51 protein-coding genes and 1 pseudogene (1 of these 52 only partly in view) are annotated in these 56,190 nt (G+C 71.7%); 38 read left to right on the top strand and 14 right to left on the bottom strand.

The window, feature by feature from the left end; genetic code table 11:
* A protein-coding gene (locus tag FLL47_RS30955; protein ID WP_144125543.1) for an EAL domain-containing protein crosses the window boundary here: on the bottom strand, positions 1–1,111 show its beginning. 1,865 nt of this gene lie to the left of the window's left edge; only the first 1,111 of its 2,976 coding nucleotides appear in the window; its start codon is at positions 1,109–1,111; its stop codon lies beyond the left edge, outside the window.
* A 48-nt stretch (positions 1,112–1,159) separates the two neighbouring features.
* Positions 1,160–2,305, bottom strand: a complete 1,146-nt coding sequence (locus tag FLL47_RS30950; protein ID WP_144125540.1) for a class I SAM-dependent methyltransferase — start codon at positions 2,303–2,305, stop codon at positions 1,160–1,162.
* 146 nt (positions 2,306–2,451) lie between these two features.
* On the opposite strand from FLL47_RS30950, the gene thrS reads away from it, so the two are divergent.
* The 5 genes from thrS to FLL47_RS30925 all read left to right on the top strand — a co-directional run bounded on the left by thrS (position 2,452) and on the right by FLL47_RS30925 (position 7,276).
* Entirely contained in the window at positions 2,452–4,500 is a 2,049-nt protein-coding gene (thrS, locus tag FLL47_RS30945; protein WP_144125536.1) for a threonine--tRNA ligase, read from the top strand.
* Between the two features lie 73 nt (positions 4,501–4,573).
* On the top strand, positions 4,574–5,044 hold the full coding sequence (locus FLL47_RS30940; protein WP_144125987.1) for a GNAT family N-acetyltransferase: 471 nt from the start codon (positions 4,574–4,576) through the stop codon (positions 5,042–5,044).
* Positions 5,041–5,541, top strand: coding sequence for an HIT family protein (locus FLL47_RS30935; RefSeq protein WP_144125533.1), 501 nt, complete (start codon positions 5,041–5,043; stop codon positions 5,539–5,541). Before FLL47_RS30940 ends, FLL47_RS30935 begins: the two co-directional genes overlap by 4 nt.
* Before the next feature lie 68 nt (positions 5,542–5,609).
* Positions 5,610–6,317: a VOC family protein gene (locus FLL47_RS30930; RefSeq protein WP_144125530.1), complete on the top strand. Its 708-nt coding sequence runs from the start codon at positions 5,610–5,612 to the stop codon at positions 6,315–6,317.
* A gap of 167 nt (positions 6,318–6,484) precedes the next feature.
* A complete protein-coding gene (locus tag FLL47_RS30925) occupies positions 6,485–7,276 on the top strand; it encodes a polysaccharide deacetylase family protein (RefSeq protein WP_246158893.1) in 792 nt (263 codons plus the stop codon).
* Positions 7,277–7,426: 150 nt separating this feature from the next.
* On the opposite strand, the gene FLL47_RS30920 is transcribed toward FLL47_RS30925, so the two are convergent.
* Positions 7,427–9,589: an elongation factor G-like protein EF-G2 gene (locus FLL47_RS30920; RefSeq protein WP_144125527.1), complete on the bottom strand. Its 2,163-nt coding sequence runs from the start codon at positions 9,587–9,589 to the stop codon at positions 7,427–7,429.
* Positions 9,590–9,726: 137 nt separating this feature from the next.
* Between FLL47_RS30920 and pgsA the strand changes: the two genes are divergently transcribed.
* The 5 genes from pgsA to pdxS all read left to right on the top strand — a co-directional run bounded on the left by pgsA (position 9,727) and on the right by pdxS (position 14,166).
* Positions 9,727–10,347 carry a phosphatidylinositol phosphate synthase gene (gene pgsA / locus FLL47_RS30915; protein WP_144125524.1) on the top strand — a complete coding sequence of 207 codons (621 nt, stop codon included), beginning with the start codon at positions 9,727–9,729 and terminating at the stop codon, positions 10,345–10,347.
* Positions 10,348–10,432: 85 nt separating this feature from the next.
* Entirely contained in the window at positions 10,433–11,362 is a 930-nt protein-coding gene (locus FLL47_RS30910) for a phosphatidylinositol mannoside acyltransferase (protein ID WP_144125981.1), read from the top strand.
* Position 11,363: 1 nt separating this feature from the next.
* Positions 11,364–12,518: a glycosyltransferase family 4 protein gene (locus tag FLL47_RS30905; protein WP_144125521.1), complete on the top strand. Its 1,155-nt coding sequence runs from the start codon at positions 11,364–11,366 to the stop codon at positions 12,516–12,518.
* 32 nt (positions 12,519–12,550) lie between these two features.
* Complete coding sequence (locus tag FLL47_RS30900; protein ID WP_186316005.1) at positions 12,551–13,042, top strand: hypothetical protein; 492 nt, start codon at positions 12,551–12,553, stop codon at positions 13,040–13,042.
* A 215-nt stretch (positions 13,043–13,257) separates the two neighbouring features.
* Positions 13,258–14,166: a pyridoxal 5'-phosphate synthase lyase subunit PdxS gene (gene pdxS, locus FLL47_RS30895; protein ID WP_144125515.1), complete on the top strand. Its 909-nt coding sequence runs from the start codon at positions 13,258–13,260 to the stop codon at positions 14,164–14,166.
* 151 nt (positions 14,167–14,317) lie between these two features.
* Here the strand turns inward: pdxS and FLL47_RS30890 are convergent, their stop codons facing one another.
* Complete coding sequence (locus tag FLL47_RS30890) at positions 14,318–14,788, bottom strand: Lrp/AsnC family transcriptional regulator (protein WP_144125512.1); 471 nt, start codon at positions 14,786–14,788, stop codon at positions 14,318–14,320.
* A gap of 60 nt (positions 14,789–14,848) precedes the next feature.
* Here FLL47_RS30890 and FLL47_RS30885 point away from each other — a divergent pair, with 60 nt between their 5' ends.
* From FLL47_RS30885 to FLL47_RS30870, 4 genes are all read left to right on the top strand, one after another.
* Complete coding sequence (locus tag FLL47_RS30885; RefSeq protein WP_144125510.1) at positions 14,849–16,279, top strand: trans-sulfuration enzyme family protein; 1,431 nt, start codon at positions 14,849–14,851, stop codon at positions 16,277–16,279.
* Between the two features lie 16 nt (positions 16,280–16,295).
* Entirely contained in the window at positions 16,296–16,925 is a 630-nt protein-coding gene (pdxT, locus tag FLL47_RS30880) for a pyridoxal 5'-phosphate synthase glutaminase subunit PdxT (RefSeq protein ID WP_120320051.1), read from the top strand.
* A gap of 39 nt (positions 16,926–16,964) precedes the next feature.
* On the top strand, positions 16,965–17,717 hold the full coding sequence (locus tag FLL47_RS30875; protein ID WP_144125507.1) for a YebC/PmpR family DNA-binding transcriptional regulator: 753 nt from the start codon (positions 16,965–16,967) through the stop codon (positions 17,715–17,717).
* A gap of 172 nt (positions 17,718–17,889) precedes the next feature.
* Positions 17,890–18,204 carry a 4a-hydroxytetrahydrobiopterin dehydratase gene (locus FLL47_RS30870; protein ID WP_144125504.1) on the top strand — a complete coding sequence of 105 codons (315 nt, stop codon included), beginning with the start codon at positions 17,890–17,892 and terminating at the stop codon, positions 18,202–18,204.
* Between the two features lie 199 nt (positions 18,205–18,403).
* On the opposite strand, the gene FLL47_RS30865 is transcribed toward FLL47_RS30870, so the two are convergent.
* Positions 18,404–19,180: a VOC family protein gene (locus FLL47_RS30865; protein ID WP_144125501.1), complete on the bottom strand. Its 777-nt coding sequence runs from the start codon at positions 19,178–19,180 to the stop codon at positions 18,404–18,406.
* Positions 19,181–19,392: 212 nt separating this feature from the next.
* On the opposite strand from FLL47_RS30865, the gene FLL47_RS30860 reads away from it, so the two are divergent.
* From FLL47_RS30860 to FLL47_RS30830, 7 genes are all read left to right on the top strand, one after another.
* Positions 19,393–20,181, top strand: coding sequence for an ABC transporter ATP-binding protein (locus FLL47_RS30860; protein ID WP_144125498.1), 789 nt, complete (start codon positions 19,393–19,395; stop codon positions 20,179–20,181).
* Entirely contained in the window at positions 20,165–20,857 is a 693-nt protein-coding gene (locus FLL47_RS30855; RefSeq protein ID WP_144125495.1) for an ABC transporter ATP-binding protein, read from the top strand. Before FLL47_RS30860 ends, FLL47_RS30855 begins: the two co-directional genes overlap by 17 nt.
* A gap of 30 nt (positions 20,858–20,887) precedes the next feature.
* Positions 20,888–22,144: an ABC transporter substrate-binding protein gene (locus tag FLL47_RS30850; protein ID WP_144125492.1), complete on the top strand. Its 1,257-nt coding sequence runs from the start codon at positions 20,888–20,890 to the stop codon at positions 22,142–22,144.
* Between the two features lie 77 nt (positions 22,145–22,221).
* Complete coding sequence (locus FLL47_RS30845) at positions 22,222–23,103, top strand: branched-chain amino acid ABC transporter permease (protein WP_144125489.1); 882 nt, start codon at positions 22,222–22,224, stop codon at positions 23,101–23,103.
* A complete protein-coding gene (locus FLL47_RS30840) occupies positions 23,100–24,107 on the top strand; it encodes a branched-chain amino acid ABC transporter permease (protein WP_144125486.1) in 1,008 nt (335 codons plus the stop codon). The genes FLL47_RS30845 and FLL47_RS30840 overlap by 4 nt, the downstream gene beginning before the upstream one ends.
* Positions 24,108–24,352: 245 nt before the next feature.
* Complete coding sequence (locus tag FLL47_RS30835; RefSeq protein ID WP_144125483.1) at positions 24,353–26,014, top strand: MFS transporter; 1,662 nt, start codon at positions 24,353–24,355, stop codon at positions 26,012–26,014.
* 13 nt (positions 26,015–26,027) lie between these two features.
* Complete coding sequence (locus FLL47_RS30830; protein WP_144125480.1) at positions 26,028–26,645, top strand: TetR/AcrR family transcriptional regulator; 618 nt, start codon at positions 26,028–26,030, stop codon at positions 26,643–26,645.
* A gap of 194 nt (positions 26,646–26,839) precedes the next feature.
* On the opposite strand, the gene FLL47_RS30825 is transcribed toward FLL47_RS30830, so the two are convergent.
* From FLL47_RS30825 to FLL47_RS30815, 3 genes are all read right to left on the bottom strand, one after another.
* Entirely contained in the window at positions 26,840–27,592 is a 753-nt protein-coding gene (locus FLL47_RS30825; RefSeq protein WP_144125477.1) for an alpha/beta fold hydrolase, read from the bottom strand.
* A gap of 72 nt (positions 27,593–27,664) precedes the next feature.
* Entirely contained in the window at positions 27,665–29,653 is a 1,989-nt protein-coding gene (locus tag FLL47_RS30820) for a helix-turn-helix domain-containing protein (RefSeq protein ID WP_425457780.1), read from the bottom strand.
* Positions 29,654–29,676: 23 nt separating this feature from the next.
* The gene (locus FLL47_RS30815) at positions 29,677–30,450 is read right to left on the bottom strand and encodes a 3-hydroxybutyrate dehydrogenase (protein ID WP_144125471.1); all 774 of its coding nucleotides are present in this window, start codon (positions 30,448–30,450) and stop codon (positions 29,677–29,679) included.
* Positions 30,451–30,694: 244 nt separating this feature from the next.
* Here FLL47_RS30815 and ruvC point away from each other — a divergent pair, with 244 nt between their 5' ends.
* The 8 genes from ruvC to FLL47_RS30775 all read left to right on the top strand — a co-directional run bounded on the left by ruvC (position 30,695) and on the right by FLL47_RS30775 (position 39,819).
* A complete protein-coding gene (gene ruvC, locus FLL47_RS30810) occupies positions 30,695–31,225 on the top strand; it encodes a crossover junction endodeoxyribonuclease RuvC (RefSeq protein WP_144125977.1) in 531 nt (176 codons plus the stop codon).
* Positions 31,225–31,821, top strand: coding sequence for a Holliday junction branch migration protein RuvA (ruvA, locus tag FLL47_RS30805; RefSeq protein ID WP_144125468.1), 597 nt, complete (start codon positions 31,225–31,227; stop codon positions 31,819–31,821). The genes ruvC and ruvA overlap by 1 nt, the downstream gene beginning before the upstream one ends.
* Positions 31,818–32,882, top strand: coding sequence for a Holliday junction branch migration DNA helicase RuvB (ruvB, locus tag FLL47_RS30800; RefSeq protein WP_144125464.1), 1,065 nt, complete (start codon positions 31,818–31,820; stop codon positions 32,880–32,882). The genes ruvA and ruvB overlap by 4 nt, the downstream gene beginning before the upstream one ends.
* 151 nt (positions 32,883–33,033) lie before the next feature.
* Positions 33,034–33,360, top strand: a complete 327-nt coding sequence (gene yajC, locus FLL47_RS30795; protein WP_281286754.1) for a preprotein translocase subunit YajC — start codon at positions 33,034–33,036, stop codon at positions 33,358–33,360.
* A 94-nt stretch (positions 33,361–33,454) separates the two neighbouring features.
* Positions 33,455–35,311 carry a protein translocase subunit SecD gene (gene secD, locus FLL47_RS30790; protein WP_246158889.1) on the top strand — a complete coding sequence of 619 codons (1,857 nt, stop codon included), beginning with the start codon at positions 33,455–33,457 and terminating at the stop codon, positions 35,309–35,311.
* Complete coding sequence (gene secF, locus FLL47_RS30785) at positions 35,311–36,423, top strand: protein translocase subunit SecF (protein ID WP_144125458.1); 1,113 nt, start codon at positions 35,311–35,313, stop codon at positions 36,421–36,423. The genes secD and secF overlap by 1 nt, the downstream gene beginning before the upstream one ends.
* A 134-nt stretch (positions 36,424–36,557) precedes the next feature.
* Positions 36,558–37,112: an adenine phosphoribosyltransferase gene (locus FLL47_RS30780; RefSeq protein WP_425457779.1), complete on the top strand. Its 555-nt coding sequence runs from the start codon at positions 36,558–36,560 to the stop codon at positions 37,110–37,112.
* Positions 37,113–37,548: 436 nt separating this feature from the next.
* Positions 37,549–39,819 (top strand): RelA/SpoT family protein, encoded by a 2,271-nt coding sequence (locus tag FLL47_RS30775; RefSeq protein ID WP_230686645.1) that lies wholly within the window; start codon positions 37,549–37,551, stop codon positions 39,817–39,819.
* A gap of 106 nt (positions 39,820–39,925) precedes the next feature.
* On the opposite strand, the gene FLL47_RS44320 is transcribed toward FLL47_RS30775, so the two are convergent.
* From FLL47_RS44320 to FLL47_RS30760, 3 genes are all read right to left on the bottom strand, one after another.
* A complete protein-coding gene (locus FLL47_RS44320; protein WP_246158884.1) occupies positions 39,926–40,753 on the bottom strand; it encodes a peptidylprolyl isomerase in 828 nt (275 codons plus the stop codon).
* A gap of 157 nt (positions 40,754–40,910) precedes the next feature.
* The gene (locus FLL47_RS30765) at positions 40,911–41,711 is read right to left on the bottom strand and encodes a peptidylprolyl isomerase (RefSeq protein ID WP_144125455.1); all 801 of its coding nucleotides are present in this window, start codon (positions 41,709–41,711) and stop codon (positions 40,911–40,913) included.
* A gap of 25 nt (positions 41,712–41,736) precedes the next feature.
* Positions 41,737–42,681, bottom strand: a complete 945-nt coding sequence (locus FLL47_RS30760) for a peptidylprolyl isomerase (RefSeq protein ID WP_144125452.1) — start codon at positions 42,679–42,681, stop codon at positions 41,737–41,739.
* A gap of 281 nt (positions 42,682–42,962) precedes the next feature.
* On the opposite strand from FLL47_RS30760, the gene FLL47_RS30755 reads away from it, so the two are divergent.
* Genes FLL47_RS30755 through FLL47_RS30745 form a run of 3 tightly spaced genes read left to right on the top strand, consistent with a single transcriptional unit; the run spans position 42,963 to position 46,631 of the window.
* The gene (locus FLL47_RS30755; RefSeq protein WP_144125449.1) at positions 42,963–43,658 is read left to right on the top strand and encodes an MBL fold metallo-hydrolase; all 696 of its coding nucleotides are present in this window, start codon (positions 42,963–42,965) and stop codon (positions 43,656–43,658) included.
* A gap of 30 nt (positions 43,659–43,688) precedes the next feature.
* Positions 43,689–45,023: a histidine--tRNA ligase gene (hisS, locus tag FLL47_RS30750; protein ID WP_144125446.1), complete on the top strand. Its 1,335-nt coding sequence runs from the start codon at positions 43,689–43,691 to the stop codon at positions 45,021–45,023.
* Between the two features lie 54 nt (positions 45,024–45,077).
* The gene (locus FLL47_RS30745; protein WP_144125443.1) at positions 45,078–46,631 is read left to right on the top strand and encodes a glycoside hydrolase family 3 protein; all 1,554 of its coding nucleotides are present in this window, start codon (positions 45,078–45,080) and stop codon (positions 46,629–46,631) included.
* A gap of 104 nt (positions 46,632–46,735) precedes the next feature.
* Here FLL47_RS30745 and FLL47_RS30740 read toward each other — a convergent pair whose 3' ends face one another.
* Positions 46,736–48,061 (bottom strand): sensor histidine kinase, encoded by a 1,326-nt coding sequence (locus FLL47_RS30740; RefSeq protein ID WP_144125439.1) that lies wholly within the window; start codon positions 48,059–48,061, stop codon positions 46,736–46,738.
* Positions 48,058–48,753: a response regulator transcription factor gene (locus tag FLL47_RS30735; protein WP_144125436.1), complete on the bottom strand. Its 696-nt coding sequence runs from the start codon at positions 48,751–48,753 to the stop codon at positions 48,058–48,060. Before FLL47_RS30735 ends, FLL47_RS30740 begins: the two co-directional genes overlap by 4 nt.
* Before the next feature lie 35 nt (positions 48,754–48,788).
* On the opposite strand from FLL47_RS30735, the gene FLL47_RS30730 reads away from it, so the two are divergent.
* The 4 genes from FLL47_RS30730 (at position 48,789) to FLL47_RS30715 (ending at position 53,165) form a co-directional block, all read left to right on the top strand.
* Complete coding sequence (locus FLL47_RS30730) at positions 48,789–49,394, top strand: hypothetical protein (protein ID WP_144125433.1); 606 nt, start codon at positions 48,789–48,791, stop codon at positions 49,392–49,394.
* 262 nt (positions 49,395–49,656) lie between these two features.
* Positions 49,657–51,450 carry an aspartate--tRNA ligase gene (aspS, locus tag FLL47_RS30725; RefSeq protein ID WP_144125431.1) on the top strand — a complete coding sequence of 598 codons (1,794 nt, stop codon included), beginning with the start codon at positions 49,657–49,659 and terminating at the stop codon, positions 51,448–51,450.
* Positions 51,450–52,256 (top strand): sugar nucleotide-binding protein, encoded by an 807-nt coding sequence (locus FLL47_RS30720; protein ID WP_144125428.1) that lies wholly within the window; start codon positions 51,450–51,452, stop codon positions 52,254–52,256. Before aspS ends, FLL47_RS30720 begins: the two co-directional genes overlap by 1 nt.
* Before the next feature lie 186 nt (positions 52,257–52,442).
* Entirely contained in the window at positions 52,443–53,165 is a 723-nt protein-coding gene (locus FLL47_RS30715) for a M50 family metallopeptidase (protein WP_144125425.1), read from the top strand.
* A gap of 113 nt (positions 53,166–53,278) precedes the next feature.
* On the opposite strand, the gene FLL47_RS30710 is transcribed toward FLL47_RS30715, so the two are convergent.
* Positions 53,279–54,013: a GNAT family N-acetyltransferase gene (locus tag FLL47_RS30710; protein ID WP_144125422.1), complete on the bottom strand. Its 735-nt coding sequence runs from the start codon at positions 54,011–54,013 to the stop codon at positions 53,279–53,281.
* A 74-nt stretch (positions 54,014–54,087) separates the two neighbouring features.
* Between FLL47_RS30710 and FLL47_RS30705 the strand changes: the two genes are divergently transcribed.
* Together FLL47_RS30705 and FLL47_RS30700 are read left to right on the top strand one after the other, a co-directional pair.
* Entirely contained in the window at positions 54,088–55,491 is a 1,404-nt protein-coding gene (locus FLL47_RS30705; protein ID WP_144125419.1) for a replication-associated recombination protein A, read from the top strand.
* A gap of 145 nt (positions 55,492–55,636) precedes the next feature.
* A pseudogene (locus FLL47_RS30700) lies at positions 55,637–56,190 on the top strand (hypothetical protein); the annotation flags it as partial.

Genomic DNA, 56,190 nt, shown 5'->3' with positions numbered 1-56,190 from the left:
ACAGCGCCTCCGGCCGCCCGCCGGACAGCCGCAGCAGCAGCTCCAGCGCCAGCCGTACCTCCTCACAGGTGGGCCGCAGCTCGGCCGCCTCGGCCGAGCCGTCCTGCACGGCGCGCGCCACCGTCTCGGCGGCGTGCACGAGATCGGCCGCGTCGGCCGAGGCCAGCGAGCCGTGCACGGGCGCGACGGTGGTGGCGATGAGGTCGGCCAGGCGGCGGTGCGGCGCGGGCGCCTCGGTGTCGGCGTGGAACGCCACATCGCCGCTGCACCCGCAGGACTCGCGCACGATGATCGAGGTGGGCACGAGGATGCGCGCCGGCGGTTCGGTGTCTCCGCCGATCATGCCGAGCAGCGTCGTCGCGGCCGCCCGGCCGATCAGTTCCGTCGGCTGGCGCACCGTCGTCAGGCGGGGGATCAGGTAGGCGCTCGAACGCAGGTCGTCGAAGCCGATCACGGCCTGATCCGCGGGCAGCCGCAGGCCGGCGGCGGCCAGCGCGTGCATGATGCCGGTCGCGTTCTCGTCGGTGCCGGCGATGACCGCGGTCGAGGGCAGCCCGGCGGCCAGCATGAGCTCGGCGGCGAACTCGCCGCCGTCGACCTGGTTGGTGGGCGCGTGGAACAGCAGCCCCGGGTCGGGCTCGATCCCGTGTACGGCCAGCGCCTGGAGGTACGCCTCGTACCGTTCCCGGATGTCGCCGGTCTCCAGCCGCCCGGCGAAGGCGATCCGGCGGTGCCCGTGGGCGACCAGGTGGTCCACCGCCTCGGTGACGCCGGTCCGGTTGTCCGGCATCACCACGGGGTAGGCCAGGTCGTGCAGCGCGTGGCTGACCGACACGAACGGGCGGCCGGTCTGCGCGAGCGTGTGCAGATACCGGTGCGACACCGCCTGCAGCACCACCACGAAACCGGACACGTGCTGCCACGCGACCGGGTACGACAGTTCCGGGGGCTCGGTGACCTCGATGTGCTCGGTACCCGCGTCGAGGGTCTGGATCGCGATGACGCCCGCGCCCGCCTCCGCCGCGGCGCGCGCGATCCCCGCCAGCACGCCGCCGTAGTACCAGCCCCCCAGGAATGGGGACAGGACCCCGAGCGTGAGGTCTGGTGACACCTTCAGACGGTACCGCGCAGAGCGGACCTCACCGGGCGAAACGGTCGCTCACGGCCGTCGCAGCACCCAGCGGTACGCCTGGACGAGGCCGGTGTCGAAGCTGGCCGCCGAGCCCCAGAGGAACAGCCGGAACCGGCGGTAGAGCGGGTCTCCCCAGCGCCGGACCACCTCCTCGCGGGCCGCGTCCAGCCGCCGGGCCCACTCCGCGCAGGTCAGGTGGTAGTTGTGCCGGTCGTCGTCGACGCTGACCAGCTCGAACGGCGAGCGCGCCACCTGGCGCAGGTACGCGTGCAGCACGAGCGGCGACGACTTGCCCGGATAGATGTAGCGGCTCATGAACGTGGACACCCGGTGCTTGGCCCGCATGGCGAGGGCGTCCAGGTACACGTGACCGCCCGGTTTGACCAGTTCGGCGTATTTTCGCAGCGTGGCGGCGTAGTTCGGCAGGTGCTCGGTGACGCCCATGTTGACGATCGCGTCGTAGCGGCGCGGCGCCTCGTAGCGCAGCAGGTGCCTGCGCACCACGGTGGCAGGCAGCTGCTCGCGGGCGAACAGGTCGGACAGGTAACGCTCGGACTCCTGCGCCAGGGTCAGCGTGGTGACGTGCACCCCGCGCCGGGCGGCGAACTCGGCGAACGCGCCCCAGCCGCCGCCGACCTCCAGGATGTGGTCGCCGGGGGAGACCTTCAGCGCGTCGAGCGCCAGCTCCATCTTGCGGGTCATCGCGTCCTCGAGCGGCTCGTCGTCGCGCGCGAAGACGCCCTGCGTGTAGCAGCGGTGCCGGGAGTCCATGAAGGTCAGGAAGAACTCGGACTCGTTGTCGTAGTGCGACGAGATCGCGCGGCGGTCGTGCTCGGCGCCGCCGAGCCGCAGCGCCGGGGCGAACCGGGCCAGCCACGCGATCGGGTGACGGTCGTGGAACATGCCGCGGACCTTCAGCGCGGCCATCAGGTCGCCCTCGATGTCCAGCCAGCCGCGCAGGTAGGCCACACCGATCTGGAACTGGTCGAGCCCGGCCAGGGCCTTGGCACCCCGCGGGTCGCTGACCACGATGGTGAAGGCCGGATCGCCGGGGCCCAGGACACGGGGCGGCGTGCCGTCGCCGGTGCGCACCGCGAACGGCACCGCCGCGCGGTCGGCGAAGTAGGTCTGATACCGACGATCGAGAGTCCTTGCCAGGTCAGCGCTCGCCATGGCGCCAATCTAACGCCGTCGAAGCCCGCGTGAAAGAGCATCCGGGTGAACCGCGGGCGGCCGGAACCGGTAACCGGCATGATCGGCGCGACCGATAGCATGGCCGGAGCCGGACAAACCGCTGCAGAGGACATGAGGAGATCACCGTGAGCGTTTCGATCAGCCCGCCACAGGCCGACCCCGTCGTCGTCCGGGCCGGGACGACGGGCGCGGAGGCGATCGCCGAGGCCGGCCTGCCGGTGCACGGCCCCAAGGCGATCGTGGTGGTCCGCGACCCCGAGGGCCGCCTGCGCGACCTCGACTGGGCTCCCACGGTCGACACCGCGGTCGAGCCGGTCGCCATCGACTCCCCCGACGGCCTCAACGTGCTGCGCCACTCCACCGCGCACGTGCTGGCCCAGGCGGTGCAGGACATCTTCCCCGAGGCGAAGCTGGGCATCGGCCCGCCCATCGACAACGGCTTCTACTACGACTTCTCGGTGCCCAAGCCGTTCCACCCGGACGATCTCGACAAGATCGAGAAGCGGATGCAGGAGATCGTCAAGTCGGGGCAGCGCTTCCAGCGCCGCCGCTTCGAGACGCTCGACGAGGCCAAGGCCGAGCTGAAGGACGAGCCGTTCAAGCTCGAGCTGGTCGACATCAAGGGTGACGCGGGCGACGACGTCATGGAGGTGGGCGGCGGCGAGCTGACCATCTACGACAACCTCGACGCCAAGACGGGCGACCGCTGCTGGGGCGACCTGTGCCGGGGCCCGCACCTGCCGTCCACCCGCCTGATCGGCGCGTTCAAGCTGATGCGCTCCGCGGCGGCATACTGGCGCGGTTCGGAGAAGAACCCCCAGCTGCAGCGGGTGTACGGCACCGCGTGGCCGACCCGCGACCAGCTCAAGGACTACCTGAAGCTGCTCGAGGAGGCGGCCCGCCGCGACCACCGCAAGCTGGGCACCGACCTCGACCTGTTCAGCTTCCCCGACGAGATCGGCTCGGGCCTGGCCGTCTTCCACCCCAAGGGCGGTGTGATCAAGCGCGAGATGGAGGACTACGTCCGCGCCCGCCACATCGAGGAGGGCTTCCAGTACGTCGGGACCCCGCACATCACCAAGGAAGGCCTCTTCCACACGTCGGGTCACCTGCCCTACTACAAGGAGACCATGTTCCCGCCGATGGACATGGAGGGCAGCGACTACTACCTCAAGGCGATGAACTGCCCGATGCACAACCTGATCTACAGGTCGCGCGGGCGGTCCTACCGTGAGCTGCCGATCCGGCTGTTCGAGTTCGGCGCGGTGTACCGGTTCGAGAAGTCGGGCGTGATCCACGGGCTGACCCGCGTGCGCGGCTTCACCCAGGACGACTCGCACTCCTACGTGACCAAGGAGCAGGCGGCCGCCGAGATCAAGCACCTGCTGGACTTCGTGCTCGGCCTGCTCAAGGACTTCGGCATCACCGACTTCTACCTGGAGCTGTCGACCCGTGACGACAGCAAGCCGGAGAAGTTCGTCGGTTCGGAGGAGGACTGGGCCACGGCCACCGCGGTGCTGGAGCAGTGCGCCCTGGAGACCGGGCTGACCCTGGTGCCCGACCCGGGCGGCGCGGCCTTCTACGGCCCGAAGATCTCCGTGCAGGCCAAGGACGCCATCGGCCGCACCTGGCAGATGTCGACCATCCAGTACGACTTCAACCAGCCGAAGGGCTTCGAGCTGGAGTACCAGGCGGCGGACGGGACGCGGCAGCAGCCCGTCATGATCCACTGTGCCAAGTTCGGCTCGATCGAGCGCTTCATCGGCGTGCTCACCGAGCACTACGCGGGCGCGTTCCCGGCCTGGCTGGCGCCGGTGCAGGTGGTCGGCATCCCGATCCGCTCCGACGACGAGGCCGGTCACGCCGCTTACCTGTACGAGTTCGTGGCGAAGCTGCGCAAGGCGGGCATCCGGGCCGAGGTGGACGGCTCCGACGAGCGCATGCAGAAGAAGATCCGCACCGCGCAGCAGCAGAAGATCCCGTTCATGGCCATCGTCGGCGACCAGGACCTGGCCGACGGCACCGTGTCCTTCCGCTACCGCGACGGCTCGCAGCGCAACGGCGTGAGCCTGGACGAGGCCGTCGCCCACGTGACCGAGATCGTGCGCTCGCGCGTCAACACCGGCCCGTCCGCCCCCGTGGCGGAGATCGCCGAGGCGGGCAGCGCGGCGTGAGCGAGCGCAGCGAGCGAACCATGTTGCCGGGTTCTCACGCTGACGACGAGCGCAGCGAGGAGGAAGCGTGAGCATGCGTCACCACGAGGCCGGGTTCGTGCTGGACACGGACCCGGCGCGGCTCGACCTCGACACCGTCGAGCGCTGGCTGGCCCAGGAGAGCTACTGGGCCAACGGTCGCGAGCGTTCGGTCATCGAGCGCTCGCTGGCCGGCTCCACCGGGTACGGGATCTACGCCCCGAACGGGGCGCAGGTCGGCCTGCTGCGCGTGGTCACCGACGGGGCGACCTTCGCGTGGCTGTGCGACGTGTTCGTCGACAGCGCGTATCGCGGGCAGGGCCTGGCCCGGTGGGCGGTGGCGGCGGTCCGCGACGATCTGCACGCGCTCGGCGTGTACCGGATCATCCTGGCCACCGCCGACGCGCACGGCGTCTACGCCGAGGTCGGGTTCGTCCCGCTGCCCGAGCCGGACCGCTGGATGCAGCTGACCACGCGGGTCATCGGCCGTCCCGACGTGCCCCACACCGCGCAGGCGCGGGCATGACCTCGCCCGACCCCGACGGCCTGGAGCGGCTGTGGACGCCGTGGCGCATGGCGTACGTCAGCGGCGGCGCCAAGCCGACCGAGTGCCCGTTCTGCGTCGCGCCGGTATCCGACCCGGACGCGCTGGTCGTCGCACGCGGTGAGGCCGTCTATGCGGTGCTCAACCGGTTCCCGTACAACCCGGGGCACCTGCTGATCTGCCCGTACCGCCACATCGACGACTACCCGGAGCTCGACGCGGCCGAGACGGCGGAGCTGGCCGAGTTCACCAAGACGGCGATGCGGGTGGTCCGCAAGGTCTCCAACGCGCACGGGTTCAACATCGGGCTCAACCAGGGCCACGCGGCGGGCGCCGGCATCGCTGCGCACCTGCACCAGCACGTGGTGCCGAGGTGGGGCGGGGACAACAACTTCCTGCCCGTGGTCGCGCGCACCAAAGCCCTGCCACAGTTGCTCACCGACACCCGCGATCTGCTCCGCGAGGCCTGGCCGGCCTGATCGCGGGCATGGCGACGCGCCGGGCGGGTATCGGGCTGCTGTCAGACCCACGCGGAAGGATGGCTGCCATGATTGGCACTCTGAAGACCGTCGTGCTCGACGCGCCCGACATCAAGGGCCTGGCCGCCTTCTACGCGGAGCTGGCCGGGCTGGACGAGCTCTACGCCGACGACGACTGGATCACCCTCAAGGCGGCCGACGGCACCCGCCTCGGCTTCCAGCAGGCTCCGGACCATGTGCCGCCGCGCTGGCCGGACCCGGCATACCCGCAGCAGATGCACCTCGACCTGCGGGTGCCGGACATGGCCGCGGCCGTCGAGCGCGCGGTCACGCTCGGCGCGACCCGCCTGCCCGGCGGCGGCGAGACCTTCACCGTGCTGGCCGACCCGGCCGGCCACCCGTTCTGCCTCTGCCAGGGCGAGGTCGACGGCACCACCGTCGCCGACGTGGCGATCGACTGCGCCTCCGCCGGGCCGCTCGCCCGCTTCTACAGCGAACTGCTCGGCCTGCCGGTCACCTGGGAGGGCGAGGGCGGTGCGATGATCTCCGCCGACGGACGGCTGCCGGTGATCTTCCAGGAGATCGCCGACTTCCAGGCCCCGCAGTGGCCCGATCCGGCACACCCCCAGCAGTTCCATCTGGACGTGGAGGTGTCCGACGTCGAGGCGGCGGAGGTGCAGGCGCTCGCCCTCGGCGCCACCCGCCTGACCGGCGGCGGCGACAACTGGCGGGTGTACGCCGACCCCGCCGGCCACCCGTTCTGCCTGATCTGGTGACGCTCGGGCAGCCCGCGCCCGGTGCGCGGGCTGCCCGACACCGTCACGCAGTGTGACGTGATCGTGCAAAGGGAACCTGGGAGGGGTCCTCACACGTCACCATCGGCGTAGACGGCACGCCCGCACCGCCCGGTTCCTCGACGCGGTGTGACGGGGGACGGGGGTCCATGATGGTTTCTCGGCGCGAGATGGTGCGCCTGCTGGCCGCGGGCGGCGTCGGTGCGGCCGCCGCGGTGGCCGCGCCCAAGGTGCGCGCCTGGTTCGGACCGGACCGGCTGCCCCTCGACGGCGGATACGCCCCCGCCGGCAACGAGCTGGGCTGGCACGGCGGCGCGGTGCGGGTGCTGTGGCACGTCACCACCGACCGGCCGCTGATCGCGCTGACCTTCGACGACGGCCCGGAGCCGGACTGGACGCCCCGGGTGCTCGACGCCCTCGACGAGCTCGACGCCAAGGCGACCTTCTTCGTGGTCGGTGAGCGGCTGATGCGCAACGCCGCCCTGGTGAAGGGGCGCTACGCCCGCCACGAGGTCGGCAACCACACCTGGTCGCACAAGGACCTGGCCCAGCGCGACGAGAAGGGCGTACGCGACCAGCTGCGCCGCTGTCACGACGCCATCGTCGAGCACGTCGGGCGGGTCCCGACGCTGCTGCGCCCCCCGTGGGGCCACCTCGCCGGCACCACGCTGACCGTCGCCGAGGAGTTCGGCTACGACGTCGTCATGTGGTCACAGCGGATGCGCGAGAACCTGTTCGTGGACAGCCCCGGCGGCATCGTCGCCGACACCGCCGAGCAGGCCCGCCCGGGCGCGGTGATCCTGGCCCACGACACCGGCCCCGACGACCGCCTGGTCTGCATCGACAACATCAAGGGCATCGTCACCGAGCTGCGGGCACGCGGCTACGAACTGGTCACCGTGTCCGAACTGCTCGCCGCCGGCCGCCCCGCCACCACCTGACCGCTCCCGGTCCCGGTGGGAGGCAGCCGCCCCGCCCGTTTCTCATAGACGTTGGCCTATCTCATCGAGTTCGATCTACGAAAACTCGATGAGATAGGCCAATGTCTATCAAAAGTGCAGGTTGGCGGGCGACGCGGCGGGGCAGCCGGGTCAACGGGTGGGGGAGTGCTCCTTGCGGGCCTGGTCGGCGAGGTGGCCGGGCATGGGCTCGTAGCGGGCGAACTCGCGGGTGAAGGTGCCCGCGCCCGCCGTCATCGAACGCAGGTCCACCAGGTAGCGCAGCAGCTCGATGGCGGGCACCTCGGCGCGGACCTGGGTGCGCTCGCCGCCTGCCGGGTCGGACTCCGAGCCCAGCACGCGGCCGCGCCGTCCGGACAGGTCGCTCATCACCGCGCCGACCGCCGAGTCGGGCACCGTGATGACCACCTCGTCGACCGGCTCCAGCAGGGTGACCTGCGCCTTCTCTGCGGCGTCCTTGAGGGCCATGCTGCCCGCCGTCTGGAACGCCGCATCGGAGGAGTCGACGCTGTGCGCCTTGCCGTCGACCAGGGTCACCCGGAAGTCGACCACGGGGTAGCCGGCCACGATGCCCTTCTCGGCCTGCGCGCGTACCCCCTTCTCGACACTGGGGATGTAGTTGTGCGGGATGGCGCCGCCCACGATCTTGTCGACGAACTCGATGCCGGTGCCCCGGGGCAGCGGCTCCAGCTGGATCGCGCAGACGGCGTACTGGCCGTGCCCGCCGGACTGCTTGACGTGGCGGCCCTGCCCGCTGGCCGGGGCGGCGAACGCCTCCCGCAGCGCCACCTTCGCGGGCTCCGTGGACAGCTCGACGCCGCCCGCGCGCAGCCGGTCCAGCACCACGTCGGCGTGCGCCTCGCCCATGCACCACAGCACCAGCTGGTGGGTCTCCGGGTTGCGCTCCAGGCGCAGCGTCGGGTCGCCCGCGACGAGCTTGGCCAGGTTCTTGGCCAGCGCGTCCTCGTCGGAGCGGGTCTTGGGCACCACGGCGACCGGGAGCAGCGGCTCGGGCATCAGCCACGGGGCCATCAGCAGCGGCTTGTCCTTGCCGGAGATGGTGTCGCCGGTCTCCGCGGCGCTCGACTTGGTGACCGCGCAGATGTCGCCGGCCACGCACTTGGCGACCTCACGCAGGTTCGCGCCGAGCGGGGAGTAGACGTGCAGGACGCGCTCGTCGGCGTCGTGGTCGGGGTGGCCGCGCTCGGCCAGGCCGTGGCCGCTGATGTGCACCGGGGTGTCCGGACGCAGCGTGCCGGAGAAGACCCGGACCAGGCTCACCCGGCCCACGTACGGGTCGATGGTCGTCTTGACCACCTCGGCCACCAGCGGGCCGTTCGGGTCGCATTCGAGGGCGTCGCGCGGGGAGCCGTCGACGGTGGTGACGGCGGGCAGCGGGTGCTCCAGCGGCGTCGGGAAGGCCCGGGTCAGCAGCTCCAGCAGCGCGTCCAGGCCGACGCCGGTCTCCGCGCACACCGGCACCGCCGGGTGGAAGTGGCCGCGGGCGACGGCCTTCTCCAGGTCGTCGATGAGCACCTGGGAGTCGATGGCCTCGCCGGCGAGGTACCGGTCCATCAGGGTCTCGTCCTCGCTCTCGGCGATGATGCCCTCGATCAGCTCGCCGCGGGACTCCTCGATCGCCGGCAGATGCTCGGCGTCGGGCTGGCGTACCTGGGGCGGGTAGCCGCCGGAGTAGTCGTACACCTGCTGCGAGATCAGGCCGATCAGGCCCTCCACGGACTGGCCGTCGTCGCCGTGCATGGGCAGGTAGAGCGGCTGCACCTCCTCGCCGAACACCCGCTGGCACAAAGCGAGGGCCTCGTCGAAGTCGGCCCTCGGGTGGTCCAGCCGGGTGATCGCCACGGCGCGTGGCATGCCGACCGCGGCGCATTCCTCCCAGAGGGTGGCCGTGGCGGCGTCCATGCCGTCCCAGGCGCTGACCACGAACAGGGCCGCGTCGGCGGCGCGCAGGCCCGCCCGCAGCTCGCCCACGAAGTCGGCGTAGCCGGGGGTGTCCAGCAGGTTGACCTTCACGCCCTGGTGGGTGAGCGGGGCGCAGGCCAGCGCGACGGAGCGCTGCTGCTTCACCGCGGCCGGATCGTGGTCGGTGACCGTGGTGCCCTCGATGACCGTGCCCGCCCGGCTGATCGTCTGCGTGGCGGCGAGCAGCGCCTCGACCAGCGTCGTCTTACCGCTGCCGGCGTGCCCCACCACCACCACGTTGCGCACGTCTGACGGCTGCTCGGCGACCTGCGCCGGAGCCTGTGAGACCTTCTCCTTGTCGCCGCGCGCCATCTGTCCGCCTCCTGTAGCCGTGTCGGTTACTGCATTGTTTCCGATCCCACACCCATCGGGCGTACGGACACAAGCCCGGCGTCAGCGTGTCGCCGCCGTCGAGCGTGCCGGGGGCCACCGCTATCGTTAGCGCCATCATGGCGAAGATCCTCAGCGTGGTGGGCAAGGCCGGCACGGCCCGCCTGCTCGATCCCCTCAGCCGGGCCCTGTTGCGAGCGGGTGTCAGCCCGAACGCGGTGACCGTGGTGGGCACCCTGGGCGTCCTGGTGGGCGCGTTCGGTTTCGCGGCGCGCGGCCACTGGATCGCCGCCGTGGTGATCATCTTAGTGTGCGGCCTCACCGACGTCATGGACGGGGCGATGGCCCGCGCCCGCGGCAGCGCCAGCCGGTACGGCGCGCTGCTGGACTCGACCATGGACCGGGTCGCCGACGGCGCGATCTTCGCGGCCATCGCGTGGTGGTACGCGGGCACGGGCGACAGGGCCTCCCTGGCCGCCGCGCTGATCTGCCTGGTCACCGGGCAGATCGTGTCCTACGTCAAGGCGCGGGCCGAGGGGCTGGGCATGTCCTGCCACGTCGGCCTCGTCGAGCGCGCGGAGCGCCTGATCATCGTCGGCGTCGGCGCGCTGCTGACCGGCTTCGGCCTGTCCTGGGGCCTGCCCGCGTCGCTGTGGCTGCTCGCGGCCGGTTCGGTGTTCACCGTCTGGCAGCGCATGTGGCACGTCCACAAACACGAGTCGGCCGGGGACGCCGTATGAGCGAGCAGGGCGAGCGAATCATGTGGGCAAGGACTCGCGCCGCCGACGAGCGCAGCGAGGAGAAGGCGTGAGCGGCAAGGAGCGGATGGTCGAGTTCGGCTACGCGGCCGGGTGGCGGCTGGTCCGCGCCCTACCCGAGTCCGCGGCGTCGGCGCTGTTCCGGGCCGGCGCGGACCGGGCGGCCGCCAAGCGGGGTCCGGGCGTGCAGCGGCTGGCCCGCAACCTGAGAAACGTACTGGGGCACGACCCGTCCGACGAGCTGGTCCGCGACGCGGTGCGCTCGTACGCGCGCTACTGGCTGGAGGCGTTCCGGCTGCCGTCGAAGTCGAAGGCGCAGCTGCGTACGGGGTTCCGGCTGCACGGCGTGGAGAAGCTGATCCAGGCGCACGAGGCGGGCACGGGCGCGATCGTCGCGTTGCCGCACGCCGGCAACTGGGACGCGGCCGGGGCGGTGGTCACCGCGCACGGGGTGCCGCTGACCACGGTCGCCGAGCGGCTCAAGCCGGAGGGCCTGTACCGCCGGTTCCTGGAGTACCGCGAGCAGCTCGGGATGCGCATCATCCCGACCGCGGGCGGGCCGGGCTCGCCGATCGACGCGCTGGTCCAGGCCCTCGGGCAGGCGCACATCGTGCCGCTGCTGGCCGACCGCGACCTGTCCGCGCGCGGCGTCGAGGTGGAGTTCTTCGGCGGGCGCACCCGCATGCCGGCCGGTCCGGCGATGCTGGCGCTGCGCACCGGCGCGCCGCTGTTCGTGGTGGACATGTGGTACGAGCCGGACGCGGGCTGTGGCCGGGTGGTCGGCCCGCTGCCGGTGCCCGACGCCGCGGCCGGCCCGCTGGACGTGCGGGTCCGGTTGCTCACCCAGCAGGTCGCCGACGGGATGGCCCGCGGCATCGCGGCGCACCCGGCCGACTGGCACATGCTGCAGAAGCTGTGGCTGACCGAGCCGCCCGCGGGCGACCCGGCGGCCGCCCGCGCCACGTCGGCCGCGGGCGCCACCGACCCCGAGGAGTGACGTGCGGATCGGAATCGTCTGCCCGTACTCGATGGACGTGCCGGGCGGCGTGCAGTTCCACGTGCGCGACCTCGCCGAGACGCTGATCGCGATGGGGCACGAGGTCAGCGTGCTCGCGCCCGCCGACGACGACCAGCCGCTGCCGCCGTACGTGGTGGCCGCCGGGCGGGCCGTGCCGGTGCCCTACAACGGCTCGGTGGCCCGGCTCAACTTCGGTCCGATCTCGGCCGCCCGGGTGCGCCGCTGGCTGCACCAGGGCGACTTCGACGTGCTGCACGTGCACGAGCCGCTCACGCCGAGCCTGTCGCTGCTGGCGGTGATGTCGGCGCGCGGCCCGGTGGTGGCGACGTTCCACACCGCGATCACCCGATCGCGGGCGCTGGCGGCCGGCGCGCCGGTGGCGCGGGTGGTGCTGGAGCGCATCACCGGCCGTATCGCGGTCAGCGAGCTGGCCCGCCGGGTGCAGGTGGAGCACCTGGACGGCGGCGCGGTGGAGATCCCGAACGGCGTCTCGGTGGCGCACTTCGCCGACGCGCAGCCGCTGCCGGGCTGGCCGGGGGAGTGCCGGCCCGGGTACGGCGGAACCGTGGGTTTCCTGGGCCGCTTCACCGAGCCCCGCAAGGGCTTCGACATCCTCGCCCGCGCACTGGCCGAGGTGATGCCGCAGCGTCCCGGCCTGCGGCTGCTGCTGGCCGGCCCCGGTGACCTCGACGAGGTGGACCTGCCGCCGGTGGTGGCCGAGCGCACCACGTTCCTGGGCAAGGTGTCGGAGGAGGACAAGGCGCGCATGCTGCGCAGCGTCGACCTCTACATCGCGCCGAACACCGGCGGGGAGTCGTTCGGCATGATCCTCACCGAGGCGATGGCGGCGGGCGCGCCCGTGGTCGCCACCGACCTGGACGCGTTCCGCCGGGTGCTGGACGGCGGCCGGGCGGGCGCGCTGTTCCCGAACGGGGACGCCACGTCGCTGGGTGAGGCCGTCACCGCCCTGCTCGACGACGGCGAGCGCCGCCGTGAGCTGGCCGAGCACGCCGAGCGGGTGGTCGCCGCGTACGACTGGCCGGTGGTCGCCGCACGGGTGCTGGAGGTCTACAACAGCGCCATAGAGGCGCTCGGCGAGACGGTCAGCGGAGCCGATCCCCCCGCGCAGTGGTGAGGCCGTAACAGCGCACCACTACGATGCCCGGCATGGGTTGGGTGATCGGCGTGGTGGCCTTGGTGGTCGTGATCGCGTCGTATGTCACCTGGACGGCGGGACGGGTGGACCGCCTGCACCTGCGTGCCGCCTCGGCGGGTCGGGCGCTGGACTCCCAACTGGTGCGCCGTGCGGCTGCCGCCGCGGTGTTGGCCGAGACCGAGCTGGTCGGCGATCCGGCGGGCGCTGACCTGTACGCCGCCGCCCGGGCCGCACTGGACGCCCGGGAGGACGACCGGGAGGCCTCGGAGAACGACCTCACCCGGATGCTGCGCAAACAGGCCCTCGACCCGCAGGAGCCGAACGGGGCGGCCGTGATCGCGGCCAGCCGCCGCGTCGCGCTGGCCCGCCAGATGCACACCGACCTGGTCCGCGCCGCGCTGGGTGCCCGCGAGCGGCCGCTGGTGCGGCTGCTCCGGCTCAACCGCAAGCACACCCGCCCGTCGTACTTCGACATCGACGACCCGACCTTGAGCGCTGTCTGAGGTTCGGGTACATTTGCGGCCTCCACTGAGTTGTCGCAGGTCACACCTGTGACTCAGGTCACAGGCCGGGCCACAGAGTGCTGATTGGCCGTCGGGTGGCCTGCTCCGTCCCGCGTAGAATTCAGGCCAGCGGAGCCTGCCGCCGCCTTGTGCGACCGAAGGCGGCCCTCCTCCGCGGTCCTCGAGATCCCGTGTGTCAGGAGAAGCGCCACATCATGTCTGCAACCGAGTCTGTGAACGTACCGGTGACCGGCACCGCCCGCGTGAAGCGCGGCATGGCCGAGATGCTCAAGGGCGGCGTGATCATGGACGTCGTCAACGCGGAGCAGGCGAAGATCGCCGAGGACGCGGGCGCCGTCGCCGTCATGGCGCTGGAGCGCGTGCCCGCCGACATCCGGGCCCAGGGCGGCGTGTCCCGCATGAGCGACCCCGACATGATCGACGGCATCATCAACGCCGTCTCGATCCCGGTCATGGCCAAGGCCCGCATCGGCCACTTCGTCGAGGCCCAGGTGCTGCAGGCGCTCGGCGTCGACTACGTCGACGAGTCCGAGGTGCTGACCCCGGCCGACTACGCCAACCACATCGACAAGTGGCAGTTCACCGTGCCCTTCGTCTGCGGCGCGACCAACCTGGGCGAGGCGCTGCGCCGGATCACCGAGGGTGCGGCGATGATCCGCTCCAAGGGCGAGGCCGGCACCGGTGACGTGTCCAACGCCACCACCCACATGCGCAAGATCCGTGGCGAGATCAAGAAGCTGGCCTCGCTGCCGGCCGACGAGCTGTACGTCGCGGCCAAGGAGCTGCAGGCGCCGTACGAGCTGGTCAAGGAGATCGCCGAGACCGGCAAGCTGCCGGTCGTGCTGTTCACCGCGGGCGGCATCGCCACCCCGGCCGACGCCGCGATGATGATGCAGCTCGGGGCCGAGGGCGTCTTCGTGGGTTCGGGCATCTTCAAGTCGGGCAACCCGGCGCAGCGCGCCGAGGCGATTGTGAAGGCCACCACGTTCTACGACGACCCGGACGTGCTCGCCAAGGTCTCCCGCGGCCTGGGCGAGGCCATGGTCGGCATCAACGTCGACGAGATCCCGCAGCCGCACCGCCTGGCCGAGCGCGGCTGGTGAACCCGTGACCGGCCGCGCCCCATCCGCGCGGCCGGTCGCATATCGCGTCGGCTTCCGCCGCCGCGGTCAGTGCCAAGATCGCCGTTTCGGGTCGGAACCTCGGGTCACCCCGCAGGCTCCGACCGGAGACGGCGATCTTCGCGTTCCGGGCTCACATCGGCCCGATGTCCCACTTGCGGATGTGGGAGAAGATCAGCTGGGTTTCCAGGTGGGCGACCTCACGGCGGGACGTGAAGCCGTCCAGGAGCAGTCGCTGCAGGTGGGCGGCGTCGCGAACGGCGACGTGGACCAGGAAGTCGTCGGCGCCCGCGATGTGGCTCAGCGCGATCGTCTCGGGCAGGTCCAGCACGAAGCGGATGAACGGCTCCACCACGTCGCGGTTGTGCGGGCGTACCCGTACCGCGATGTACGCCTGCAGCGGGCGGCCCAGCGCGGCCGGGTCGGCGTCGGCGTGGAAGCCCGCCAGCACCCCGCGGCGCTGCAGCGCCCGGACCCGCTCCAGGCAGGTCGAGGCCGCGACATTGACGCGTGCCGCCAGATCCTTGTTCGAGATCCGCGCATCGTTCTGCAACTCGCGCAGGATCGCCGCGTCGATCGCATCAAGCACGGTGTTTTCGGCCATGCCCCGAAGAGTATTCGGAACCTGTTTACCAGGGCCGAAGAAGGCCCGAAGATCACGCCCATGACCTACGCCGTCGACACCCGCGCCGTGCACGCGGGCCGCGCTGACCTCGCCGAGCTCGGTGTGCACGCGCTCCCGCTGGACTTCTCCACCACGTACCCGATGCACGACCAGGTCGCCGCCGGTGCGGCCCTTGGCGCGTTCGCCGACGGCGCGGCCACCGCCGCGACCCCGGTCTACCAGCGGCTCTACAACCCGACCACGGCCCGCTTCGAGCAGGCGCTCGCCGAGCTCGAGGGCACCGAGGCCGCCGTCTCGTTCGCCTCCGGCATGGCCGCGATCACCGCGGTGCTGCAGGCCGCCTGCCTGATGACCGACCGCCGGCACGTGGTCGCCGTGCGCCCCCTCTACGGCGGCACCGACCACCTGCTCTCCATCGGCCTGCTCGGCCTGGCCGTGACCTGGGTCGACCAGGACGAGGTCGCGGGCGCGATCCGCCCCGACACCGGCCTGGTCGTCGTCGAGACCCCGGGCAACCCGACCCTGGGCCTGGTCGACATCACCACCGTCTGCATCCAGGCCGGTGACGTGCCGGTGCTGGTCGACAACACCTTCGCCACCCCGGTGCTGCAGAACCCGGCCAAGCTGGGCGCGTCCTACGTGGTGCACTCCGGCACGAAGTACCTCGGCGGGCACGGCGACGTGCTCGGCGGTGTGGTCGCCTGCGCCGAGCAGCGCGCCGGCGCCCTGCGCCAGGTGCGCATCCTCACCGGCGCCGTGCTGCACCCGCTGGCCGGCTACCTGCTGCACCGCGGCCTGGCCACGCTGCCGCTGCGGGTACGTGCCGCGCAGGCCACCGCCGCCACCCTGGCCGTACGCCTGTCGGTGCACCGCGGGATCAGCAAGGTGCACTACCCGGGCCTGCCCGGCAGCGACCCGCGCGGGCTGGTCGGCCGGCAGATGCGCGGCCCCGGCGCGATGATCGCGTTCGAGACCTCCGGCGACGCGGCGGCCGTCGTCGCCGCGCTGCGCCTGATCACCCCGGCGGTCAGCCTCGGTTCGGTCGATTCGCTGATCGAGCACCCGGCCCTGCTCACGCACCGGCTCGTCGACGCCGAGGGCAAGCAGACCGGCGGCATCACCCCGAACCTGCTGCGCATGTCGGTCGGCCTGGAAGACCCCGACGACCTGTGGGCAGACCTGGACCAGGCGCTGACGGCCGCGGCCCGCGCCACGGTCTCGGTCACGGCCCCCGTGGCCGTCCCGGCCGGGCCCGCGACCGTTCCGACCTCGCCCGCGGCCGTCCCGGCGGAGTCAGCGGCCGAGGTCATGTCGGTCGGCGGCGTCTTCGGTGCGGACCGCTCCGGAGCGCAGGCGGCGATGCTCGCCGCGCCGGTCATCGCGGTGCCCGAGCCCGAGGCGAACGCCTTCGGCGCGGTGTCCGCCACATCGGCGCAGGCCGTGAACGGGAGCGCACCCGTTCCGGCATAGACTCGACCTACAGTGGATGATCTTCTTGGGAGGACCCGTGCCAGACCTCGTCATCGGCGTACTAGCGCTGCAGGGTGACGTGCGCGAGCACCTGGCCGCGCTGGCCGAGTGCGACGTGATCGGTCGGCCGGTGCGCCGCCCCGAGGAGGTCGCCGAGATCGACGCCCTGGTCATCCCGGGCGGCGAGTCCACCACCATGAGCAAGCTGGCGCTCGCGTTCGAGGTGTACGAGCCCGTGCGCAAGCGACTCGCCGAAGGCATGCCGGCGTACGGATCGTGCGCCGGCATGATCATGCTCGCCGACGAGGTGCTCGACGGGCGGCCCGACCAGAAGACGTTCGGCGGCATCGGCATGACGGTGCGCCGCAACGCCTTCGGCCGCCAGGTCGACTCCTTCGAGGCCCCGGTCGACATCGCGGGCGTCGAGGGCGAGCCGGTACACGCGATCTTCATCCGCGCGCCGTGGGTCGAGTCGGTCACCGGCGATGTCGAGGTGCTGGGCCGGGTCACCGCAGGCCCCGCCACCGGTAGGATGGTCGCGGTCCGGCAGGGCAACCTGCTGGCCACCTCGTTCCACCCGGAGCTCACCGGGGATCTGCGGGTGCACCGTCTCTTCGTCGACATGGTGCGTGACCAGGCCTCCTGACCCGGGGGAGTCTTCACCAGCGCGCTGACGGAGGATCTGATGTCCGGCCACTCAAAGTGGGCGACGACCAAGCACAAGAAGGCGGCGATCGACGCCAAGCGGGGCAAGCTGTTCGCCCGCCTCATCAAGAACATCGAGGTGGCGGCGCGCACCGGTGGTGCGGATCCGGCGGGCAACCCGACGCTGTTCGACGCGGTCCAGAAGGCCAAGAAGAACTCGGTCCCCAACGACAACATCGACCGGGCACTCAAGCGGGGCTCCGGCCTGGAGGCCGGCGGGGCCGACTGGCAGACCATCATGTACGAGGGCTACGGCCCCAACGGCGTGGCGATCCTGATCGAGTGCCTCACCGACAACCGCAACCGCGCCGCGACCGAGGTGCGCACCGCACTGACCCGCAACGGCGGCAACCTGGCCGACGCCGGTTCGGTGTCGTACATGTTCTCCCGCAAGGGCCAGGTCATCGTGCCGAAGAACGGCCTGACCGAGGACGACGTGCTCGGCGCGGTGCTCGACGCCGGCGCGGAGGAGTGCAACGACCTCGGCGAGTCGTTCGAGGTCATCAGCGAGGCGGGGGACCTGCTCGGGGTCCGCAACGCGCTGCAGGCCGCCGGGATCGAGTACGAGTCGGCCGAGTCGACCTTCGTACCCAGCGTCCAGGTGGCGCTGGACGAGGACGGCGCCCGCAAGGTGCTCAAGCTGATCGACGTGCTCGACGACTGCGACGACGTCCAGGACGTCTTCGCGAACTTCGACATCTCCGACGAGATCATCGAGAAGATCGAGGCCTGATGGCGGCCGGGTCCGACCCGGCGTTTTGATCGCCCGACCTGCCGGGCACCTGTGCGTATCTTGAATCCGGATACGCCCGGTTGCCAGGCAGGTCGGGCGATCTGCGCGTCCGGGCCGGTCTTCTTTCCGCTATTCGGGTGACAGAGGGCGAATTCTGGGCATCATGGTCTCTATGGTCGAAGTCCTCAACCCCGGTGAGCTGGAGCAGGGCCTGGCCGCCCTGCGCGGCTGGACCGGCGACGTGCACGGCATCACCCGCACCGTGAAGCTGCCCAGCTTCCCCGCCGCGCTGGCCGTGGTGGCCAAGGTGGGCGAGGCGGCGGAGAGCATGGATCATCATCCGGACATCGACATCCGCTATCGCCACCTCACGTTCACCTGCTGCACCCACGCGGCCGGCGGTCTCACCGACCTGGATCTGCGGCTCGCGCGCATGATCGACGACATCGTCACCGACGCCACCGCAGACCAGCCCGCTAACCACTGATCGGCGTGCGTGCCTGCGTCCTGCAGTTTCGGGGAAACTGCAGGATCGAGCGCGACCATTCGTGCAGTCTCCCCGAAACTGCAGGCGCGGCTCACGGCTCACGGCTCACGGCTTGCGGTCGCCCAGGTCATGGCGGGGGAGATAGCGAGGAAGGGCACCTTCTTGACGCGGCGCGTCAAGAAGGTGCCCTTCCTCGCTTTCAGTCGGCGAGGCGTTCGGGGATGACTTTGATGATCGAGAAGAAGGCGCCCTGGGGGTCGGCCAGGACGGCGAAGCGGCCGGGTGGGATGTCGGTGGGCGGGATGGAGACGGTGCCGCCGAGTTCCTGGGCGCGGGCGGCGGCGGCGTCGCAGTCGGCGACGTGGAAATACACCATCCAGTGCGGCGGCAGGTCCTCGGGCCAGGTGTCGCCCTCCATCGGCATCATGCCGCCGATGCAGGCCCCGTCCAGCTGGAACTCGGTATAGATGACCGGCCCGAGCGGCATGTCCTGCGGCTTCCAGCCGAACACGCTGCCGTAGAAGATCTTCGAGCCCTCCGGGTCGCGGGTGGTGAGCTCGTTCCAGGCCAGCGTGCCGGGCCTGCGGAAGATCTCGCCGCCGCCGTGGGTGCCGGGCTGCCACACCGCGAACATCGCCCCGGCCTGGTCCAGGAAGACCGCCATCTGGCCGTATCCCAGCACGTCGAACGGTTCCAGCAGGACACTGCCGCCGAACTCGACGACCTTGGCGGCGGTGGCCGCCGCGTCGGAGGTCTCGACGTACGTCGTCCACATCGGTGGCTGGCTCTCGCCCTGGATCGGGCCCGCGCCCGCCACCTGCTTGCCGTCGATCAGGTATGTCGTGTATCCGCCCGCCTCGGGTTCGGGTGTGACCTCGGCGTCCCAGTCGAACAGCTGGGTGTAGAACTCCGTGGCGCTCTTCAGATCGGTGGTGCTCAGGTCGACCCAGGTGGGAACGCCGGGTGCGTTGGCCATGCCGATACCCCTCTGTTTCGTACGACGGACCGGTTTGTCCGCTTCATCCGATGGTGGCAGACGAGCGGAGCGGAACCGCGCGAATCGCACATCGTCGACGTGTCGATTGTGTGGACGCGTTACATGGCTGTTGCCGCTTGGTGAGTCATACGTTTCCCGGGCATTCGCAGTGACCCGGGTCACGTGGCACGAAGCATCCCAAGGAGCAGCAGATGGGCACAGATGGAGCTGCAGGTCAGCACCCGGCTTTACAGGCTCGTGGGCTGATCAAGGAGTTCCGCGGCTTCCGTGCGGTCGACGGCGTCGACCTCGCCGTGGCGGCGGGCAGCGTGCATGCACTGGTCGGGCCCAACGGAGCCGGCAAGACCACACTGTTCAACCTGCTCACCGGCTTTGCGCCGCCGACGGCAGGCCGCATCGAGGTGGCCGGCGTGGACGTCACGGGCCTGGCCCCGGAGGGTTTCGCCCGCCGCGGCGTGGCCCGCTCCTTCCAGATCACCAGCCTGTTCGGCCAGCTCACGGCGTTGGAACACGTCGAGCTGGCGCTGCAGAGCGGATCGTCGCTGGGCTGGAAGTTCTGGCGTTCGGCGAAGTTGATGCGCCGCTACACCCCGCGGGCCATGGAGCTGCTGGACATGGTCGGGCTGGCCGACCTGGCGGGCACGACGGCCGACGCGCTCGCGTACGGCCGCAAGCGGGCCCTGGAACTCGCGCTGGCACTGGCCCTGGAGCCGTCGGTGCTGCTGCTGGACGAGCCGACGGCGGGCATGGGCCTGGAGGACGTGGACCGCACGGTGGCCCTGATCGCCGCCATCCGTGCAGGTCGGACCGTGGTCATGGTGGAACACAACATGTCCGTGGTCGGCGCGCTGGCCGACCGGGTCACCGTGCTGCAGTCCGGCCGGGTGCTGGTGGAGGGCCCGTACGACGAGGTGCGCGCGGACGAACGCGTGATCACCGCCTACCTGGGTGAGGGAGCCGTCCGTGCTGCGCATTCATGAACTGTCCGCCTGGTACGGCGAGGCGCAGGTGCTGCGCGGGGTGAGCCTGGAGATCGCTGCGGGCGAGGTGGTGACCCTGTGCGGGCGCAACGGCGCCGGCAAGACCACGCTGCTGCGCTGCGTGATGGGCCTGCACCAGGGCCAGCGCGGCACCGTCGAGCTGGACGGGAGATCGCTGGCCGGGCAGCCCGCGCACCGGCGGGCCAGGGCCGGGCTGGGCTGGGTGCCCGACGACCGCGGCTGCTACGCCACGCTGACCGTCGCCGAGACGCTGTCGCTGCCGCCGGTGGTCGGCCCGTCGCCGTGGTCGCTGGAGCAGGTGTACGACGCGTTCCCGCACCTGCACGCCCGCCGTAACGCCCCGTCGACCACGCTGTCGGGCGGCGAGCAGCAGATGCTCGCGCTGGCCCGGGTGCTGCGCATGGGCGCGCGGCTGCTGCTGTGCGACGAGCCCACCGAGGGCCTGAGCCCGCTGCTGGTCGCGCAGGTCGGCGACATCCTGCGGCAGGCCAAGCAGCACGGGGTGGCCGTGCTGCTGGTGGAGCAGAACCTGCACTTCGCCACCACTGTCGCCGACCGCCATCACCTGCTGGCGGAGGGCCGCGTCGTGGAGTCGCTGGATAACACCGAGGTCGCCGCGCGCGAGAAGGACCTGCTGGCCTACCTCGGCATCTGAAAGGCACCACCCACACCCCAGGGAGACGTCATGCGTACCAGAGCGGTTTTTGTGATGTTGTGTTCCACCACACTGCTGGCCACGGCCTGCGGCGGGGGCGGCCCGAAGTCCGATGCCGCCGGTGGCGGGCTGTCCGACGGCAAGGTCGTGTTCGGCGTGCTCAACGACCAGTCCGGCGCCTACTCACAGCTGTCCGGCAAGAACTCGATCAAGGCGGTCGAGCTGGCGATCGCCGACTACAAGGAGAAGTACGGCGACAAGGCCGTGGTCAAGGAGTTCGGCGTGGAGACCGCCGACCACCAGAACAAACCGGATGTGGCCAACGCCAAGGCTGCCGAACTCTACGACCGCAAGGCCGTCGACGTGATCCTGGACGTGCCGACCTCGTCGGCCGCACTGAAGGTCGCCGACGTGGCCAAGGAGAAGAAGAAGCTCTACTTCAACATCTCCGCCGCGACCACCGACCTGACCGGCAAGTCCTGCAACAAGTACACGTTCCACTACGCCTACGACACGTACATGCTGGCCAACGGCACCGGCCGCAACACCACCGAGGAGGGGAAGAAGAACTGGTACATCGTGTACCCGGACTACGCGTTCGGCCAGGACATGGAGAAGAGCTTCTCCGCGGCGGTCGAAGCGGCTGGCGGCAAGATCGTGAGCCGGGACGCGGCGCCGTTCCCGAACACCAGCGGTGACTTCTCGACGTACCTGCTCAAGGCCCCGACGCTGAACCCGAAGCCGGACGTGCTGGGCACCATGCAGGCCGGTGCGGAGCTGGTCGCGCTGGTCAAGCAGTACAACGAGTTCAAGCTGCGGGACAAGGGCGTGAGCCTGGCGGTCGGCCTGATGTTCCTCACCGACATCCACTCGCTGACCCCCGCCGCGCTGGCCGGCACCACCTACACCGACGCCTGGTACTGGAACTACGACCTCACCAACCGCACCTTCGCGGACCGGTTCAAGACCGTCGCCGGCGTCCGTCCCACCTTCGCCCACGCCGCCAACTACTCCGCGGCGCTGCAGTACCTGGAGGCCGTGCAGGCCACCGGCACCGACGGCTCCGACGCCGTGGTCAAGCACCTCGAAGGCAAGACCGTCTCGGACGTCTTCCTGCGCAACGGCAAGATCCGCGCCGAGGACCACCGCGTCGTGCACGACGCCTACCTGGCCCAGGTCAAGACCCCCGCCGAGGTCACCGAGGAGTGGGACTACGTGAAGGTCCTACGCACCATCCCCGCCGCCGAGGCCTTCCGCACCCCCAGCCCCGACTGCAAACTCTCCTGACCTTGTGAAAGGAAGGGCACCTTCACATCGCTATGTGTTGTGGAAGGTGCCCTTCCAAACCCGGAAGGCCGCACTCCATGGTCAATTTCCTGCAGCACACGTTCAACGGGCTGGTCGGTGGTGCTTTCCTGGCGCTGCTGGCGCTAGGTCTCGCGGTCATCTTCGGCATGCTCCGTGTCGTCAACTTCGCCCACGGCGCGATCTACATGCTCGGTGCGTTCGGGGCGTACGTCCTGCTCACCGAGGTCGGGCTGTCGTTCTGGTGGGCGCTGCTCGTGATGCCTCTCGCGCTGGCCCTGTTCGGCATGGCAGTGGAGCGGCTGCTGGTAGCCCGGCTGGCCCGCCTCGATCCGCTCTACAACTTCCTGCTCACCTTCGGCCTGACGCTGATCCTGCAGGACGCGGTGAAGTCCCGCTACGGCGTGCAGTCCAGCCCGTACGACGCCCCGGAGATCCTGTCCGGCTCGGTCGACCTCGGCGCATTCGACTTCCCGGCGTACCGCGTGTTCGTGCTGGTCATAGCGGTGGCGGTGTGCGTGGGCGTGTGGTGGCTGCTCAGCCGGACCCGGGTCGGCATGGTGGTGCGGGCGGCCACCGAGCGCCCTGAGCTGAGCACCGGGCTCGGCATCGACGTGGGCCGGTGGGTGACGCCGGTGTTCGGGTTCGGCATCGGCCTGGCGGGGCTGGCAGGCGTACTGGCCGCGCCGATCCGGGCGGTGAATCCGCTGATGGGCGCGGATCTGATCATCGTGGTCTTCGCGGTGGTGGTGATCGGCGGCCTCGGCTCGATCTTCGGCTCGGTGGCTGCCGGGTTCGCGATCGGCCTGGTGCAGGCCTGGGTGCAGGCGCTGGGCGAGCACTGGGCGCTGCTGTCGCAGGTTCTGGTGTTCCTGGTGATGGCCGGCGTGCTGCTGTGGCGCCCGGCCGGCCTGTTCGGACGAGAGGAGGCCCCGGCATGAGCACGACGATCGAAACCCAGGGGGTACGAGCGGAGCCCGGCGCTGCATCGGAGCCCGGCCGCGCGGGCGGGACGATCGTGCCGCGGTGGCTGCGCTGGACGCTGGCCGGGGCGGCCGTGCTGGTCGCGTTGTGGCTGCCCAACGGGCTCTACCCGACGGTCGCCGTGGACATCGCCTGCTGGGCGCTGTTCGCGGTGGCGGTGGATCTGCTGCTCGGATACACCGGCTTGATGTCCTTCGGGCACGCGGCCTTCTGGGGCACCTCGGCCTATGCCACGGGCCTGGCCGCGATCCACTGGGGCCTGCCGTTCCCGGCCGCGGTGCTGGTCGGCGCGCTCGCCGCGGTGGTGCTGGCGGTGCCGGTCGGCTATCTCGCGGTCAAGCGGGTAGGCATCTACTTCGCGATGGTCACCCTCGCGTTCGCGCAGATGGTGTACTACATCGCCAACCAGTGGCGCTCGGTCACCCAGGGCGAGAACGGCCTGCAGCGGGTGCCGCGCGAGCTGTTCGGGCTGGACCTGACCGACGAGTACTTCTTCTACTACGCGGCGCTGCCGATCGTGGCGGGCGGGCTGTTCCTGGTCTGGCGCGCGGTGCACTCGCCGTTCGGCCGGGTGCTGGTGGCGATCCGGGACAACCCGGCCCGCGCTCGCGCGCTCGGTTACCCGGTGCACCGGTACAAGCTGGCCGCCTTCCTGCTGTCGGCGTTCACCGCCGGGCTGGGCGGCGGGCTGTTCGCGATCGGCCACCGGTTCGTCTCGCTGGACGTGCTGCACTGGACGACCTCGGGCAAGGCCGTGATCATCGTGGTGCTCGGCGGCATCGGCACCCTGTGGGGCCCGGTCGTCGGCGCGGCCGGCGTGACCCGCCTGGAGGACTGGCTCTCCTTCGCCGGCTTCGAACAGATCGGCCTCGTCACCGGCGCCATCTTCGTCCTCGCCGTCCTCATCTTCCGCCGCGGCGTCTGGGGCACCGTCGCCCACTGGCTCCGCCGCCGCGGCTGACCGCCGATCGACCGGCTCAAGATCGCTCGACTTGCCCGGCACACGGGCGAATGGGTGGTCAAGATACGCACGTCTGCCAGGCAAGTCGGATGATCGAGGCACGCGCCCCGGCATGGATGCCGGGGCGCGTGGCGTTATTCCCGGAGTGGGGTGGGTCACTTTCGATACGGGACGGTTTCGTATTTGAAGGGCTGGGCGTAGCGTCACTTCCGATACGGAACGGAACCGTATCGGAATCCTGGGGGATGGAACACGTGGACTCTGCCAACACCGGGCACCCGAGGCGCTGGGCGATTCTCGGCGTGCTGGTGATCAGCCTGCTCGTGGTCGTGCTCGACAACACCGTGCTCAACGTGGCGATGCGTACGCTCGCCGATCCGGTCCACGGCCTGGGCGCGACCCAGAGCCAGCTGGAGTGGGCCATCAACTCGTACACCCTGGTCTTCGCCGGGCTCCTGTTCAGCTTCGGTGTGCTCGGCGACCGCTGGGGGCGCAAGCGCTTCCTGCTCATCGGGCTGGTGCTGTTCGGCATCGCGTCGGTGCTCTCGGCGTACGCGAAGGACCCCGGCCAGCTCATCGCGGCCCGAGCCTTCATGGGCGTCGGCGGCGCGGCGATCATGCCGGTGACGCTCTCGATCATCTCCAACGTCTTCGACCCGCGCGAGCGCGGCAAGGCGATCGGCATCTGGGCCGGCTCGGTCGGCCTCGCGGTCGCCATCGGCCCGCTGCTCGGCGGCTTCCTGCTGGAGAACTTCTGGTGGGGCTCCGTATTCATCATCAACGTGCCGATCATCCTGTTCGGCCTGGTCGCGGTCGCGTTCCTGGTCCCCGAGTCGCGTGACCCGCAGCCGGGCCGCATCGACCTGGTCGGCGTGGTGCTGTCCGTGGTCGGTCTGGTCGCACTGGTGTACGGCATCGTCGACGGCGGCGAGCACGGCTTCGGCCGGCCCGAGGTCTGGGCCTCGCTGATCGGCGGCGCGGCGGTGCTCGCGGCGTTCGTCTGGTGGGAGGGGCGCACCACACACCCCTCGCTGGACGTGAAGCTGTTCCGCGACGCCCGGTTCTCGGCCTCGGTGGCCAGCATCGGCCTGCTGTTCTTCGCCTCCATGGGCTCGTTCTTCTTCGTCGGCTTCTACCTGCAGCTGGTGCGGGACTACTCGCCGATGCAGAGCGGGGCGCTGCTGGTGCCGTTCGCGGTCGGCCAGATGGTGTTCGCGCCGCTGAGCACGAACCTGGTCAAGCGGTTCGGTGTGCGCACCGTGGCGGCGACCGGCATCCTGGTGGCCGGGGCCACCTTCGCGGTGCTGGCCACCCTGCAGGTGGACACCCCGATCTGGATCGTGGTGGTGAACTTCTTCTTCATGGGCGCCGGCATGGCCAACGTGATGCCGCCCGCCACCAACACCATCATGTCGGTGCTGCCCCGGGAGAAGGCCGGCGTCGGCTCGGCCGTGTCGAACACGGTCCGGCAGGTCGCCGTGGCCATGGGCGTGGCCGTGCTCGGCTCGGTCGTGGCCGGGGTCTACCGGGGCGAGATCGAGCCCGCGACGGCCGCGCTGCCCGAGCCGATCCGCGACATCGCCAACGAGTCCGTCGCCGGGGCGTACGGCGTGGCCGGCAACCTCGGCCCGGCGGGCGCGCCGCTGGTGACCGCGGCCAACGACGCCTTCGTGCACGCCATGCACTGGGCGGCGCTCGGCTCCACGCTGGTGGCGCTGATCGCGGTGGCGGTGGTGCTGCGCTGGATGCCGAAGAAGCCGGCGCAGGGTGCGGGCGGTCCCGGCGGGGCGCCGGGCGCCGGTGGCCCCCCGGTTCCGGCCGGGGTCCCGGTGAACCGATCGGTTCCCGCCGGGGACGGCGACGAGGGCGACGTCCAGCGGCCGTCCCGGCTGTCCACGGTCGGGTAAGGTTCCGTTCACCATGACTGAGCTCGCTGAACTGCCGGCGGCCCCGGGAGCTGCGCGGACGCAAGGGCGTCCGCGCAGCTCCCGCGCGCATGAGGCGATCCTGGAAGCGGTCCTCGACCTGCTCGAGGAGGGCGTCACCGTCGAGGCGCTGAGCATGGAGGCGATAGCGGCCCGTGCCGGCGTGGGCAAGGCGACCATCTACCGGCGCTGGGCGGGCAAGGACGAGCTGCTGCTCGAGACGCTGATCAAGCTCAAGGGCCCGCCGACGCAACCGCTGGGCGACTCGGTGCGCGCCGACCTGATCCGCCTGCTCAGCGTGGTGGGCCAGAAGGACGAGCGTGCCGTTCGGGTGATGCCCTGCCTGATGCCGGAGGTGTCGCGCAGCCCGGAGGCGTACCGGATCTGGCAGGAGGCGATCACCGAGCCGCGCCGCGAGGTGATGCGCGAGGTGCTGCGCCGCGGCGTCGCCACCGGCGAGCTGCGGGCCGACCTCGACCTCGAGGTGACGGTGACGATGCTGATCAGCCCGTTGCTGCTGCACCGCATGGTGCGCTGGAACCCCCGCCTCGACGAGGTGGACGACCTGCCCGAGCAGATCGTGGACGTGGTGCTGCGAGGCGTCACCGCCTGAGGCCCGGCCCGGTGGACCCCAGGCGGTGACGCGTTCTCCCGCCCCGCCGAAAGCAAGGGCACTTTCACCTCGCCAGATGTCGTGGAAAGTGCCCTTGTCACCGACGGAGCTGCTGCGGCGTCCCCTCGACGGCGTTCCGGCACCCTGATCCGGAACGACGCCGAACCCCCGTTCGCCGCGGCCGTGCGCCGCCGTCAGAGCGGCGCATGGGCCTTGAGGAACTCGGCGAGCTTCGCCCGCACGGTGTCCGTCGCGGCCGAGCCGCCCGGCGTCAGCAGATACACGCCGTGCCAGTCGGTCGGCACGATCAGCAGCTCCTTGGCGGTCGTCTTCGGGGTCAGCCCGTGCAGCTCGCGAGCACTGTCGGCGAAGCTGCTCTCGAACTCGCCCGCGGCGTAGAACACCGGCATGGTCAGCTTCGGCGCCGCATCGAGCGCGTTCGCGCCGAACACCGACGGCGCGGACAGCGCGACCACGGCCAGCGGGGCGGGCGTCACGGTGGGCGCGGCGGCCAGCACGGCGGTGCCGCCCATCGACGCGCCGACCAGCACGATGCCCGTCGCGCCGTCCGCGCGCAGGGTGGCCGCGGCGGCCGCGACCTGCTGCGGATTGCCCGCGTCGCCGGACGTGGACACCCCGAACCCGCCGAAGTCGAAGGCGAGCACCCGGTAGCCCTGCCCGGCCAACTCGATGGCGTACGGCGCCCACTGGCAGACGTCGCCGCCGTTCTGGTGGGCCAGCACGATCCCCGTCTTCCCGCTGCCGACGATGACCCCGCCCAGGTCGGCGCCGTGCTCGCCGAAACGGGTCTGCCGCGCGCCGGCCGGCAGCTCGCAGGCCGCACCGGCGTTCAGGCCGGTCGGGCTCGGGGCCGGCACCGGGTCGCCGCCCGAGCACCCGGCCAGGGCGACGGCAGCGGCGGCGGCGAGCAGGGCCAGTCTTCGCATCGGGACTCCTCAGTGGACGGACGAGATGCTGTCGTCTGTCACTACCACCGAGGAGCGGGCGCGGGTGGGGCCTCAGTCGGAAAGTTGTTCGGCGTTCGTGCCCAGCCGGTGCAGGCGCAGCGCCAGCTGCACCTCCAGCGCCCGGTCGGGGCGCTGCCAGTCCGCGCCGAGCAGCTGGGCCACCCGGTCCAGCCGCTGGGTCACCGTGTTGACGTGCACGTGCAGCTGCTCGGCGGCGCGGGCCAGGCTGCCGCCCGTGCCGAAGTAGCACTCCAGCGTCTTGACCAGCGTGGTACCGCGGCGCAGGTCGTAGTCGACGACCGAACCGATGGTGTCACGCAGGAACCGGGTCACGTCCGGGTCGCCGCCCTCGCGGACCGCGCCCAGCAGCAGCCCGACGAAACCCAGCTCGGCGGTCGACGCGCCGTCGCCGACGCGGCCCAGCGCGGCCAGCGCGGTGGCGCAGTGGTCGGCCTCCTTGAACGCCGCGGCCAGCCCGGCCGGTTCGGCGGCGGGCCCGGCCGCGCCCGCGGTGACCGGGCGGCCGAGCACCCGGCCCAGCTCCCGGGCGACCGAGCGGGCCAGCGCGCCCGCGTCGGTGCCGGGCACCATCAGCACCACCCGGCCGTCGCGGGTGGCGGCAAGCCCGGCGTGCGTACCGGCGAAGGTGTGCGCCCACGACACCGCCCGCTGCCGGGCCGGACCGGAGGTGGCCGCCGCGTCGTCGACGCAGACCAGCACATGCGGGCGGGACAGGTCCACGTTCAGCCGTCGGGCCCGCGCCCGCAGCGACTCGGGGTCGCGTACCGGCCGGGCGATGAGGTCGTCGAGCAGCTCGCCGCGCACCCGGCCCTCGGCCTCGGCGACGGTGCGCCGGAACAGCAGCAGCAATGCGGTGACCAGCGCGGCGCGCTCCAGGATCTGCTGGTCGGCGTGGCCGGTGTCGTGCTGCGGCCGCCAGACCAGCGCGCCGAGGTTCTCCGCGCCGGCGACGACGGCGGCGAACCACAGCCCGCCCCGGCGCACGGCTCGGCCGTCGGCCCGCGAAGTCGCCAGCGCCTCGGCCACGATCGCGGGATCGGGCAGGAGCACCGGACCGTCCGGTCCGAGCGCGCTCGCGACCGCTCCCGAATGCGCCGGGCCGCCGGGTATGCCATCCGCGCCCACGGCGGCCAGGGTGCGGCCGTCGGCGTCGAGCACCATCAGGCGACCGCCGAGCACCTCGGTGACCGCGGCGGCCACCTCCTCGACGCCGCCGCCGCGCAGCACCAGCGCGGTCATCCGGTCGTGGGCCGCGGCGGCGCGCTCCACCGACGCGCTGTGCGCCGAGATCTTGGTATGCGCCGCGGACAGCTCCGTCAGCGCGGTCTGCGTCTCGCCGAGCAGCCGGGCCGTGTCGATGGCGACGGCGGCGTGCGCGGCCAGCGACACGAGCAGCGACACCTCCTCGCGGGCGAAGGGGCGCTCGGAGCGGTTCGCCGCGTACAGCACGCCGATGACGCGCGAGCCCAGCCGCAGTGGCACGCCGAGGATGGCGACCAGCCCCTCCTCGCCCACGCCCGCGTCGATCTCGCCGGTGTGGTGGAAGCGGCGGTCCTCGGGGTAGTTGGCCGTCGCGTAGGGCGTGCCGGTCTGCGCGACCAGGCCGCCCAGGCCCGCGCCCAGGGGCAGCCGCAACCGCTGGAACTTCGCCGAGACCGAGCCGTCGGTGACCCGCATGTACACGTCGCCCGCGGCGTCGTCGCTCATGGTCAGGTAGGCGATGTCGGTGCCGAGCAGGTTGCGTGCCCGGTGCACGATCGCGTGCAGCACCGCGTCCAGGTCGCGCAGGCCGGCCAGGTCGCCCGCGGTGTCGTACAGGCCGGACAGCTCCGCCTCGCGGCGGCGGCGGCGCTCCAGCAGCGCCCGCACCCGCAGCGCGGCGAGTTTCGCCTCCTCCAGCTCGGCGATCTCGTCCGGGCCGGCGCCCCGCGAGCGCGCCTGCACCAGCGGCCCCTCGAATTCGACCGGGGCCGCCTCGCGCTCGAGCAGTTCGAGGAACCGGATGGTCGAGGAGGGCATGGCTCGCATTCCTACCCCGCCGATCACTGGGCTGTCCAGCCGCCGTCCATGGCGATGGACGTGCCGGTGATGAACGAGGCGGCGTCGGTGCACAGGTAGGCGGCCAGCTCGGCGACCTCCGCCGGCTCGATCAGGCGCTTGATCGCCGCCTTGGCCAGCATGATCCGCTCGATGACCTCGGTCTCGTCGATGCCGTGCGAGCGGGCCTGGTCGGCGATCTGCCCCTCGACCAGCGGGGTGCGCACGTAGGCGGGGTTGATGCAGTTCGCGGTGACGCCGTACGGGGCGGCCTCGACGGCGATGACCTTCGACAGGCCTTCGAGGCCGTGCTTGGCCGACACGTATGCCGCCTTGAACGCCGACGCGCGCAGCCCGTGCACCGAGGAGATGTTCACGATCCGGCCCCAGCCCTGGGCGTACATGTGCGGCAGCGCCCGGCGTACCAGCCGGAACGGCGCGACCAGCATGACCTGGTGCAGGTAGGTGAATCGGTCGGGGTCGAAGTCCTGCAGCGGCGCGACGTGCTGCAGGCCCGCGTTGTTGACGACCACGTCGACGGCCGGGTCGATGTCGTCGAGGGCATCCGGCGCGGCCAGGTCCGCCACCACCGCGGTGCCGCCGATCTCGTCGGCCACCAGCCGGGCCGACGCCGCATCGCGGTCGACCACGATCACCTTGGCTCCGGCCTGCGCCATCCGGGCCGCACAGGCCCGGCCGATGCCGCTGCCCGCGCCGGTCACCAGTGCGGTGCGGCCGGTGAGGTCGAGTCGTACCAGTGGCGGCGTCGCGGTCGTCATGGCTCGTCAAACTACGAGGACCGTGGGAGCGGGCACATGGGTCCGGCCCACACAGTGTGCCGGGAAGGGATGTGGCGTGCGGCACCGTGTCCGTGCCGGTGTGGGCGGCATCCCGGCGCCACGCGGCGGTCCGACGTGGTGTCGTGTTCGTGCGTGACGTGGCGTCGGCCCCGTTGACGGGGGTGTCCACTAGGGTGTCGGTGTCGTACACACGTACGGCGCGGCGGACGGAGCAGCGGTGCAGGTGCGGCAGCGGCGGGTGCTCGGCGTCGATCCCGGGCTGACCCGGTGCGGGGTCGGCGTGGTGGAGGGCGTGCCCGGCCGGCCCTGCGTGATGATCGACTACACCGTCATCGGTTCCGATCCCGACGCCGACCTGGCCGACCGGCTGCTGCACCTCGACCGCAGCCTGGCCGAGCTGATCGCGCGCCACCAGCCCGAGAGCGTCGCCGTGGAGCGGGTGTTCAGCCAGCACAACGTGCGCACGGTGATGGGCACCGCACAGGCGGCCGCGGTCGCCGTGCTGGCGGCCGCGCGTGCCGGGCTGCCGGTGCGCACCTACACTCCCAGCGAGGTGAAGGCCGCCGTGACCGGCTCCGGTCAGGCCGACAAGAAACAGGTCACCACGATGGTCACCCGGCTGCTGCGGCTCGACGCGCCGCCCCGCCCGGCAGACGCCGCCGACGCGCTCGCGCTGGCGATCTGCCACATCTGGCGCGGTGGCACGCGCGACCGGCTGAGCGAGGCCATCCGTACCGCGAAGGGCAGGCAGTGATGATCGCGAGTGTGGCGGGGAACGTCGCCTCGATCGGCGCGGACGCGGCCGTGGTCGAGGTCGGCGGGGTGGGCCTGCGCCTGCTCTGCGCGCCGGGCACGCTGGCGTCGCTGCGGGTCGGGCAGCAGGCCCGGCTGTCGGCCACCCTGATCGTGCGCGAGGACTCGCTGACCCTGTTCGGCTTCGCCGACGACGATGAGAAGCAGCTGTTCGAGCTGCTGCTGACGGCCAGCGGCGTGGGCCCGAAGCTGGCCCAGGCGGCGCTGTCCGTGCACACGCCGGACGTGCTGCGGGCCGCGCTCGCGCACGGGGACACCTCGACGCTGACCCAGGTGCCGGGCATCGGCAAGAAGGGCGCCGAGCGGATGGTCCTGGAACTGCGCGACAAGATCGGCCCGGTGGCCGCGGTGCCGGCCCAGGGCGGCCGCCCGCAGGCGTGGACCGAGCAGGTGCGCCAGGGCCTGGTCGGGCTCGGTTGGAGCCAGGCCCAGGCCGACCAGGCGGTCACCGCGGTGGCGGAGACGATCGACGGCCCGACCCCGCCCGTGCCCGTGCTGCTCAAGCAGGCGATCCGGCTGCTGGGCAAGACGCGATGACCGATTCACTGGTCAGCGCGCTGGCCTCGCCGGAGGAACGCGACGCGGAGGCGTCGGTGCGCCCGAAGCGGCTGTCGGAGTTCGTCGCCCAGGAGCGGGTGCGCGAGCAGCTGGAGGTGCTGCTGCACAGCGCGCTGCGGCGCGGCTCGCCGCCGGACCACATCCTGTTCTCCGGCTCGCCGGGGCTGGGCAAGACCACCCTGGCCATGATCGTCGCGGCCGAGCTGGGCGGGGCGCTGCGGATGACCTCGGGCCCGGCGATCGAACGCTCGGGCGACCTGGCCGCGGTGCTGACCAGCCTGCAGCAGGGCGACGTGCTGTTCATCGACGAGATCCACCGCATCGCGAAACCGGCCGAGGAGCTGCTCTACAGCGCGATGGAGGACTTCCGGGTCGACGTGATGGTCGGCAAGGGTCCCGGCGCGACCGCGATCCCGCTGGACGTGGAGCCGTTCACGCTGGTCGGCGCGACCACCCGGGCCGGGCTGCTGACGGGTCCGATGCGGGACCGGTTCGGCTTCGTCGGGCATCTGGAGTTCTACAGCGCGCCGGAGCTGGCCTCGCTGCTGCAGCGCTCGGCGCGCATCCTCGGGGTGGCGGCGACGCAGGAGGGCATCGCGGAGATCGCCGGCCGGTCCCGGGGCACACCGCGTATCGCCAACCGCCTGCTGCGCCGGGTGCGCGACTACGCCGAGCTGCGCGCGGACGGGGTGGTCAACGTGACCTCGGCGCGCGCGGCGCTGAAGGTGTACGACGTCGACGACATCGGGCTGGACCGCCTGGACAAGGCGGTGCTGGTGTCGCTGGTCGAGCTGTTCGGCGGGGGCCCGGTGGGGGTGTCCACGCTGGCCGTGGCCGTGGGGGAGCAGCCGGACACGGTCGAGGAGGTCGTCGAGCCGTTCCTGGTGCGGGCGGGCCTGCTGGCGCGTACGCCCCGGGGCCGGGTGGCGACGGCTGCCGCGTGGCGGCACCTAGGTAAAAAACCACCAAATGGTACTTTTGGTGCTGGTGCCACCACGGTACCCGACTTGTTCACCGTCGACGGCCAGCCGGACACGTAAGCGGACCTCGCGTTCGAGATCTTAACGTGACCTACACCGCAAGTGTGCGATCGCTCGCGTACCGACTAGACTTCGCGCGGTCCGAACGGACGACAGATGCCACCGCCGGCGTGCACAGCCGTGCGGCGGGGCCGTGTGGAAAGGTCACAAAGTGGGCGGTAATTCCGGCAGCGCGTTGCCGACGATCATCATGTTCGCCCTGCTCTTTGGCTTGATGTACTTCATGTTCATCCGGCCGCAGGCGAAGCGCCGCAAGGAAGCCGAGTCGATGCAGAAGTCGCTGGGCGCCGGCGACAAGGTGATCACCATCGGCGGCCTGTACGGCACGGTGGTCTCCACGGACGACGAGAGCATCACCCTCGAGATCTCGCCCGGCGTGACCGCACGCTACGCGCGCGCGGCCGTGGGCCGGGTGACCGAGCAGGTCACCGCGCCGACCGAGCACGTGGTGGACAACCCCGTCAAGGAAGACAAGTAATTCACTGACCCCACGCCACGGCTGACCGCATCTTCTTCCGCGCCGGCCGTGGCGCATCCCCATCCGTCATTCATTCCAGGGAGACTCGACAGCCGTGGCACCACCTCAGGGACAGATGCGCCCCGGGAGGCAACTTGCCCTTCTCGGCGCCATCTTCGTCATCCTCGCCAGCGCGGTCTGGTTCGGCGGCAAGGGCGGCTGGCAGGATCGCCTCGCCCCAAACCTCGGCCTTGACCTCGTCGGCGGCTCGCGGGTCACCCTCCAGGCGCAGACCGGCGCTGACGGACAGCCGCCGACCGCGCAGGACCTCGAGCAGGCCCGCCGCATCATCGCCGAGCGGGTCGACGCCCGTGGCGTGGCGGAGGCGCAGGTCGTCATCGAGGGCGACCAGAACATCGTGATCTCGGTGGCCAAGAAGGGCAACGACGCGATCAACGACGTCGGCCAGGCCTCCCAGCTGTTCTTCCGCAAGGTGCTGAGCCAGACCGACGGCAGCGGCCTGGCCGCCGCGCCGCAGGCGTCGCCGAGCCCGAGCGCCGCCGCGACCCCGAAGCCGAGCACCGCGGCCAGCCCGGCGGCTACGCCGAAGCCGTCGGTGAGTGCGTCGTCCGGTGGCACCGGCGGCGGTGCCGCGATGGCGCCGACCCCGACTCCGACCCCGGTGGCCAGCAAGACCCCCGCCGCCTCGGCCAGCCCGGCCGCCGCGCCGAAGCCGTCCGCTCCGGCGGACCCGAAGGTGACGCTGGAGCAGGTGCAGGCGAAGGTCGGCAAGGCCGCCTGGGACGCGGCCGGCAAGCTGACCGCGGTCGCGGCCGACCCGGCCCAGATCGAGGTGCTCCAGCCGTTCGCTCAGCTCAACGGCTTCGAGGCCGCGCTGCTGCCGCCGAAGGTGCAGTTCTACGTGCCGCAGGTGACCTGCGAGCAGCTCGACAAGCGCCCCCCGGGCTCGATCAACAACCCGGACGCCGAAGCCGTCGCCTGCGAGCTCGGTGCCAAGTACCTGCTCGACGTGTCGAAGGTCAAGGGCACCGACGTCGACAAGGCGTCGCCGCAGGTCGAGCAGAACACCAACCGCCGGGTGGTCTCGCTGGACTTCTCCAGTGAGGGTCTGGACAAGTGGACCTCGCTGACCAAGGAGTCCTTCAACAACGAGGGCCAGAAGTGCGACCAGACCGCGGTCGGCCCGCAGAGCCACTGCCGCGTCGCGGTGGTCCTGGACAACAAGATCATCTCCTCGCCGGAGATCCAGGGTGTGCTCGGCGACGACTCCGTCATCAGCGGTGACTTCGACCAGAAGTCGGCCACCGAACTGTCGAACAACCTGAACTACGGCTCGCTGTCGATGACGTTCCTCCCGCAGGAGGCGCAGACCATCACCCCGACCCTGGGTGGCGAGCACCTGAAGGCGGGTCTGCTGGCAGCCGGCATCGGCATGCTGCTGGTCGTCATCTACTCGTTCTTCTACTACCGCCTGCTGGGCACGGTCATCGTGCTGTCGCTGATCCTGTCGGCGGCGCTGACCTTCCTGGCGCTGGTGTTCCTTGGCCGGGAGATGGGCTTCACCCTGACGCTCGCCGGCATCGCCGGATTCATCGTCTCGCTCGGTGTCGCCGCGGACTCCTTCGTCATCTACTTCGAACGTCTGAAGGACGAGATCCGCGAGGGCCGCAGCCCGCGCAGCGCGGTGCCCCGCGCCTGGGTGCGCGCCCGCCGGACGATCCTGACCGCCAACGCGATCTCGCTGATGGCCGCGCTGGTGCTCTACCTCGTCTCCTCCGGCGCGGTGGCGGGCTTCGCCTTCGCGCTGGGTCTGGCGACCCTGCTCGACCTGATCGTGGTGTTCCTCTTCCGTCACCCGATCATGGCGATGTTCGCGCGTACCGACGCGTTCCTCTCCCCGCGCGTCAGCGGCCTGGGCCGCGTGCTGCACGAAGCCAAGGAGGCTAAGTGATGAGTGGTCTCGCAACCCGCCTCTACAACGGTGAGGCCGGTCTCCAGATCGTCGGCAGGCGCAAGCTGTGGTTCGGCGTCGCCGGCGGCATGCTGCTGATCGCGATCCTGGCCATGTCTCTGATCGGCTTCAAGCCGGGTATCGAGTTCGAGGGCGGCAACGAGTTCACCGTGCCGAGCTCGGCCGGTCAGCTCGCCGACGTCGAGAAGGCGATCGACGACGCGATCCTGTCGGTCGATCCCGACGCCACCCTGGTCGCCGCCCAGCAGATCGGCAACACCGCGATCACGGTGCGTAGCTCCTCGCTGACCAACGAGCAGACCCTAGAGGTCAAGGCGCAGATCGCCTCGACGCTGAAGATCGACGTCGACCAGGTCAGCGGCAACCGGGTCAGCCAGGCCTGGGGTGCGCAGGTCACCGAGCAGGCGCTGATCGGTCTGGCGCTGTTCGTCCTGGTCGTCAGCATCTACCTCGTCATCCGCTTCGAGTGGCAGATGGCCGCGGCCGCGGTCGCCTCGCTCGCGTTCGACCTGGTCGCCACGGCCGCCGTGTACTCGCTGGTCGGTTTCGAGGTCACCCCGTCGACGGTGATCGGCTTCCTGACGATCCTGGGCTTCGCGCTCTACGACGTCGTCGTGGTGTTCGACAAGGTGCAGGAGAACACCCGCGGCATCACGGGCAGCAGCACCCAGACCTACGCCGAGGCGGCCAACCTGGCGCTGAACCAGACCTTCATGCGGTCCATCAACACCGCGCTGGTGGCGCTGCTGCCGGTCGGCGGCCTGCTGTTCATCGGCGCGGGCCTGCTCGGCGCGGGCACGCTGAAGGACCTCGGTCTGGTGCTGTTCATCGGTATGGGCACCGCGGTCTACTCGTCCCTGTTCTTCGCCACGCCGGTGCTGGTGTGGCTGAAGGAGAAGGACCCGAAGATCGCCAACCACACCGCGCGGGTGCTGGCGCGTCGCGCCGCTCCGGCCAAGGCCCCGGCGGGCGACCTGCCGGCGCAGGCCGGCGCGGGTGCGGGCAGCGCGGCTCCGAAGGCGGGCGCCAAGCCCACCGTCGGCGCCAAGGCCGGACGTCCCGCGGGGCGTCCCGCCGGCAAGCGTCGCTGACCTGCCGTAACACGATCCGAGGCCCGGTCTCCCGTCAGGGGGCCGGGCCTCGGCCGTGTGCCGGGCGACACAGCCGGCTGGTGTGACCCGCGATGAACGTGTGGCGGCAGGGCCGGTCGTACTAGGGTGTGCCCGTGACCAACGATCTGATCCAGGGTGACAGCGGGCCCGCCACCGCGGCGCTCGTCGCCGACATGGTCGTCGACGTGGCGGACTTCCCGAAGACGGGTGTCCTGTTCAAGGACCTGACCCCGCTGTTCGCCGACGGCAAGGCGTTCCGCGGCGTCATCGACGCGATCGTGGCGCAGTACGCCGGTTCGTTCGACGTGGTCGTGGGCGTGGAGGCGCGTGGCTTCGTGCTGGCCGCCGCGGTCGCGTACGCCGCCGGCACGGGTGTGGTGGCCGTACGCAAGGCCGGCAAGCTGCCGCGGGTGGCCCACGCGGCCACGTACGCCCTGGAGTACGGCACGGCGACCCTGGAGATCAGCGAGGCCGCGTTCACGTCCGGCCAGCGGGTGCTGGTCGTCGACGACGTGCTGGCCACCGGCGGCACCGCCGACGCCACGCTGGACCTGGTGCAGCGTGCGGGCGGCGAGCTGGCCGGCTTCGTGGTGCTCATCGAACTGGGCTTCCTGGGCGGCCGCGAGCGCCTGGGCGAGCGCCCGGTGCACGCTCTCCTGCGCATCTAGCGCCCCACGCACACCACCGTCCGGGGCGCGCACGGAGCGCCCGGATCCATCGCGCCCGCCACCCGCCCGGGTGACGGACGCCACGAGTGCCCTCCCCGGCTGCTGCCGGCTGCGGTACGCACCTGTCGGCAAATCGGCCGACGAGCCCGAACACAGGTAGCATGGGCTATCCGAACCTCACTCGAAGGAGCGGCCGTTGTCTCAGGAAGTCGCCCCCAGCGTGGCCGTGGCGGAGACGTCACCGGCCGGGAACGGGCCAGACAAGGCCCAGGCGGCGAAGGGCGCGAAGGCGGCCGAGCCCGCCAAGCGCGAGGCAGCAGCCGTGCTGCCCTTCCCGGGCACGAACGAGCAGTCCCCGGCCGAGGCCGACCGGGGCCCGGAGGAGCGCGCCACCGCACCTGAGGTGCGGGCCGCCCCCGGCACCAACCAGCTCGGCATGTTCGCCGGTGTGCCGTCCGGCCGCCGCGTGCGCGCCCGGCTGTCCCGCTTCAACGCGCCCTGGCAGTCCGCCAGCGTCAGCGAGGAGCTGGAGCCGCTCATCGCCGCCCACCGGGCCGCGCACCCCAAGGCCGACATCCGCGTCCTGCAGAAGGCGTACGAGACGGCCCGGCAGTGGCACGAGGGCCAGTTCCGCAAGTCCGGCGACCCGTACATCACGCACCCGCTGGCCGTCGCGAGCATCCTGGCCGACCTCGGCATGGACACCACCACCCTGGTGGCCGCGCTGCTGCACGACACCATCGAGGACACGCCCTACACCCTGGAGGCGGCCCGCGCCGACTTCGGCGACGAGGTGGCGCTGCTCGTCGACGGCGTGACCAAGCTCGACAAGGTGAAGCTGGGCGACTCGGCCAAGGCCGAGACGATCCGCAAGATGGTCGTGTCCACCGCCAAGGACCCGCGCGTGCTGGTCGTGAAGCTCGCCGACCGGCTGCACAACATGCGTACGCTCACCTTCCTGCCGGTGGCCAAGCGGGAGCAGAAGGCGCGCGAGACGCTGGAGATCCTGGCCCCGCTGGCGCACCGGCTCGGTATGAACACCGTGAAGTGGGAGCTGGAGGACCTGTCCTTCGCGACGCTGTTCCCCAAGCGCTTCAAGGAGATCCAGCGCCTGGTCAGCGACCACACCCCGCAGCGGGACAACCTGCTCAAGCAGGTCACCGACCGGGTGCAGGCCGACCTGCGCGGCTCGAAGATCAACGCGAAGGTCACCGGGCGGCCCAAGCACCTGTACTCGATCTACCAGAAGATGATCGTGCGCGGCCGCGACTTCAACGAGATCTACGACCTCGTCGGCGTGCGCATCCTGGTGGACACCGTGCGCGACTGCTACGCGGCGCTCGGCGTGATCCACGCGGCCTGGCAACCGGTCCCCGGCCGGTTCAAGGACTACATCGCCATGCCGAAGATGAACTTCTACCAGTCGCTGCACACGACCGTGATCGGCCCCAACGGCAAGCCGGTCGAGATGCAGATCCGCACCCACGCGATGCACGGCACCGCGGAGTACGGCATCGCCGCGCACTGGAAGTACAAGGAGGGCCCGAAGGCCAACTCCACGGTGGTCGGCCCGTCCAGCCACATCGACGGCATGACCTGGCTGCGCCAGCTGCTGGACTGGCAGCGCGAGACGTCCGACCCGGGCGAGTTCCTCGACGCGCTGCGCCACGACCTGTCCAGCCAGGAAGTGTTCGTCTTCACGCCGAAGGGCGAGGTCATCGCGCTGCCCAACGGCTCCACGCCGGTGGACTTCGCGTACGCGGTGCACACCGAGGTGGGCCACCGCTGCATCGGCGCGCGGGTCAACAGCAAGCTGGTGCCGCTGGAGTCGGTGCTGTCCAACGGCGACGTGATCGAGATCTTCACGTCGAAGTCGGAGAGCGCGGGTCCGACCCAGGACTGGCTGGGCTTCGTCAAATCCTCGCGGGCGCGCACGAAGATCCGGCAGTACTTCAACAAGGAGCGCCGCGACGAGGCCATCGACGCGGGCAAGGACTCCCTGGCCCGCGCCATGCGCCGGCAGGGCCTGCCGCTGCAGCGCCTGCTGACCGCGGGCGGCCTGCTGGCCATCGCCCGTGAGCTGCACCTGAGTGACATCACGTCGCTCTACGCGGCGGTCGGCGAGGGTCAGGTCTCGGCGCAGTCGGTGGTGCAGCGCCTGGTCGCCGGATATGGCGGCGAGGAGGGCGCGGTCGAGGACATCGCCGAGTCCACCATCCCGACCCGGCCCAGCCGCACCCGGGCGCCCGGCCACGATCCCGGTGTCGCGGTCAAGGGCGTGTCCAACGTCTGGATCAAGCTGGCCCGCTGCTGCACCCCGGTGCCCGGCGACCAGGTGTACGGCTTCATGACCCGCTCCGGCGGGATCAGCGTGCACCGCGAGGACTGCGTCAACACCGGCGACCTCAAGGCGCAGCCGGAGCGGCTGGTCGAGGTCACCTGGAAGCCGACCGCGGGCTCGATGTTCCTAGTCGCGATCCAGGTCGAGGCACTCGACCGGCACAAGCTGCTGGCCGACATCACCCGGGCGCTGTCCGAGGAGCGGGTGAACATCCTGTCCGCGACGGTCACCACGACCCGCGACCGGATCGCCGTCAGCCGCTTCAGCTTCGAAATGGCCGACCCGAAGCACCTGGGCCACCTCCTCAACGCCGTACGCGGCGTGGAAGGCGTCATGGACGCCTACCGCGTCACCTCCGGCGCCTGACCGCCCGACTTCCACCACAACTCTTGAAGACTCGCGCCCTCGTCATGTCGACGAGGGCGCGAGTCTTCAAGAGTCGTGCCCGCGGGCGGGCCGGGTGGCCGGGTGGTCAGGCGGGGGTGACGGTGAGGGAGGTGATGGTGACGGGGGAGCTTGGGGCCCCGTCGGTGGCGGCCTTGCCTGCGGGGTCGACCGCGCCGGCCTTGCCGATCGCCTGGACGACGTCGAGGCCCGCGGTGAGGGTGCCGAGCACGGTGTAGTCGGGCGTGAGCGGGCTGGGGCCGTACACGATGAAGAACTGGCTGCCGGTGGTGGCCGGATCCTGGGTCTTCGCCATGGCCAGGGTGCCGACCGGGTAGTTCTTGGCCGGGTCGGTGACGTTGGGCAGGTTTTCTTCGGCGTACCGGTAGGACGGACCGCCCATGCCCGTGGCGGTGGGGTCGCCGCACTGCAGCACCTCGATGCCCTCGGTCACCAGTCGGTGGCACCGGGTGTTGTCGAAGAACTTCCTGCCCGCCAGGTAGGTGATGCTGGCCGCCGCGCACGGCGCCTTGGCGGTCTCGACCTGCACCTTGATCACACCGTGGTCGGTGGTCATGGTGAGCTGCTGGACGCCGCTGGTCGGCACGGTCGTCGGCGGGGTGCCGACGTTCTTGATGTTCGGGTTCGACGCTTCGTCGGTCGGCAGCCAGCGGCACGCGCCGCCCGCGGGGGAGCCGGCGCTCGCGGCGGCGGCCGGCTCGTTCCCGGGCCCGGCGCCGGTGGCGGCCTCGTCGCGCAGCCGCTGCACCAGCACGACCGCGGCGACGACCGTGCAGATCAGCACCACGACGATGGCGGTGACCACGCCCGCAATCAGGCATCCGCTGGTGGCGCGGCGCTGACCTGCGGGAGCTTGGTGCGAACTGGCGTCGGGCGTCCAGGGGGGTGTGGCCACGGGTCTCCTGTCACAGGTGGAACCGCAGCGTAGCGCCTTCCGGCATCCCGTGCATCGGCCGGTGACCCCGAGGCGTCCACAACCGACGGACCCGGGGACGCGAAGAGGGGCGGGGCCGTCAGGCCCCGCCCCTCTTCGACTGGTGTCGTACCGGCGATCAGCTCTCGGCCGGCGTCATCTTCAGCGAGGTGATGGTGACCGGCGTCTTCGGCGCGATCCCGTCGGCCGCGATGCCGTCCTTGGCGACCTTCTCCACGACGTCCAGGCCCTTGGTGATGGTGCCGAGCACGGTGTAGTCCGGGCCGAGCTGGCTCTCGCCGTACACGATGAAGAACTGGCTGCCCGTGCTGTTGGGAGCCTGGGTCTTGGCCATCGCGAGGGTGCCCGGCGGGTACGCCTTGGTCGGCTCGGTGACGTTGGGCAGGTTCTCCTCGGCCATCTTGTAGGACGGGCCGCCGTTGCCGGTGCCGCTCGGGTCACCGCACTGCAGCACCTTGATGCCCTCGGTGACCAGGCGGTGGCACTTCGTGTTGTCGAAGAAGTTCTTGCTCGCCAGGTAGGTCATGCTGGCCGCGGTGCAGGGCGCCTTGGCAGTGTTGACCTTGGCCTCGATCACACCGTGGTTGGTGGTGATCGTCATGGTCTGGGTGCCCTTGGTGCTCACCTCGGTCGGCGGCGTGCCGACGTCCTTGAGGTTCGGGTTCGCCTTCGCGTCGTCGGGCGTCCAGGTGCACACGTTGCCCTGCGGCAGCGGGTTGGCGGCGGCCGGGTCCTCGTCGCCGCCGCTGACTGCCTTGGTCAGCCATACCGCGCCGCCGATGACGAGCAGCAGGGCCACCGCCGCGCCGATGATGGCGTTGCGCTGCTTGCGCTTGCGGGCCTCTTCCAGCCGCTCGCCCATCTGGCGCTCGAGCCGCGCGCGGGCTGCCGCGCGCTGGCGCTGGATCGTGGAACTCACGGGTCTGTCCTCCTGCTACTACTGATCAACTGGCGGTCGAGGCCGACGGCTTCGGGGTGGTGGCCGAACCGGACGGGGCCGGTGCGGCAGGGCTGGCCGGAGTGGACGGCGAAGCCGGGGCGGTGGTGTCGACCACCGTCAGCGTCTTGACGACGACGTCCTGCTTGGGCTTGGTCGCCTCGCCCGCCTCGTTGGCGGTGGTGCCGGCCTGCGCGATCTTCTTGATGACTTCGAGGCCCGAGGTGAGCTTGCCGACGATCGAGTACGCGGTCTCGGTGGTCGAGTCCTGGTAGAAGATCACGAACTGGCTGCCGTTGACGTTCGGCGTCATGGCGACCGTGCCGGCCGGGTAGCGGACCGCCGTGGCCGCGTTCGGGCTCGGGGTCGCCGCGGCCGACGCGCTCGTGCCGGTCGACGGCGCCGCGCTCGGGTCCTCGGCGGTGGCCGGCGGGTTCTCCATCCACCAGGAGTACGCCGCGCCGCCGTTGCCGGTGCCGGACGGGTCACCACAGGCCAGCGCGAAGTCACCCTCGCCGTGGGTCAGCTTGTGGCACTTGGTGTCGTTGTAGAACCCGCTGTCGGCGAGGTACTTCAGGCTGGCCGCGCCGCACGGGGCGGCGGTGCGGTCGAGTTCGGCCACGACGTTGCCGCTGCCGAAGGCGACCGTCATCGCGGACGTGCCCGAGGTCGGCATGCCGCTGGTCGCCGGCTTGCCCGCGTCCTTGAGGGACGGGTTGCCCGCTAGGTCCAGCGGGTTCCAGGCGCAGGTCTCGGCGACCGTCTCCGTCGGCTTCGCGTCGAAGGCGCCGAGGCTCCACGCCCCGAGCACGCCGACGAGCACGATCGCGAACAGTCCGCCGAACACCGCCTTGAGCTGGCGCGAGCGGCGCTCCTGATCGGCCCGGCGAGCCATCTGCCGGTCGACCTTGGCGCGGGCCAGCTTGCGCTGTCGGGTATTGCTGGAAGCCACCCGAGCTCCTCCTGTCACCATTTTGACCGCAGCGAAGCATGTCCGCTGTGTCACCTTTATCACGTTAGGGGGTTGGTGTCGCATCACGCGCCGCGCCGGCCTCCGCCGGGCGTGGGCCGCGCCACACGTCCGAGCGAGTGTACGGGTAAACGCTGAGAAACACGTATGCCCGTCCTGGTTCTGTGATGGATGATCGCCTTCCGGAGCCTTCGTGCCGTGCGCCGTCGATGCCCGCGCTGGCACTAGGCTGGGCGCTGAAGTCTGCGGAGAGGGGTTTTGTCGTGCTTGTGGTGGGCTTTCCGGCGCAGGCGTTCGGGACCAACTGTTATGTGGTCGCCAGCGCTCCCGGCGAGCAGTGCGTGGTGATCGACCCGGGCATCGGGGTCATGGACCACCTGGACGCGGTTCTCGCCGAGCACCGGCTGCGGCCGGCCGCCGTCGTGCTCACCCACGGGCATCTGGACCACACCTTCTCCGTCACGCCGGTGTGCGGCGCCCGGGGCATCACCGCCTGGATCCATTCGGCCGACCGTGAGCTGCTGGCCGATCCGGCCAAGGCGCTGTCGGTCGACCTGAGCGCCATGTTCGGCGGGCGGCTGCCCTACGCCGAGCCCGACGACGTCGCCGAGCTGACCGACGGAGCCGTGCTGAGCCTCGCCGGGCTGGAGATCACCGTGGACCATGCGCCGGGCCATACCGGCGGGTCGGTGATGTTCCGGATGCCCGGGCAGGAGGGCGAGCCGCTCTGCTTCACCGGCGACGTGCTCTTCCGCGACGGCATCGGCCGCACCGACCTGCCGGGCGGCAGCATGGCGCGCATGGCCGAGAGCCTGCGCGACAAGGTGCTGACCCTGGCCGACGAGACCGTGGTGCTCCCCGGCCACGGGCCGTCGACGACCATCGGCCGCGAGCGCGCGCGCAACCCGTTCCTGCGCGACCTGCTGACCGTCGGCGACGCGCCCCGCCGGGGCTTCTGATTCAGACTTTTCCCTTGGAGTGACGTTTTCATGAGCAAGCCCACGCCGCTGTCCGGCTTCCCGGAGTGGCTGCCCGCGCAGCGCATCATCGAGCAGCGCTTCCTCGACCACATCCGCCGCACCTTCGAGCTGTACGGCTTCGCGTCACTGGAGACGCGCGCCGTCGAACCGCTCGACCAGCTGCTGCGCAAGGGCGAGACCTCCAAGGAGGTGTACGTGCTGCGCCGCCTGCAGGCCGAAGGCGAGGACACCTCCGACGCGAGCCTCGGCCTGCACTTCGACCTGACCGTGCCATTCGCCCGCTTCGTGCTGGAGAACGCGGGCAAGCTGCACTTCCCGTTCCGCCGATACCAGATCCAGAAGGCTTGGCGGGGCGAGCGGCCGCAGGTGGGCCGCTACCGCGAGTTCGTGCAGGCCGACATCGACATCGTGGACCGGGACACGCTGCCCGCGCACTACGAGGCCGAGCTGCCGCTAGTGATCGGTGACGCGCTCGCCGGGCTGCCCATCCCCAAGCCGACCGTCCTGGTCAACAACCGCAAGGTGCTGCAGGGCTTCTACCAGGGACTGGACCTGGTGGACCCGGAGGCGGTGATGCGGGTGGTGGACAAGCTCGACAAGATCGGCCCGGCCGGGGTCACCGCGGAGCTGGCTCCGCTCGGGGTGACCGAGTCGCAGGCCAAGCTGGTGCTGGCGCTCGCGGAGATCTCGTCGGACGACACGTCGTTCGTCGACGACGTGCGCAAGCTCGGTATCAGTGACCCGCTGCTGGACGAGGGCCTGGCCGAGCTGGCCGCCGTGGTCGAGGCGGCCGGGGCGCACTCGCCGGGGCTGTGCCGGGCCGAGCTGAAGATCGCCCGCGGACTGGACTACTACACCGGCACGGTCTACGAGACGCAGCTGGCCGGGCTGGAGCGCTACGGCTCGGTCTGCTCCGGAGGGCGCTACGACAACCTGGCCAGCTCCGGCAACGACCGGTTCCCCGGCGTCGGTCTGTCCATCGGCGTCAGCCGCCTGCTGGGCGTGCTGTTCGGCGAGAACGCGCTGTCGGCCAGCCGATCGGTGCCGACCGCGGTGCTGGTCGCCGTGGGGGCGGAGGAGGACCGCCGGGCGTGCGACCGCATCGCGGCGCAGTTGCGGGCGCGGGGGATCGCGACCGAGGTGTCGCCGAGTGCGGCCAAGTTCGGCAAGCAGATCAAGTTCGCCGACCGCCGCGGGATTCCGTACGTGTGGTTCCCCGGGGCCGAGGACGCGGCGGACACCGTGAAGGACATCCGATCGGGCGAACAGGTCGAGGCGACGGCCGGAAACTGGACACCTCCGGCGGTGGATCTCATCCCGGTGGTGGAGGGGACTTTTAATTAGGAAACTTAAGTAATAGTGTGTGGTCCTCGACTCTGAAACGGGGGCCGTACGCGCATGACCACGACAGACCACCGCACGTCCCCGGCGCTGGGCACCGCCACAGCGCCGGGGCAGCGGCCCCACCTGCACGATCGTGGTCTGCTCCGGCTGGCCGACGCGGTGCTGCAACCCGGCTTCGTCGGCACCGTGCCGCCCGACTGGCTGCGCCGCCGCCTGAACGACGGGTTGGGCGGCGTCGTGCTGTTCGCCCGCAACATCGTCGACCTGGACCAGGTCGCGGCGCTGAACGCGGCGCTGGTGGCGGAGAACCCCGACGTGATCATCGCCGTCGACGAGGAGTCCGGCGACGTCACCCGCCTCGACGTGGAGCACGGCAGCCGCCGGCCCGGCAACCACGCCCTCGGCGCGGTGGACGACCCCGCGCTGACCGAGGCCGTCGCCGCCGACATCGGCGCGCAGCTGGCCGCGGCCGGGATCACCCTGGACTACGCGCCCGCCGCGGACGTGAACAACAACCCGGCCAACCCGGTCATCGGCGTACGCTCCTTCGGCGGCGACCCGGACCTGGTGGCCCGGCACACCGCGGCCTGGATCCGCGGCCTGCAGTCCACCGGCGTGGCCGCCTGCGCCAAGCACTTCCCCGGGCACGGTGACACCGGCGTCGACTCCCACCACGGGCTGCCGATCATCGAGGTCGACGCCGCCCGGCTCGGCCAGGTCGAGCTGCCGCCGTTCACCGCCGCGATCGACGCCGGGGTCCGCTCCATCATGACCGCGCACCTGCTGGTGCCCGCGCTGGACCCGGAGCGGCCGGCCACCATGAGCCGCTCCGTGCTCATCGACCTGCTGCGGGCGCAGCTCGGCTTCAAGGGCCTGGTGGTGACCGACGGCATCGAGATGGCCTCGGTGTCGCAGCGGTACGGGCTGGGCGGCGCGGCCGCGCTGGCCATCGCCGGCGGCGCGGACGCCATCTGCGTCGGCGGCGAGAGCGCCGACGAGGCCGTCGTCGAGCTGCTGCGCACCAGCATCGTCGACGCCGTGGTCAGCGGCGAGCTGCCGGAGAGCCGGCTGGCCGAGGCGGCCTCGCGGGTCGCCGTCTTCGCCGCCGAGAGCGCGGCCCAGCGCGGCGAGCGTGCCGCCGCCGCAGCCCGCTGGCTCGCCGCGGACCGTCCCGAGATCGGCCTGGCCGCGGCGCGCCGCGCGCTGCGCGTCACCGGCGCGGGCACGCTGCCGCTGGCCGGGCCCGCGCACGTGGTCGAGTTCGGCGTCGCCATGAACCTGGCCATCGAGGCGCGTACGCCGTGGGGCGTGGGCGCGCCGCTGAAGGAGCTGTGCCCCGAGACCACCGTGATCCGCCTGGACGAGCGGGCGACCATCGCCGACGTGCTCGCCGGAGCCGACGGGCGCATCCCGGTGCTGGTCTGCCGCGATCCGCACCGCCACCCCTGGCTGGCGCACCTGATCGACGCCGTCGTGGCGGCCCGCCCGGAGACGGTCGTGGTCGAGATGGGCGTCGCCGCGGGCGCACCCGTCGGCGCGGTACACCTGGCCACGCACGGCGCAGCCGCCGTCTGCGGCCAGGCCGCGGCCGAGGCCCTAGCCGGGTGAAGATCGCTGTTTCGTGTCGAGAGGTGTGGTCGGGCTGCACTTTCTGACACGAAACAGCGATCTCGGCATGGAGCGCGGGGCGCGGGAGCGGTAGCTGGGCGGGGTCAGGCTTGTTGGCCGCGGCGGAAGCGGACTGCGGCGGCGTGGGCGGGAGCCGCGGGGGCCAGCGGGGTCAGGGTGACGGTGACGCGGGCGCCGCCGAGGTCGCCGCGGTCGACGGCGATGCTGCCGCCCGCCTGGCGGGCCAGTTGGCAGACGATGTCGAGGCCGAGGCCGGTGGAGCCGCCGCCGCTGACGCCGCGCTGCAGGGCCGCGTCGGCGTCGGCGATGCCGGGGCCGCCGTCCTCGACCACCAGGGTGTCGGGGGTGACGGTCACGCGGAATCCGGTGCCGTGCGGCGTGTGCCGGAAGATGTTGCCGATCAGCGCGTCGACCGCACCGATCGCGTCGGTACGCGGCACCGGCAGCCAGACCGGCTCGTCCGCGCCGACGACCTGCCAGGGACGGCCGTGGTCCTCGGCGAGCACGGCCCAGAACGCCAGCCGGTCGGCCACCACGTCCACCAGGTCGGTCTCCTCTGCGGCGCGTTCGGCGGCGGTGCGGCGGGCACCCGCGATGATCGCGTCGATTTCGGCGTCGAGGGCCTCCACGGCCTGGCGCATCCGGTCGCTCTCCGGGCCCGGCGGCAGCGCGTCGGTGTCCAGGCGCAGCGCGGTCAGCGGGGTGCGCAGCCGGTGCGACAGGTCGGCGGCGCGCTCGCGTTCGGCGTCGATGACCGCGTTGAGCCGGTCCGCCATGGCGTTGAACGCCTCACCCACCTCGACCAGATCGGGCGGCCCGGCCGGGTCGACCCGCACGGTCAGGTCGCCGGAGCCGACCGCGCGCGAGGCGCGGGCCAGCTGCCTGGTCGCGCCCACCACCCGCCAGCCGAGCCGGTCGGCCAGCGCCACCGACACCGCGACCAGCAGCGCCGCCAGCGCGCCCATGGACCACCAGGCGGTGGCCACGCCCCGGGACAGGTCCGCCTCGGGGACGAACACCTCGACGACCGCGTTGCGGCCGCCGTCGAGCGCGGCCGGCTGCAGGTACACCAGACCGTCCTCGACCGGCGCGGTCAGCGAGCCGCCGCGGTCGGCGGCCAGCTTGATGTCGGCCATCTCGGCCCGGCTCGCGCCCAGCGATACTCCGGTGGACAGGTGCACGGCCAGGCGCTGGCGCGGGCCGTCGGCGGTGGCCGCCATGGCCCGGCTCAGCACCGCCGGGTCGCTCGACACGGCCAGCGCCGTGACCACCGCGGCAGCCTGCTGACGGGCGTCGAGCAGCGCGCGGTCCTCTGCGATCTGCTTGGTGACCAGCGCGAGCGGCACGAGGAAGGCCAGCGCCACCATCGACGTGACGGCGAGCGCGCCGCGGGCCAGGGTGGCCCTCATGAGGGCGGCACCAGCATCACGCCGACGCCGCGGATGGTACGCAGCATGCGCGGCTGCGCCGCGGTCTCGCCGAGCTTGCGCCGCAGCCAGGACAGGTGCACGTCCAGGGTCTGGTCGGCCCCGACGAAGGGCTGCTGCCACACCTCCGTGAACAGTTCGCGGCGGGTCACCACCCGGCCCACCCGGGCCGCGAGGTAGGCCAGCACGTCGTACTCCTTGCGGGTCAGGGTCAGCGGGGTGCCGTCCAGGGTGACCACGCGGGTGCTCTCGTCCATGCGCAGCGGCCCGATCTCGACCACGGTGTCGGAGGACTCGGTCCGCGGCTGGGTCCGGCGCAGCACCGCGGCCACCCGGGCGGTCACGTGCGCGGCGGAGAACGGTTTGGTCATGTAGTCGTCGGCGCCGGAGTTGAGCAGCCGGATCGCGTCGTGCTCGCCGCGGCGGGCGGTGGCGACGATCACCGGCACGTCACTGACGGCTCGCATCATGCGCAGGGCGTCGGCTCCGTCCAGATCGGGCAGTCCGAGGTCGAGGATGACCAGGTCGGGTCGCTCGCTGCGTTCGCTGGTCAGCGATTTGAGACCTTGCAACGCGGTGCCGACCGTCTGCACGGCGTAGCCGGCGACGGTCAGGGCGTTGCCGAGCGCGTCGCGAATGGCGGGGTCGTCCTCCACGACGAGTACGAGGGGCATGGCTCGCACCGTATCGGAAGCTGTTAGATAGCGGGATGGGTTCGGGGTGGCCGTTTGCGGCGAGGTCGGCGGGGTACGTCGGCGGCTGGGCCGCGGTGACCGCCACGTCGGCGGCCGTGGTCTGGGTGGGACTGGGCCCGGTGCTGGCCACAGCCGTGCCCGAGCCGGTGCCGTTGCGCCTGGAGGCGCTGCCGCCGCAACCGCCCGCGCCGCTGGCCACGCCGTCGCGTCCGGTCCCGACCGTCACCCTCGTGCCGCTGCCGTCGCCGTCCGTGGCGCCCCCGGCGACGTTGTCGTCACCTGCCCCGCCGCGCACGTCGCCGTCGCCGGCGGGCAAGCCGGCGCAGCCCCAGCCGTCACCGGCCATGACGGTCGACGGCTGGCAGGTGTTCACCGAGTCCGACGGCTCCCGCTCCTACCTGCGCAGCTTCCCGACCGCGGGCGGCACCGCGGTGATCCGGATGGCCCACGAGCGGGTCTACCTGGTCTCGGCCACGCCGCGCGGCGACTACCAGGTGGCCACCTCGCAGCCGGATCCGGAGCGGGTGGTGGTGCAGTTCCACCGCGCCTCCGACCAGATCGTCGTCGACGCGATCTGGTGGGAGGGCCGGCCCTACTCGGAGGTGTCCACCGTCGGCTGACGGGCAGGGCGCGCGGCGACCCCGGCGGCGTGCCGCGTGAGAGACGGCGCGCCGCGACGGGGAGCGCAGCCCGGACATCACGTGAACGAGCCTCGGATATCCGGGGCGGGGGACAAAGCTCGCTCAGCCGTTCTTGGGCCGTGTTTGAGGCGGATTTCAGGTAGGCCGCGCTCGCGGCAGGGCGAACCCGGGCACATGCGAGAATGACCTCTGGCGCCGCACCGCGTTCCGCGGCGTGTTTCCGCAGTCCGAGGAGAGCATCGTGATCCGTACCCACACCGCTGGCAGTCTGCGTGCCGAGCACGCCGGCCAGAGCGTCACCCTCGCCGGCTGGGTGGCCCGGCGACGTGATCACGGCGGAGTGACCTTCATCGACCTGCGCGACGCCTCCGGCATCGTGCAGATCGTTTTCCGCGACGAGGCCCAGGCCCACGCGCTGCGCAACGAGTACTGCGTCAAGGTCACCGGCACCGTGGGCACGCGTCCCGAGGGCAACGAGAACCCCGAGCTGCCGACCGGCGCGATCGAGGTCACCGTCACCGACCTGACCGTGCTGTCGGAGGCCGCGCCGCTGCCGTTCCCGATCGACGAGCACGTCACCGTCGGCGAGGAGGCCCGCCTGCGCCACCGCTACCTGGACCTGCGCCGGGCCAACCAGGCCAAGGCGATCCGGCTGCGCTCGCGGGCCAACGCCATCGCCCGCGAGGTGCTGGGCGCGCGCGACTTCCTCGAGATCGAGACCCCGACGCTGACCCGCTCCACGCCCGAGGGCGCCCGCGACTTCCTGGTGCCGGTCCGGCTGCAGCCGGGCGCGTGGTACGCGCTGCCGCAGTCCCCGCAGCTGTTCAAGCAGCTGCTGATGGTGGCCGGCATGGAGCGCTACTACCAGATCGCGCGCTGCTACCGCGACGAGGACTTCCGGGCCGACCGGCAGCCCGAGTTCACCCAGCTCGACATCGAGATGTCGTTCGTCACCCAGGACGACGTCATCGAGCTCGGCGAGGAGATCGTCGGCTCGCTGTGGCGCGAGCTGGCGAACCACGAGATCCCGACGCCGATCCCGCGCATCACGTACCACGACGCGATGAACCGCTACGGCTCCGACAAGCCCGACCTGCGCTACGCGGTCGAGCTGACCGAGCTGACCCGCTACTTCGAGGGCACCGAGTTCCGGGTGTTCCAGGCCGAGTACGTCGGCGCGGTGGTCATGCCCGGCGGCGCGTCGCAGACCCGCAAGGAGCTCGACGGCTGGCAGGACTGGGCCAAGGCGCGCGGCGCCCGCGGCCTCGCCTACGTGGTGCTCGACGCGGAGACCGGCGAGGCCCGCGGCCCCGTCGCCAAGAACCTGTCCGAGGCGCACCTGGCCGGGCTGGCCGACGCGGTCGGCGCGAAGCCCGGCGACGCGGTGTTCTTCGCCGCCGGCACCCGCCGCCACGCGCAGGACCTGCTCGGCGCGGCCCGTATCGAGATCGCCAAGCGGGCGAACCTGATCGACGAGTCGGCGTGGGCGTTCTGCTGGGTCGTCGACGCGCCGATGTTCGAGCCGGTCGACATCCCCGGCGAGGGCGTCGTCGAGGGCGCGTGGACCGCGGTGCACCACCCGTTCACCTCGCCGAACGAGGACTGGATCGACAACTTCGAGTCCGCGCCCGACAAGGCCCTGGCGTACGCGTACGACATCGTCTGCAACGGCAACGAGATCGGCGGCGGCTCGATCCGTATCCACCGCGGCGACGTGCAGAAGCGGGTGTTCACCCTGCTCGGCATCACCGACGAGGAGGCCAAGGACAAGTTCGGCTTCCTGCTCGACGCGTTCGCGTACGGCCCCCCGCCGCACGGCGGCATCGCGCTGGGCTGGGACCGCGTCTGCATGCTGCTGGCCGGCGTGGACTCGATCCGCGACGTCATCGCCTTCCCGAAGTCGGGCGGCGGCTTCGACCCGCTGACCGGCGCGCCCACCCCGATCACGGCCCAGCAGCGCCTGGAGGCCGGCGTGGACGCCAAGCCGAAGGCCCCGGGCGAGGACGCCGCCAAGGCCAAGGCCGCCGCGAAGTAATGCGGATCCTGGTCACCGGAGGTTCGGGATACACCGGTGGCCGCCTGCTCCACCTCGCCCGCGCGGCGGGGCACGACGTGACCGGCACCAGCCACTCCACTCGCGTGGAAGGGCTGGTGCCGCTCGATGTCCGGGACCGGGCGGCCGTCGGCCTGCTCCTCGACGAGCTGCGGCCCGACGCCGTGGTGCACACCAGTTACGTCCAGTCGGACTGGGCGGTCACCGCGCTGGGCGCGGCCTGGGTGGCGGCGGCCGCGGCGCGTACCGGCGCCCGGCTGGTGCACGTGTCCTCCGACGCGATCTTCAAGGGCCGCCCGGCGCCCTACACCGAGGCCGACCTGCCGGAGCCGGTGTACCCGTACGGCGCGGCCAAGGCGGCGGCGGAGACCGCGGTGCTCGCGACGCATCCGGACGCGGCCATCGCCCGCACGTCGCTGATCATCGGGGACGACGACTCGAAGCAGCACCAGCTGGCGCTCGACATGGCGGCCGGGCGGGTGGGCGGTGTGCTGTTCACCGACCACATCCGGCACCCGATCGCGGTCGACGACCTGGCCGCGGCCCTGCTGGAGCTCGCCGAGGGCGACTTCCGCGGCATCCTCAACGTGGCGGGTCCCGAGCCGATCAGCCGCCACGAGCTGGGCGTACGCGTCGCCGCCAAGCACGGCATCCCCGCCGACCGCGTCCCCGGCGGCTCCGCCCTCGAACGCGGCTTCATCTCCCCCGCCGAGGTCCGCCTCGACACCACCCTCGCCCGCTCAGTCCTCCACACCCGCCTCCGCGGCGTCACCGAACTCCTCCCCTGACCGCCCCGCCCCCTTGCCGCCGGGTGGACCCGTGCGCAGTTTCGGGGAAACTGCAGCAAACGCGTCAGTGATTCCTGCAGTTTCCCCGAAACTGCAGGACGGTCGTGGCGGTGCCCGGGGCGGGCGGGCCCGTGGACGGGGGCCGGGCGGGGGATCGTGCCGGTGGGGGAGCGCGGGTAGGGTGCGCTGGTGTCGATCTCCCTCGGTGACATCCTCGGCGCGCAGGCGCAGCCCCCGTTCGGCGTCGTGGCCGGGGCGGGGCTGATCGCGCTGGCGCTGGTCGGCGTGAACACGACCTGGCGCGTGGTGCGCAACGCCATCACCATCGCGCACGAGGGCGGGCACGCGGCGGCCGCGGTGCTCACCGGGCGGCGCCTGCGCGGCATCCGGCTGCACTCGGACACCTCCGGGCTGACCATCATGAAAGGCAAGCCGACCGGCATCGGCATGGCCGTCACCCTGCTCGCCGGATACGCGACCCCGTCGCTGCTCGGTATCGGGGGCGCGGCCCTGCTCGACCGCGGGCACATCCGGCTGCTGCTGTGGCTGACGATCCTGCTGCTGGTCCCGATTCTTATCATGATCCGCAACTTCTACGGCCTGCTGCTCATCCTGGCCACCGGCGCGGCAGTGTTCGCCGTCTCCTGGTACGCCACCGGGCCGTGGCAGGCGCTGTTCGCGTACACGGGGGTGTGGTTCCTGCTCATCGGCGGGGTGCGCCCGGTGGTGGAGGTGCAGCTGCACCGGCGCCGGGGCAGCGGCATGCGCTCCGACCCCGACCAGCTCGCCGGGATCACCCGGCTGCCCGGCGGCTTCTGGGTGTTCGTGTTCCTGCTCTGGACCGTCGGCTCCGTGCTCGCCGGGGCCTACCTGCTCGACCTGCTGCCGGAGACCGCCCTGCCCTGGTGATCCTCCGCCGGGCGCCGCCACCCGCCTTTCTGTAGACGCTGGCCTATCTCATCGAATATGATCTCCGAATTTTCGATGAGATAGGCCAGCGTCTATAAAAAAAGGGGGGTGGGTCAGGCCAGGCGCAGGGAGGTGCGGGCGATCGACTCGGCGTAGCCGAGACGGTGGTAGAGGGCCAGGGCACGGGTGTTGTCGGACATCACACCGAGCGAGCTGACCCCGAACTCGGCGACCAGGCGGCGGGTCAGGGCGGTGGTGAGGGCGGCTCCGTGGCCGCGGCCCTGCGCGTCGGCGGCGACGGCGATGCCGGCCAGGAAACCGACGCCGTTCGGGCTGCGGTCGCCCGCGACGGCCACCACCCGGCCGCCGTCGCGAATGCCGTACCACTGCCGGATGCGCGGGTCACCGGGGCGGCTGGTGCTGCCGGGCAGCGCGTCGTCGAGCACCGCGGCGATGCCGTCGTGGTCGGCGGCGTCCAGCGCGACCACGCCGGCCTCACCCGGGTGCGGCGCGGGCGTGCCGGTGGTCCACAGGTAGTCCCAGTCGTCGTGTACGTCGGCGGGCAGCGCCGCGGCCGTCTCGGCGTGGGTGACCCGGGGCAGGTGCAGCCAGCTCCCGGCGGTCAGCGCGCCGTCGGCGGCGAGCCGGGCGAACAGCGCGACGACCGGGGCCGCATCGCCGAGCGAGGCCGCGATCGGGCCCCACGGGCCGAGCGAGGTCCAGGCCAGCGCGCCGTCCAGGGCATACCCCCGTACGTCGTCACCGCCTGCGGTGAGGCGCGCGTAGGGATGGTGGTCCACCTTCGCGAGCAGGTCGTCACGTCCGATGAAGTCAGGGGTGATCGCCACGGTGTCACCTTACCGGTCGGGTTGTCGAAGATCGGCCGAGGCGGCCTGTCGCGGTGCCGGGTATCGTCTGCGTGATGCAGACCGACGGCCTCTTCCCCCTGGAGCCCTCGACGGCTGATCGCAGGATCAGCTCGCCGGGGTTCGAGGCGCCGTCGGCGGACGCCCCGCTGGCCGTCCGGCTGCGCCCGGCCGGCATCGACGAGCTCGTCGGCCAGGACCACCTGCTGGCCCCGGGGGCGCCGCTGCGTCGCCTGGTCGCGGGCGGTGCGCCGATGTCGGTGATCCTCTGGGGGCCGCCCGGCTGCGGCAAGACCACGATCGCCCACCTCGTCGCCGACGCCGACGACCGGCACTTCGTCGCGATGTCCGCGCTCACCGCCGGGGTCAAGGAGGTGCGCGAGGTCATCGACACCGCGCGCCGCCGCCGCCGCGCGGGCGGCCCGCCCACCGTGCTGTTCATCGACGAGGTGCACCGGTTCACCAAGACTCAGCAGGATTCGCTGCTGGCCGCGGTCGAGGACCGCACGGTGACGCTGCTCGCCGCGACCACGGAGAACCCGTACTTCTCGATCATCTCGCCACTGCTGTCGCGCTGCGTGCTGCTGACCCTCAAGCCGCTGGACGACGACGCGGTCCGGGGCCTGGTGCGCCGCGCGCTGGCCGACCCGCGCGGCCTGGGCGGCACGGTCACCATCGCTCCCGAGGCCGAGGACCACCTGGTCCGGCTGGCCGGCGGCGACGTGCGCAAGGCGCTCACCGCGCTGGAGGCCGCGGCCGGCTCCGCGCTCGCGATCCACGACGGCGACGGCGTGCCCGAGATCGACGTGGCCACCGCGGAGCGCGCGGTCGACGTGGCCGCGCTGCGCTACGACCGCGCGGGCGACGCCCACTACGACGTGATCAGCGCGTTCATCAAGAGCATGCGCGGTTCGGACGTGGACGCGGCGCTGCACTACCTGGCGCGGATGCTGACCGCCGGGGAGGACCCGCGTTTCATCGCCCGCCGCCTGATCATCTTCGCGAGCGAGGACGTCGGCCTGGCCGATCCGACGGCGCTGACCGCGGCGGTGAACGCCTCGTACGCCGTGCAGCACGTCGGCCTGCCCGAGGCACAGCTGAACCTGGCACAGGCGGTCGCGCACCTGGCCACCGCGCCCAAGTCCAACGCGGTCACCACGGCCATCTCCGCGGCGATCGCCGACGTGCGGGCCGGCAAGGCCGGTGCGGTGCCCTCGCACCTGCGTGACGCGCACTACGCGGGCTCGAAGGGCCTGGGCCACGGCATCGGCTACCGCTACCCGCACGACGACGCCCGAGGTGTGGTGGGTCAGCAGTACCCACCCGACGATCTCGTGGGAGTGGACTACTACCGTCCCACCGGACACGGTGGCGAACGGCACATCGCCGAACGCCTGCCGAGGTTGCGCGCCGTGGTCCGCGGGACTGGCAGCACCGGACGCAGCGAGGAGAAGCCGTGAGCGAACGCAGTGAGCGAACCATGGGGCTCAGTGCGGTTCAGCGGGCCGACGAGCGAAGCGAGGAGAACTCGGTGAGTGAGCGTTGCGAGGGAGCCCCGGGGCTCAGGGCAGCTCATCGCGCCGACGAGCGCAGCGAGGAGAACCGATGAGCAGGGCCGATGCGACCGACGGACGGGGCCGGAAGAAGGGCCGCGGCGGCGAGGCCGAGGAGGTCCCGCAGGAGGAGACCGGCTGGCTCGACGACCTGCGCGGCGCCAAGCAGGCCAAGGACCAGTTCGACGACAGTGACTTCACCGACGGCGGCAGCAGCCGTTGGGACAAGCTGAGCGCGTTGAGCGACGACGCCCCGGCGGGCCGTGCCCCCGGCGCTCCGGCCGACGCCGCTCGCCGCCCGCGCGGCGGCGACGCTCCGGCTGCCCGCCGCCGTGACGAGGACACCGCGGGTGGTGCCCGCCGTGCCGGTGAGGACACCGCCGGCGGTGCCCGCCGTGCCGGTGAGGACACCCAGGGCGGTCGCAGGCGCACCCCGGAGGAGCCGCCCGCGGGCCGCCGCCGGGCCGACGACGAGCCGGCCGGATCGTGGCCGCGCTGGCCGAGCCGTTCACCATCGACGACCGGCTGGTCTCCGGCATCGCCAGCATCGGCATCGCCACCAGCGCCGACGCCCGCAGCGCCCCGGAGCTGCTGCGGCAGGCCGAC

Origin of the sequence: Catellatospora sichuanensis, from assembly GCF_007483665.1 — a bacterium.
In the GTDB taxonomy this organism is placed as follows: domain Bacteria; phylum Actinomycetota; class Actinomycetes; order Mycobacteriales; family Micromonosporaceae; genus Catellatospora; species Catellatospora sichuanensis.
The sequence above is the reverse complement of the archived record's forward strand: the minus strand, read 5'-3'. Positions and strand labels throughout refer to the sequence as shown.

Excerpts from the sequence above, each read along its gene's own strand:
- FLL47_RS30950 (WP_144125540.1), bottom strand. The coding sequence starts at position 2,305 with ATGGCGAGCGCTGACCTGGCAAGGACTCTCGATCGTCGGTATCAGACC.
- FLL47_RS30940 (WP_144125987.1), top strand. The coding sequence starts at position 4,574 with ATGCGTCACCACGAGGCCGGGTTCGTGCTGGACACGGACCCGGCGCGG.
- FLL47_RS30935 (WP_144125533.1), top strand. The coding sequence starts at position 5,041 with ATGACCTCGCCCGACCCCGACGGCCTGGAGCGGCTGTGGACGCCGTGG.
- FLL47_RS30930 (WP_144125530.1), top strand. The coding sequence starts at position 5,610 with ATGATTGGCACTCTGAAGACCGTCGTGCTCGACGCGCCCGACATCAAG.
- FLL47_RS30925 (WP_246158893.1), top strand. The coding sequence starts at position 6,485 with ATGATGGTTTCTCGGCGCGAGATGGTGCGCCTGCTGGCCGCGGGCGGC.
- FLL47_RS30920 (WP_144125527.1), bottom strand. The coding sequence starts at position 9,589 with ATGGCGCGCGGCGACAAGGAGAAGGTCTCACAGGCTCCGGCGCAGGTC.
- pgsA (WP_144125524.1), top strand. The coding sequence starts at position 9,727 with ATGGCGAAGATCCTCAGCGTGGTGGGCAAGGCCGGCACGGCCCGCCTG.
- FLL47_RS30910 (WP_144125981.1), top strand. The coding sequence starts at position 10,433 with ATGGTCGAGTTCGGCTACGCGGCCGGGTGGCGGCTGGTCCGCGCCCTA.
- FLL47_RS30900 (WP_186316005.1), top strand. The coding sequence starts at position 12,551 with ATGGGTTGGGTGATCGGCGTGGTGGCCTTGGTGGTCGTGATCGCGTCG.
- pdxS (WP_144125515.1), top strand. The coding sequence starts at position 13,258 with ATGTCTGCAACCGAGTCTGTGAACGTACCGGTGACCGGCACCGCCCGC.
- FLL47_RS30890 (WP_144125512.1), bottom strand. The coding sequence starts at position 14,788 with ATGGCCGAAAACACCGTGCTTGATGCGATCGACGCGGCGATCCTGCGC.
- FLL47_RS30885 (WP_144125510.1), top strand. The coding sequence starts at position 14,849 with ATGACCTACGCCGTCGACACCCGCGCCGTGCACGCGGGCCGCGCTGAC.
- pdxT (WP_120320051.1), top strand. The coding sequence starts at position 16,296 with ATGATCTTCTTGGGAGGACCCGTGCCAGACCTCGTCATCGGCGTACTA.
- FLL47_RS30875 (WP_144125507.1), top strand. The coding sequence starts at position 16,965 with ATGTCCGGCCACTCAAAGTGGGCGACGACCAAGCACAAGAAGGCGGCG.
- FLL47_RS30870 (WP_144125504.1), top strand. The coding sequence starts at position 17,890 with ATGGTCGAAGTCCTCAACCCCGGTGAGCTGGAGCAGGGCCTGGCCGCC.
- FLL47_RS30865 (WP_144125501.1), bottom strand. The coding sequence starts at position 19,180 with ATGGCCAACGCACCCGGCGTTCCCACCTGGGTCGACCTGAGCACCACC.
- FLL47_RS30860 (WP_144125498.1), top strand. The coding sequence starts at position 19,393 with ATGGGCACAGATGGAGCTGCAGGTCAGCACCCGGCTTTACAGGCTCGT.
- FLL47_RS30850 (WP_144125492.1), top strand. The coding sequence starts at position 20,888 with ATGCGTACCAGAGCGGTTTTTGTGATGTTGTGTTCCACCACACTGCTG.
- FLL47_RS30845 (WP_144125489.1), top strand. The coding sequence starts at position 22,222 with ATGGTCAATTTCCTGCAGCACACGTTCAACGGGCTGGTCGGTGGTGCT.
- FLL47_RS30840 (WP_144125486.1), top strand. The coding sequence starts at position 23,100 with ATGAGCACGACGATCGAAACCCAGGGGGTACGAGCGGAGCCCGGCGCT.
- FLL47_RS30835 (WP_144125483.1), top strand. The coding sequence starts at position 24,353 with ATGGAACACGTGGACTCTGCCAACACCGGGCACCCGAGGCGCTGGGCG.
- FLL47_RS30830 (WP_144125480.1), top strand. The coding sequence starts at position 26,028 with ATGACTGAGCTCGCTGAACTGCCGGCGGCCCCGGGAGCTGCGCGGACG.
- FLL47_RS30825 (WP_144125477.1), bottom strand. The coding sequence starts at position 27,592 with ATGCGAAGACTGGCCCTGCTCGCCGCCGCCGCTGCCGTCGCCCTGGCC.
- FLL47_RS30820 (WP_425457780.1), bottom strand. The coding sequence starts at position 29,653 with ATGCCCTCCTCGACCATCCGGTTCCTCGAACTGCTCGAGCGCGAGGCG.
- FLL47_RS30815 (WP_144125471.1), bottom strand. The coding sequence starts at position 30,450 with ATGACGACCGCGACGCCGCCACTGGTACGACTCGACCTCACCGGCCGC.
- ruvA (WP_144125468.1), top strand. The coding sequence starts at position 31,225 with ATGATCGCGAGTGTGGCGGGGAACGTCGCCTCGATCGGCGCGGACGCG.
- ruvB (WP_144125464.1), top strand. The coding sequence starts at position 31,818 with ATGACCGATTCACTGGTCAGCGCGCTGGCCTCGCCGGAGGAACGCGAC.
- secF (WP_144125458.1), top strand. The coding sequence starts at position 35,311 with ATGAGTGGTCTCGCAACCCGCCTCTACAACGGTGAGGCCGGTCTCCAG.
- FLL47_RS30775 (WP_230686645.1), top strand. The coding sequence starts at position 37,549 with ATGTTCGCCGGTGTGCCGTCCGGCCGCCGCGTGCGCGCCCGGCTGTCC.
- hisS (WP_144125446.1), top strand. The coding sequence starts at position 43,689 with ATGAGCAAGCCCACGCCGCTGTCCGGCTTCCCGGAGTGGCTGCCCGCG.
- FLL47_RS30745 (WP_144125443.1), top strand. The coding sequence starts at position 45,078 with ATGACCACGACAGACCACCGCACGTCCCCGGCGCTGGGCACCGCCACA.
- FLL47_RS30740 (WP_144125439.1), bottom strand. The coding sequence starts at position 48,061 with ATGAGGGCCACCCTGGCCCGCGGCGCGCTCGCCGTCACGTCGATGGTG.
- FLL47_RS30735 (WP_144125436.1), bottom strand. The coding sequence starts at position 48,753 with ATGCCCCTCGTACTCGTCGTGGAGGACGACCCCGCCATTCGCGACGCG.
- FLL47_RS30730 (WP_144125433.1), top strand. The coding sequence starts at position 48,789 with ATGGGTTCGGGGTGGCCGTTTGCGGCGAGGTCGGCGGGGTACGTCGGC.
- FLL47_RS30720 (WP_144125428.1), top strand. The coding sequence starts at position 51,450 with ATGCGGATCCTGGTCACCGGAGGTTCGGGATACACCGGTGGCCGCCTG.
- FLL47_RS30705 (WP_144125419.1), top strand. The coding sequence starts at position 54,088 with ATGCAGACCGACGGCCTCTTCCCCCTGGAGCCCTCGACGGCTGATCGC.